Source organism: Lascolabacillus sp. (assembly GCF_028696275.1).
GTDB classification, from domain to species: Bacteria; Bacteroidota; Bacteroidia; order Bacteroidales; family Dysgonomonadaceae; genus Proteiniphilum; species Proteiniphilum massiliensis.
Window position 1 is genome coordinate 1 of sequence record NZ_JAQVHI010000009.1, and the last position, 57671, is coordinate 57671.

Annotated in this window: 41 protein-coding genes and 1 pseudogene (1 of these 42 running past the window's edge); 15 read left to right on the forward strand and 27 right to left on the reverse strand. The window is 36.4% G+C overall.

Annotated elements, in window-relative coordinates; translation table 11 throughout:
* The coding region (locus PHO43_RS03905) for a tyrosine-protein phosphatase (RefSeq protein WP_288011367.1) at nucleotides 1-745 on the reverse strand (745 nt) is incomplete at its 3' end.
* 610 nt (nucleotides 746-1355) lie between these two features.
* Between PHO43_RS03905 and nadA the strand changes: the two genes are divergently transcribed.
* From nadA to PHO43_RS03950, 9 genes are all read left to right on the forward strand, one after another.
* Nucleotides 1356-2300 (forward strand): quinolinate synthase NadA, encoded by a 945-nt coding sequence (gene nadA, locus PHO43_RS03910; protein WP_053827049.1) that lies wholly within the window; start codon nucleotides 1356-1358, stop codon nucleotides 2298-2300.
* 106 nt (nucleotides 2301-2406) lie between these two features.
* Complete coding sequence (gene ychF / locus PHO43_RS03915; RefSeq protein WP_045090568.1) at nucleotides 2407-3510, forward strand: redox-regulated ATPase YchF; 1104 nt, start codon at nucleotides 2407-2409, stop codon at nucleotides 3508-3510.
* Nucleotides 3511-3781: 271 nt separating this feature from the next.
* Nucleotides 3782-4792: a LacI family DNA-binding transcriptional regulator gene (locus PHO43_RS03920; protein ID WP_045090567.1), complete on the forward strand. Its 1011-nt coding sequence runs from the start codon at nucleotides 3782-3784 to the stop codon at nucleotides 4790-4792.
* A 52-nt stretch (nucleotides 4793-4844) separates the two neighbouring features.
* Nucleotides 4845-6620 (forward strand): L-fucose isomerase, encoded by a 1776-nt coding sequence (locus tag PHO43_RS03925; protein WP_045090566.1) that lies wholly within the window; start codon nucleotides 4845-4847, stop codon nucleotides 6618-6620.
* Between the two features lie 141 nt (nucleotides 6621-6761).
* Nucleotides 6762-7925: a glycoside hydrolase family 172 protein gene (locus PHO43_RS03930; RefSeq protein WP_288011376.1), complete on the forward strand. Its 1164-nt coding sequence runs from the start codon at nucleotides 6762-6764 to the stop codon at nucleotides 7923-7925.
* A 169-nt stretch (nucleotides 7926-8094) separates the two neighbouring features.
* Nucleotides 8095-10194 (forward strand): glycoside hydrolase family 88 protein, encoded by a 2100-nt coding sequence (locus tag PHO43_RS03935; RefSeq protein WP_288011379.1) that lies wholly within the window; start codon nucleotides 8095-8097, stop codon nucleotides 10192-10194.
* A gap of 2 nt (nucleotides 10195-10196) precedes the next feature.
* Nucleotides 10197-11444 carry a DUF6786 family protein gene (locus tag PHO43_RS03940; protein ID WP_288011381.1) on the forward strand — a complete coding sequence of 416 codons (1248 nt, stop codon included), beginning with the start codon at nucleotides 10197-10199 and terminating at the stop codon, nucleotides 11442-11444.
* A gap of 84 nt (nucleotides 11445-11528) precedes the next feature.
* Complete coding sequence (gene fucP / locus PHO43_RS03945) at nucleotides 11529-12974, forward strand: L-fucose:H+ symporter permease (RefSeq protein WP_288011384.1); 1446 nt, start codon at nucleotides 11529-11531, stop codon at nucleotides 12972-12974.
* A 2-nt stretch (nucleotides 12975-12976) separates the two neighbouring features.
* A complete protein-coding gene (locus PHO43_RS03950) occupies nucleotides 12977-14596 on the forward strand; it encodes a ribulokinase (protein WP_288011387.1) in 1620 nt (539 codons plus the stop codon).
* A 4-nt stretch (nucleotides 14597-14600) separates the two neighbouring features.
* Here PHO43_RS03950 and PHO43_RS03955 read toward each other — a convergent pair whose 3' ends face one another.
* From PHO43_RS03955 to polA, 4 genes are all read right to left on the reverse strand, one after another.
* Nucleotides 14601-14843, reverse strand: coding sequence for a thiamine-binding protein (locus tag PHO43_RS03955; protein ID WP_045090562.1), 243 nt, complete (start codon nucleotides 14841-14843; stop codon nucleotides 14601-14603).
* Between the two features lie 61 nt (nucleotides 14844-14904).
* Nucleotides 14905-15684: a radical SAM protein gene (locus tag PHO43_RS03960; protein WP_045090561.1), complete on the reverse strand. Its 780-nt coding sequence runs from the start codon at nucleotides 15682-15684 to the stop codon at nucleotides 14905-14907.
* A 37-nt stretch (nucleotides 15685-15721) separates the two neighbouring features.
* A complete protein-coding gene (locus tag PHO43_RS03965; protein WP_045090560.1) occupies nucleotides 15722-16174 on the reverse strand; it encodes a YqaA family protein in 453 nt (150 codons plus the stop codon).
* Nucleotides 16174-18987, reverse strand: a complete 2814-nt coding sequence (gene polA, locus PHO43_RS03970; RefSeq protein WP_045090559.1) for a DNA polymerase I — start codon at nucleotides 18985-18987, stop codon at nucleotides 16174-16176. The genes PHO43_RS03965 and polA overlap by 1 nt, the downstream gene beginning before the upstream one ends.
* 97 nt (nucleotides 18988-19084) lie before the next feature.
* On the opposite strand from polA, the gene PHO43_RS03975 reads away from it, so the two are divergent.
* Entirely contained in the window at nucleotides 19085-20059 is a 975-nt protein-coding gene (locus PHO43_RS03975; RefSeq protein WP_288011390.1) for a polyprenyl synthetase family protein, read from the forward strand.
* Between the two features lie 66 nt (nucleotides 20060-20125).
* Here PHO43_RS03975 and PHO43_RS03980 read toward each other — a convergent pair whose 3' ends face one another.
* The 10 genes from PHO43_RS03980 to PHO43_RS04025 form a co-directional block, all read right to left on the reverse strand.
* Nucleotides 20126-20548, reverse strand: coding sequence for an Hsp20/alpha crystallin family protein (locus tag PHO43_RS03980; RefSeq protein WP_045090557.1), 423 nt, complete (start codon nucleotides 20546-20548; stop codon nucleotides 20126-20128).
* A 371-nt stretch (nucleotides 20549-20919) separates the two neighbouring features.
* Nucleotides 20920-24318 carry a glycoside hydrolase family 2 TIM barrel-domain containing protein gene (locus PHO43_RS03985; RefSeq protein ID WP_053827065.1) on the reverse strand — a complete coding sequence of 1133 codons (3399 nt, stop codon included), beginning with the start codon at nucleotides 24316-24318 and terminating at the stop codon, nucleotides 20920-20922.
* Between the two features lie 8 nt (nucleotides 24319-24326).
* Complete coding sequence (gene deoC / locus PHO43_RS03990) at nucleotides 24327-25202, reverse strand: deoxyribose-phosphate aldolase (protein ID WP_288009758.1); 876 nt, start codon at nucleotides 25200-25202, stop codon at nucleotides 24327-24329.
* 55 nt (nucleotides 25203-25257) lie between these two features.
* On the reverse strand, nucleotides 25258-25587 hold the full coding sequence (locus PHO43_RS03995; RefSeq protein ID WP_045090554.1) for a nucleotide pyrophosphohydrolase: 330 nt from the start codon (nucleotides 25585-25587) through the stop codon (nucleotides 25258-25260).
* Between the two features lie 72 nt (nucleotides 25588-25659).
* On the reverse strand, nucleotides 25660-26112 hold the full coding sequence (dtd, locus tag PHO43_RS04000) for a D-aminoacyl-tRNA deacylase (protein ID WP_045090553.1): 453 nt from the start codon (nucleotides 26110-26112) through the stop codon (nucleotides 25660-25662).
* Nucleotides 26113-27915, reverse strand: coding sequence for an excinuclease ABC subunit UvrC (uvrC, locus tag PHO43_RS04005; RefSeq protein ID WP_288011393.1), 1803 nt, complete (start codon nucleotides 27913-27915; stop codon nucleotides 26113-26115).
* 34 nt (nucleotides 27916-27949) lie between these two features.
* The gene (locus PHO43_RS04010; RefSeq protein ID WP_045090551.1) at nucleotides 27950-28474 is read right to left on the reverse strand and encodes an adenine phosphoribosyltransferase; all 525 of its coding nucleotides are present in this window, start codon (nucleotides 28472-28474) and stop codon (nucleotides 27950-27952) included.
* A 53-nt stretch (nucleotides 28475-28527) separates the two neighbouring features.
* Entirely contained in the window at nucleotides 28528-30402 is a 1875-nt protein-coding gene (gene mnmG, locus PHO43_RS04015) for a tRNA uridine-5-carboxymethylaminomethyl(34) synthesis enzyme MnmG (protein ID WP_288011396.1), read from the reverse strand.
* A gap of 263 nt (nucleotides 30403-30665) precedes the next feature.
* Nucleotides 30666-31091 carry an rRNA maturation RNase YbeY gene (gene ybeY / locus PHO43_RS04020; protein WP_288011399.1) on the reverse strand — a complete coding sequence of 142 codons (426 nt, stop codon included), beginning with the start codon at nucleotides 31089-31091 and terminating at the stop codon, nucleotides 30666-30668.
* Between the two features lie 12 nt (nucleotides 31092-31103).
* The gene (locus PHO43_RS04025) at nucleotides 31104-32336 is read right to left on the reverse strand and encodes a spore maturation protein (protein ID WP_045090548.1); all 1233 of its coding nucleotides are present in this window, start codon (nucleotides 32334-32336) and stop codon (nucleotides 31104-31106) included.
* Between the two features lie 124 nt (nucleotides 32337-32460).
* Here PHO43_RS04025 and PHO43_RS04030 point away from each other — a divergent pair, with 124 nt between their 5' ends.
* Nucleotides 32461-33201 (forward strand): helix-hairpin-helix domain-containing protein, encoded by a 741-nt coding sequence (locus PHO43_RS04030; protein ID WP_045090547.1) that lies wholly within the window; start codon nucleotides 32461-32463, stop codon nucleotides 33199-33201.
* Between the two features lie 81 nt (nucleotides 33202-33282).
* Here PHO43_RS04030 and PHO43_RS04035 read toward each other — a convergent pair whose 3' ends face one another.
* The 6 genes from PHO43_RS04035 to PHO43_RS04060 all read right to left on the reverse strand — a co-directional run bounded on the left by PHO43_RS04035 (nucleotide 33283) and on the right by PHO43_RS04060 (nucleotide 40245).
* Entirely contained in the window at nucleotides 33283-33576 is a 294-nt protein-coding gene (locus PHO43_RS04035) for a Bor family protein (RefSeq protein WP_045090546.1), read from the reverse strand.
* 100 nt (nucleotides 33577-33676) lie between these two features.
* Nucleotides 33677-34537 carry a fructosamine kinase family protein gene (locus PHO43_RS04040; RefSeq protein ID WP_288011404.1) on the reverse strand — a complete coding sequence of 287 codons (861 nt, stop codon included), beginning with the start codon at nucleotides 34535-34537 and terminating at the stop codon, nucleotides 33677-33679.
* 52 nt (nucleotides 34538-34589) lie between these two features.
* Entirely contained in the window at nucleotides 34590-37217 is a 2628-nt protein-coding gene (locus tag PHO43_RS04045; RefSeq protein WP_045090544.1) for a valine--tRNA ligase, read from the reverse strand.
* A gap of 361 nt (nucleotides 37218-37578) precedes the next feature.
* Nucleotides 37579-38811: an exo-beta-N-acetylmuramidase NamZ family protein gene (locus tag PHO43_RS04050; protein ID WP_502867172.1), complete on the reverse strand. Its 1233-nt coding sequence runs from the start codon at nucleotides 38809-38811 to the stop codon at nucleotides 37579-37581.
* Nucleotides 38811-39209, reverse strand: coding sequence for a MerR family transcriptional regulator (locus tag PHO43_RS04055; RefSeq protein WP_045090543.1), 399 nt, complete (start codon nucleotides 39207-39209; stop codon nucleotides 38811-38813). The genes PHO43_RS04050 and PHO43_RS04055 overlap by 1 nt, the downstream gene beginning before the upstream one ends.
* A gap of 133 nt (nucleotides 39210-39342) precedes the next feature.
* Nucleotides 39343-40245 carry a class I SAM-dependent methyltransferase gene (locus PHO43_RS04060; RefSeq protein WP_288011407.1) on the reverse strand — a complete coding sequence of 301 codons (903 nt, stop codon included), beginning with the start codon at nucleotides 40243-40245 and terminating at the stop codon, nucleotides 39343-39345.
* 233 nt (nucleotides 40246-40478) lie between these two features.
* Between PHO43_RS04060 and alaS the strand changes: the two genes are divergently transcribed.
* Together alaS and PHO43_RS04070 are read left to right on the forward strand one after the other, a co-directional pair.
* Nucleotides 40479-43094 carry an alanine--tRNA ligase gene (gene alaS / locus PHO43_RS04065; RefSeq protein WP_288011409.1) on the forward strand — a complete coding sequence of 872 codons (2616 nt, stop codon included), beginning with the start codon at nucleotides 40479-40481 and terminating at the stop codon, nucleotides 43092-43094.
* A 47-nt stretch (nucleotides 43095-43141) separates the two neighbouring features.
* Nucleotides 43142-44990, forward strand: a pseudogene (locus PHO43_RS04070) (GH92 family glycosyl hydrolase).
* 53 nt (nucleotides 44991-45043) lie between these two features.
* On the opposite strand, the gene PHO43_RS04075 reads toward PHO43_RS04070, so the two are convergent.
* Together PHO43_RS04075 and PHO43_RS04080 are read right to left on the reverse strand one after the other, a co-directional pair.
* Entirely contained in the window at nucleotides 45044-46354 is a 1311-nt protein-coding gene (locus tag PHO43_RS04075; RefSeq protein WP_045090540.1) for a 1-acyl-sn-glycerol-3-phosphate acyltransferase, read from the reverse strand.
* 60 nt (nucleotides 46355-46414) lie between these two features.
* Entirely contained in the window at nucleotides 46415-47347 is a 933-nt protein-coding gene (locus tag PHO43_RS04080) for a bile acid:sodium symporter family protein (protein ID WP_288011410.1), read from the reverse strand.
* Between the two features lie 175 nt (nucleotides 47348-47522).
* Here PHO43_RS04080 and PHO43_RS04085 point away from each other — a divergent pair, with 175 nt between their 5' ends.
* Complete coding sequence (locus PHO43_RS04085; RefSeq protein WP_045090539.1) at nucleotides 47523-48788, forward strand: replication-associated recombination protein A; 1266 nt, start codon at nucleotides 47523-47525, stop codon at nucleotides 48786-48788.
* Here PHO43_RS04085 and PHO43_RS04090 read toward each other — a convergent pair.
* From PHO43_RS04090 to thrA, 4 genes are read right to left on the reverse strand one after another with little or no spacing between them, the layout of a single operon-like run.
* Nucleotides 48785-51706, reverse strand: coding sequence for a putative LPS assembly protein LptD (locus PHO43_RS04090; RefSeq protein WP_053827079.1), 2922 nt, complete (start codon nucleotides 51704-51706; stop codon nucleotides 48785-48787). The two genes, PHO43_RS04085 and PHO43_RS04090, sit on opposite strands and share 4 nt — an antisense overlap.
* 53 nt (nucleotides 51707-51759) lie before the next feature.
* Nucleotides 51760-53064 carry a threonine synthase gene (gene thrC, locus PHO43_RS04095; protein WP_045090538.1) on the reverse strand — a complete coding sequence of 435 codons (1305 nt, stop codon included), beginning with the start codon at nucleotides 53062-53064 and terminating at the stop codon, nucleotides 51760-51762.
* 18 nt (nucleotides 53065-53082) lie between these two features.
* The gene (locus PHO43_RS04100; protein WP_045090537.1) at nucleotides 53083-54297 is read right to left on the reverse strand and encodes a cofactor-independent phosphoglycerate mutase; all 1215 of its coding nucleotides are present in this window, start codon (nucleotides 54295-54297) and stop codon (nucleotides 53083-53085) included.
* Between the two features lie 20 nt (nucleotides 54298-54317).
* On the reverse strand, nucleotides 54318-56762 hold the full coding sequence (thrA, locus tag PHO43_RS04105) for a bifunctional aspartate kinase/homoserine dehydrogenase I (protein ID WP_045090536.1): 2445 nt from the start codon (nucleotides 56760-56762) through the stop codon (nucleotides 54318-54320).
* A gap of 338 nt (nucleotides 56763-57100) precedes the next feature.
* Here thrA and PHO43_RS04110 point away from each other — a divergent pair, with 338 nt between their 5' ends.
* Nucleotides 57101-57671, forward strand: partial view of a family 43 glycosylhydrolase gene (locus PHO43_RS04110; RefSeq protein ID WP_045090535.1) — the beginning only. 962 nt of this gene lie beyond the right edge of the window; 571 of the gene's 1533 nt are visible here — the first part of the coding sequence; its start codon is at nucleotides 57101-57103; the stop codon falls past the right edge of the window.

Consider the following 57671-nt stretch of genomic DNA (forward strand, 5'->3'; position numbering starts at 1 on the left):
GTACACCCAGAGCATATAAAATAAAATAAGATGCCAGCCCTATTCCATCTTTTCCCAAAGATCCTGATAATAAAATGGGATAATTAGCATCATTTGTTAATATATCAAACATCTCACCAAATTGCTCCTTATGATTTTCTACTATATCTATATAAGATTCCTGAACATATCTGATGGCATCACTACGGTTAAAATTATCATTTAACAATTGTGCATCCAATTTCTCTGCATCCATTGGTAGCAACGGAAGTGAAATTTTTCTGATAGAGGGATGTATAAGTATAGGATATTTACCAGCTGTTTTTTCTGATCTGAAATCAATTATTGTTTTAATATTTAATCTTCTTATTTTTTCCTGATCATAAAGAGTAGCACTGCTTAAGTCAGCTGACCTATATATTTGTCCCCACTTTATTTGTCTGTCATCTGTTGTAAAATATCCTCCAATATCTCTAAAGTTTTTAATGTTGTTCATATCGATTACCCGATTTGCTACAACTCCTGATTGAACTCCCGCCGTACGTAATATAAAATATTCCCTTAATCCTGAACCTGTAGGATTCAATGTTAATACCTGATTTGCAATTTTTGTGGTTGTTACAGGTGTGAAACTTGTAAGAGAACTATCGGATAGTGATGAATAAATATCAATATCACCCTCCTGGTCCGGGCTTACTTCCCACTTGAGCAGAAAATCTCCCTTTGGATCTTTTTCCACCACAGAAGTGATTTTTACCGTTGACATACAGGAGTTTGTGACGATAATCACTGAAAATAGAAGATATATTAAGTATAGTTTCTTCACATTCAACATAAAATACAAACAAATGTAGTAAAAAGAATGTTCTAAATAAAAAAACTTCTCGGATCTATTAACAATATATAATTATTCGTTTTTCTTTTTAATAATTTATCTCTTAAGCTTTTAAGGTAAAAATAAAGCTTTTAGATAAGTTGTTGATAAGTTGTAAATCAGATGTGCAAAAATATTGATAAACTAATTTGTTTATTCAGATAAAATTTACGCTATAATAATTTTGAATAAACCCAAATAAAAGTAGCTTTAATTAGCATCGAAGTTTCACATTCTTTTCAACAGTGGTTTTATATCATAAAGGAAAATAATTATTAACTTTGCAAAGTATATACAGTTTATGATAACATTTATAATTATCACTGAATTATAAAGTTAAACAGAAAATAAGTTGTTGATAACTGTTGATAACTTCAATTTACTGGTTAATAACTATTCAACTCTCTTTTTTGCAAAATAAGATATCTACAATATCAACAGGCTATCATTACAATCATATATCTTTTTTAATTTTAAAACTATATATAATAATAATAAGGTTATGAGTAAAGAAGAAATCATTCAAAATATAGTAAGACTAAAAAAAGAAAAAAATGCAATTATCTTGGCGCACTACTATCAGGATTCTGATATACAGGATATTGCAGATTTTGTAGGTGATAGTCTTGCACTTGCTCAGTGGGCAGCCAAAACAACAGCTGATATTATAGTGTTGTGTGGTGTACATTTCATGGGTGAAACAGCGAAAATATTAAGTCCCGAAAAAAGGGTATTTATTCCAGATATGAAAGCAGGTTGCTCACTTGCGGATAGTTGTCCTGCCAAAGAATTTAAAAAATTCATTGATGAGAATCCAGGACATACTGTTTTATCCTATGTAAACACAACAGCTGCCGTTAAGGCATTAACAGATATAGTTGTTACTTCCACAAATGCCAAACAGGTAGTAGATTCGCTTCCCATTGATGAAAAAATTATTTTTGGACCGGATAAGAATTTAGGTGACTATATTAATAAACTTACTGGAAGAAATATGCTGTTATGGGAGGGTGTATGTCATGTACATGAGCAATTTTCTCTGGAGAGAATTCTTGAATTAAAAAAAGAGTATCCTGATGCATTACTTTTAGCTCATCCTGAATGTCCAAAATATCTGCTTGAAGTAGCCGATCATGTAGGATCAACCTCATCAATTTTAAAATTTGCAACTAATTCTGATAACAAAAAATTTATTGTGGCAACTGAAGCAGGTATCCTGCATCAGATGCAAAAAGAAAATCCTGATAAACTTTTTATTCCTGCACCTCCAGAAGATTCCACATGTGCTTGTAACGAATGTTTCTACATGAAAATGAATACATTGGAAAAACTTTATTTGTGTTTGAAATTAGAAAAACCGGAGATTTTTGTTGATGAAGAAACAAGAATTAAAGCCGTTAAACCAATAGAAAGAATGTTGGATATTTCAGCAAAGTATGGTTTATAATTGTTTTTTGTACCTTTGCATCCTCAAAAATCCGACATTCAACTTTTTATATATATAAGCTTGTTTTAAGTTATAAGAGGAATAGTGTCTTTAAAAAATTCATAAAATGGCTCTTCAATGTGGTATTGTAGGACTTCCTAATGTAGGAAAATCCACACTTTTTAATTGTTTGTCAAATGCTAAGGCGCAGGCAGCAAATTTTCCTTTTTGTACAATTGAACCTAATGTAGGTGTTATTACAGTTCCTGATGAAAGATTAAATAAAATTGCAGAACTTGTAAAACCACAAAGAATATTACCTACAACAGTAGAGATAGTAGATATTGCCGGTTTAGTAAAAGGTGCAAGCAAAGGTGAAGGTTTAGGTAATAAATTCCTGGCTAATATAAGGGAAACTGATGCTATCCTGCACGTTTTGCGATGTTTTGATGATGAGAATGTAACTCATGTTGATGGAACAGTTGATCCGGTACGTGATAAAGAGATTATTGATGCAGAATTGCAGTTAAAAGATCTTGAAACTATTGAATCTCGAATCAGCAGGGTAGAGAAACAAGCTAAAACAGGTGGAGATAAAGATGCTAAATTAGCCTTTCATGTCTATTCAAAAATTAAAGAAGCATTATTGAGAGGAGAATCTGCAAGAACTGTAGAATTTGATACTAAAGATGAAGCTAAAGCTGCAAATGATCTTTATTTACTGACATCAAAACCAATAATGTATGTTTGCAATGTTGATGAATCAAGTGCTGTTAACGGAAATAAATATGTTGATCAGGTAAGGGAAGCAGTTAAAAATGAGAATGCTGAAATTTTAATAGTTGCTGCCAAAATTGAATCAGAGATAGCTGAATTTGACAATTATGAGGAGCGACAAATGTTTTTAAATGAACTGGGTTTAGAGGAATCAGGTGTTTCACGACTGATTAAATCTGCGTATAGACTACTGAATTTAAAAACATTTATTACTGCTGGAGTTCAAGAGGTAAGAGCATGGACATTTCATGATGGATGGAAAGCTCCTCAGTGTGCCGGAGTTATTCACACCGATTTTGAAAAAGGTTTTATTAGAGCTGAAGTGATTAAATATGAGGATTTTATCACATATGGATCAGAAAATGCTGTGAAAGAAGCCGGTAAAATGAGTGTGGAAGGAAAGGATTATATTGTTCAGGATGGCGATATAATGCATTTCAGATTCAATGTTTAAAGAATTTCCCCTAGTTTATTCTTACTTAATACTTACTTAATACTTACCTCGCTCTTATAATCTTCTTTCAAATAAGAGCGTGGTAAGCAATATACAATACCGAGATAAACCTAAAGTAATACCTGTTTATACTCTTCTTCATTATAAATTAATTGTTTAAATAAAACCGTTTGTGTTGTAAAACATAAAAATATATTTGTAATTAAACGATTAACCTTTTTCCTTTGTAATACCCATAGTTTTACTTTATTTAGCAAATAAACATATAATTATGAAAAAAATTTCATTGAAAACTATTGCAAACGAATTGGGAGTATCCTCTGCCACAGTTTCTTTAGTTCTTAATGGAAAAGATAAAAACGGCAGGGTAAGCAAGGAATTATCTAAAAAAATATTAGAAAAAGCTGCAGAGCTAAACTATATTCCAAATACACTTGCTAAAAGTCTTAAGGTAGGAAAATCTAATACAATAGGACTTATAATAGCTGATATTTCAAATATATTTTTTGGTACACTGGCACTATATATTCAAAATTTTGCACAGCAGAAAGGATATACAGTTATCATAGGTAACACAAATGAAAATTTGAACGAGATGGAACTTGTGATTAATTTCTTGAGCTCCCGACAAGTAGATGGTTTTATAATTACCCCTACGGAGAAAAGTCAGGATTTACTTAATAAGCTAACCTTGAATAATATACCATTAGTTTTAGTGGATAGAACATTTCCTGAATTAAATGTAAACTCGGTAATGATAAATAACTATGAAATATCATATAAAGCAACGGAACAACTGATTAAAAAAGGATGTAAAAATATTGGAGTGATATCATATAAACAGGATCATTATCATGTTAATGAGCGCAAAAGAGGTGCAATTGAAGCATTGAAAAATTTCGGTATATTTTATCCTGAAAACATAAAAGAGGTAAGATATAATCACTTATCAGAGGATATATCTGAAGCAATTGACAAAATGATTAATAATAACCCTAAAATTGATGGTATATTTTTTACCACAAACTCTATATCTATTAATGGGGTAAAATCTTTAATCAAGAATAACATTGTTATTCAAAAAGATATTCAAATAACCTGTTTTGATGAGAATGATGCCTTTTATATTCTACCCTATTCTATACCATTTATAAAACAACCAATAAAAGAAATTGCAAGAAGAGCTACAGATATGCTTATTGAGCAAATAGAAGACAAAAAAAATGAAGTTAATAGAATAGTTCTTGATTCGGAACTAGTAGTAAATGATTTGAATAATTAATCCTTTATTTCTTAGTTAAACGATTGATATAACTAATATAAATTCAAATTTTATGAAAAACTCTTATCCGAAAATTGGAATACGTCCCATAATAGATGGCAGGCGTGATGGTGTAAGAGAATCATTGGAGGAAACAACAATGAATCTTGCAAGAAGTGCAGCAAAGTTGTATAGTGAAAACCTTAGGTATCCGGATGGAACTCCCGTTCAGTGTGTTATTGCTGATACCTGTATTGGAGGAGTAAAGGAAGCTGCAATGTGTGCAGAGAAATTTGAAAAAGAAAATGTTGGTCTGTCACTCTCAGTTACCCCCTGCTGGTGTTATGGATCTGAGACCATTGATATGAATCCTAATATACCAAAAGCTATCTGGGGGTTTAATGGTTCAGAACGACCAGGAGCTGTATATTTAAGTGCTGCTCTTGCCGTACATAGTCAGAAAGGATTACCAGCATTTGGAATTTATGGAAAAGATGTTCAAGATGTTGGAGATGAAACAATTCCGGAAGATGTTCGTGAGAAACTGCTAAGGTTTGCAAAAGCTGGTCTTGCAGTAGCTATTATGAGAGGCAAATCTTATTTATCAATTGGATCTGTATCTATGGGAATAGGGGGATCAATGACCGATTCTGATTTTCTTCAGGAATATCTTGGAATGCGTACCGAGTATGTGGATTCAGTCGAAATAATGCGTCGTATCCAATTGGGAATATATGATAAAGAGGAGTATGAAAAAGCATTGCAGTGGACAAAAGATAATTGTGTAAGCCGTGAAGGAGAAGACTTTAACCCTGAGCATAAGAAACATAGTCGTGAACAGAAGGATAAGGATTGGGAATTTGTGGTGAAGATGACTTTGATATTCAGGGATTTGATGGTTGGAAATCCTGAACTTGAGAAAATTGGTTATATAGAAGAGGCACTTGGACATAATGCAATTGCAGGAGGTTTTCAGGGTCAACGACAGTGGACCGATTTTCTTCCTAATGGTGATTTTTCAGAAGCTATACTTAACTCTTCATTCGATTGGAATGGAAAACGCAAACCATTTACATTTGCCACAGAGGATGATCATTTGAATGGAATTAGTATGCTATTTAACCAGCTGCTTACAAACAGATCTCAGATTTTTGCAGATGTAAGAACTTATTGGAGTCCTGAGGCTATAGAAAGGATCAGTGGATGGAAACCTGATGGAATATTAGAAAATGGTGCCATTTTTCTCAAAAACTCTGGTTCTTGCACTTTAGATGGAACAGGACAACAAACAGATTCTGAAGGAAATCCTGTTATGAAACCATTCTGGGAAATAAGTGATGAGGAGGTTGAAAAAATGCTGGATGCTACTACATGGTATCCCGCTTCACTTGAATATATGAGGGGTGGGGGCTTTTCATCGCAATTCATTACAAAAGCAAATATGCCTGTAACAATGAGTCGCATAAATATTGTAAAAGGACTGGGTCCTGTTTTGCAGATTGCAGAGGGGTGGACTGCTACTTTACCTGAAGAGGTGTTCAAGCTTATTGACGGGCGTACTGATAAAACCTGGCCATCTACATTTTTTGTGCCAAGAATTACCGGTAATGGTAGATTCAAGGATGTATACTCTGTTATGAATTATTGGGGAGCAAACCATGCAGCAATAAGCTATGGACACATTGGCGCTGATTTAATAACACTTGCATCTTCCCTCTCTATTCCTGTAAATATGCATAATGTAGAGGATGAAAAAATATTTCGCCCTTCAGCCTGGTCGGCTTTTGGTTCCGACAACGAAGGTGCAGATTATAGGGCTTGTGCAAATTATGGACCACTATACAGATAATAAACTTGTAACTTGTTGTTAGCTCATTTTTAAGTCAATAATAAAACTGATAATATTATTTGGTTTAATGGTGAAAGGTCTATTACTCTCCTTATAAAAAGTAAAAATGTAAAATTCAATAACGAATAAACTTCAATTAATATGAAATCAAAGTTTAATTTAATATTAGCAATATTGCTCTTTTCAACAGGATTGTTTGCACAAAATCGTTCATTTTCAGGTTTGGAAATGAATATGGGTAATCTGTATCGACTATCAAATGCGGAGACAAGATCAATAAGCCCTGAAAACTTTACAGGTGAAAAGGGTAAAGGTGGAATGGCAATACCAGATCCAAATGCACCAAGGAATACTGCTAATGCCACTGAACCTGCGCGTGACCTGGGACAGGGATGGAAGGTTAATCCATTTGTAACTATTCAACCCGGTGAAACCTTTACAATGGCAGAAATTGATGGTCCAGGTGCAATTCAGCATATTTGGATGACTCCTACAGGAAACTGGCGTTTCTCTATTATAAGGATTTACTGGGATGATGAAAAGGAACCTTCTGTTGAAGCTCCAATTGGTCATTTCTTTGGAATGGGGTGGAATGAGTATGCTCATCTGAATTCATTACCTGTAACTGTTAATCCGGGGAGTGCCTTTAATAGTTACTGGGTTATGCCTTTCAGAAAAAAGGCACGTATAACCATGACTAATATTAATGATTCTGAGCCAATGAACCTCTATTATCAGGTTGACTATACTCTTACTGATGTTCCGGATGATGCAGCTTACTTCCATGCTCAATTCAGGAGAACTAAAGTAAATCAGACATCAGATTATACTATTGTTGATGGTATCAAAGGAGAAGGACATTATGTAGGTGTATATATGGCTTGGCAAGTGAATAACAATGGTTGGTGGGGAGAAGGAGAAATAAAATTCTTTATGGACGGTGATAAACAGTTTCCAACTATTATTGGTACAGGTACTGAAGATTATTTTCTTGGCTCATACAATTTCGACCGTAATGGCAAATATGTAACTTTTACTACTCCATATTCAGGTTTGGTGCAGGTTTTACCACCGGATCAGATTTACAGGGCAGGTCAAAGATTCGGCCTATACCGCTGGCACATTATGGATCCTATTAGGTTTAAAAAGGATTTAAGAATAACAATACAGGATTTGGGATGGCGTCACGGACATAGGTATTTGCAACAGCAGTCTGATATCTCTTCTGTTGTATTTTGGTATCAGTCAGAACCTCACGCAACATTTCCTAAATTACCTTCATGGCATGAATTGGAACTTAATTGATATCTGAATTTCTTTCTTTGGAAAAAGATTTAATCTCTTAAAATACTGATCCGGATGGTTTATAAAATCGGTTCATCTCAGTGATAACAGCAGATCTAATTTATTAAAAATTAATATGTTAGAACTTACTTTTATAATTATTGGGTGAATAGATTAAAAATCAGATATAATGAAAAAGTATATTTACAATTCTGGTAATAAAAGTCAGAAGTTATTAATATTAATATATATATTTTTTTCTGCATCATTTTATCCTCTTTCAGGAGGTGAACCGATTATATTGTCATCAGACCTCAAAAGTTATATTGAGAAAATTGAGTATGATCTTTTGGGAGTGAGTAAAGGTGTGAATGAGATTACGGTGATAGATAAAAACATTATTCATGTAAGGATATTTTTTATACTTGACAAGCAAATTCAGCAAGATGATTGGCAAGTAGTGGTAACTCCTGCATTTAATCCAGAATATCACTGGGCGCCACATCTTACTCCTACAGATAGTCATGTAATTGAGCAGCATGTATTTCGTTCTCCTGCACTTATTGCATCTGATAGGAATAGTATGTTAATGCTTATTCCGGATCTTGATATAATGAAAAGAGGTACACCCGTCAGGTGGTATATGGATTTGGATGCGCCAGGGAATCGTCTAGTCATTGGAATGAGTAATAGCAGAGTAGATAACCATATACTTTTTACACGTGAACCAGGTGCAATATACCCTAAAGGTGAAGTGGAATTTGGTTTTTACATAATTCATTCAGATGATGAGAATGCATTGAATAACCCATTCAGGTTGGCTTTAAACTTCTTATGGACCAACTGGGGACATGATCTGTATCAATCAGGAAATCCTGTTGATGGAGATCTTGAGAACTATGTTGAGCACACTTATAACTGGGCTTTCAACAGCTGGAGTGAAAGTGTATGGCAGGAGTTTGAACTGAACGGCAGGAATGTTGGTTCTCCGGTTTTTATAGTAAATGTTACTCAAAGTCCTAACTATCCTGGTGAAATAAATGAAAGGGAGTTCAGATCTGTATGGAATCAGGCGTGGTTCAGTTCACTTCGATCTGCAAGTGGATTGTATAGATATGCAAGACGTACTGGTAAAAAGGAGCTAATGGAAAAAGCTCTGCTTACAAAGGAGCTTGCACTCTCATTTCCTAAGAAAGAGGGTTTCTTTTATGGGCTCATTGGTACAGAAATGCATCAGAAAGAGATAGGAGGAGAGACATTTTACCGAAGTAAGGGATGGGACACACATTACTGGGGAAATTCAAACCGTAATCCCTATACCTGGAATCCTGAAGAGTCTCCTTTTCATATATTAGATATGAGCTGGACGGCGTTGTTAATGCTAAGATGGTATGAAGATCTTGAAAAGGACGAAAGATTGCTTGAATATGCAAAAGACTATGCGGAATCTCTGCTGACTATCCAATCAAAAGAGGGCTTTTTCCCGGGATGGCTAAACTTGAATACTCTGCAACCTATGAGCCATTTAAACAGTTCTCCTGAAACTTCTATGTCAGTGACATTTCTTCTGAAACTTTATGAGTTGACCGAAGAAAAGAGGTATTGTGATGCAGCTCTTAAGGCTATGGATATTATAATTGAAGAAATAATCCCAACTGGCAGATGGGAGGATTTCGAGACTTATTGGTCATGCTCACGGTATGGTTCAGATAATTTGATTGGTAGTAAGATTTCCAGGAATAATATGTATAAACAGAATAATTTATCGATGTTCTGGACAGCTGAAGCACTTTTGAAGAGTTATAAAGTAACAGGTGTAGAGAAATATTTGAAGTATGGTCAACGAACATTGGATGAGATGCTTATGACACAAGCTTCCTGGCAACCACCCTATATGTTTGTTAACGTATTAGGAGGATTTGGTGTTCTTAATGCTGATGCTGAATGGAATGACTCACGACAAAGTCTATTTGCTGAACTGATTATACAGTATGGTAAATTACTTAATAAACCTGAGTATATTGAGAGGGGATATGCTGCCCTTAAAGCTTCGTTTGTAATGATGTATTGTCCTGAAAACCCTCAGACTATGAAACAATGGGAGAAAGTTTATCCATTTTTCGGAAGAGAGGATTATGGATTCATGATGGAAAATTACGGACATGGTGGCAGAACCGGCCCTGATGGGGAAGGTATGGGTGAATTTACAATTTACGACTGGGGAAATGGTGCTGCAGCAGAGGCTTATAACAGGATACTTGACAAGTTTGGTAATTTTAATTTAGAATAAATATGAAATCAAAAAACATTATTCTATTCACTGTTTTATTGATAGTTGGTATAGGGATAATATCATGTTCGGAAAATAAAAATAGATCAGAAGATATGGGAAAAGAGTATGAAAAAGGTACGTTTGGATATGATCTGAATTATCTATCTGAAAAAGATAGTATCATACTTCTAAAATCAGAAGATGAAAAAGCACAGATTATTCTTTCTGCAAAATATCAGGCTAAAGTATTCACTTCAACTGCTAATGGACTGGAAGGGAATAGTCACGGATTTGTAAATTACAAGTTCTTTGATTCAGGTATTGTTGATGAACACATGAATGGATTTGGAGGTGAAAATCGTTTATGGCTGGGACCGGAAGGGGGCAGATACTCAATTTTCTTTGAACCTGGCCATGAACAGATATTTGAAAACTGGCATACACCAAAAGCAATAGATATTGAAGAGTGGGAAGTAAAGGATGCTGATAATAACAATGCTACTTTTATAAAAGATATTGTATTGAATAATTATAAAGGTACACGTCTGAAATTGGCTGTTGAACGAACAATTTCTTTATTAAATGAAGAAGAAATAGAACGTAAATTGAAATTGAAGATTCCACAAGGGGTAAATTCAGTGGCCTATTCAACAGTAAATAAAATCACTAATCAGAACGATTTTAAATGGGATAAAGAAACAGGAACTATCTGTATATGGATGCTTGATATGTTTAATCCATCTGATTCTGCCGTGACAATTATACCTTACCATAAAGGTGACCCGAAAGAGTTGGGGAATATTGTAAAGTCAGACTATTTTGGAGAAATATCTTCTGACAGACTGATTGATCAAGATGGTGTATTGCTCTTTAAAACTGATGGAAAATCAAGAGGTAAGCTGGGTATGAATGCTCTCAGAACCCGGGGTATTGCAGGTAATTACGATCCGATAACTAATCGTCTGACTGTTGTAACATTCGGTGTTAATCCCAAATTTGTATATCTAAATCAGGAATGGAATCCGGAAACAGATCCAATAGTTGGTGATGCTCTAAATGCATATAATGATGGACCTCTGGAGGATGGAAGTATAATGGGGCCTTTCCTTGAGTTGGAAAGCAGCTCTCCAGCTGCATTTCTTGAACCGGGACAGACTTTATCTCATAAACATAATGTTTTTCATTTCGTAGGAGATGAATTAATGTTGTCTCAAATCTCCGAGGTACTTTTAGGTACCAGTCTTGATACACTGAAATCTGTCTTCTGATATTATTAAAAGTTATAATTTTCGATGAAAATGTAGACTGAACCAATAACACAAGTAATAAATAATATTATCAAAATATCTTGTATGAATAAAGACATAGAAAAACACCGTTTAGTACCACCGGGGATACTGTTCCCATTTATACTTCTTACTGCATTGTTCTTTATTTGGGCAGTACCCAATAACTTGACTGACACTATGCTTGCTGCATTCAAGCGAATTATGAGTCTGACCGATACCCAGACAGCGTGGATACAAGTAGTTTGTTACCTCCTTGGGTATGGTTGTTTTGCTTTGCCAGGTGCAATTTTTATAAAAAAACATACATATAAATCCGGAGTTTTGTTAGGATTGGGTATGTGTGTGCTGGGAACCATGCTTTTCTATCCGGCAATGCTTGTAAACAATATAAGTTCGCCACTTAGTTTTGCAACATATCTATTCGCTATATTTGTACTATTCGCCGGATTGTCTGTACTTGAAACAGCAACAAATGCATATGTATATTCTTTAGGAGATCCGGAATCTGCTACCAGGAGACTTAATTTCTCACAGTCTTTCAATCCTTTTGGTGCTTTAACAGGTGTACTTGTGAGTCAGATTTTTGTATTATCACGGTTAAACACTTTGACTGCAGATGAAAGAGCTACTCTAAGTATGTCTGAATTAGGAGCTATACAAAATATTGAACTTAATGCTGTGACAACAACATATTTGATTTTAGGGGTTATAATGCTTGTTTTATTGTTATTGATTTTATTTACCATGATGCCAAAAGCTCAGGATGATGATAAAAGTTTGCATTTAAAAGCCACATGGAACAGGCTAAAAAAGAATAAAAACTACACTTGGGGGGTTATAGCACAGTTTTTCTATGTCGGAGCACAAATTGCCGTATGGTCATTTATAATACGTTACGCTATGCAAACTCTCAACCTTGACTCAGTAATTGCGGGGTTGGGTGTTAATCCTTCACAAGAAGAGGTTATTGCTGCTCTGAGAGGTGTTGAACCAATTGCGGGGGGGGTTTATAATTTGGCAGAATTTTTTGGCATTGATGTGTTGCTTCCACGTACAGCAGAACAAGCCGGCGCAACATATTACATACTATCATTAATACTTTTTGTTATTGGACGGTTTACCTGTACCTGGTTCATGAAGTATATAAAACCAGTAAATATATTGTCTGGTCTGGGAGTACTTGCAATAACTGCAACATTGATAGCTATATATGCAAGTGGTTTTATTGGTATTTATGCATTAATATCGATATCGGGATTTATGTCAGCAATGTTTCCAACAATTTATGGTTTAGGCATGAGAAACTTGGGAGAGGATACCAAAATCGCAGGTTCAGGTATGGTTATGGCTATAGCTGGTGCTGCTATATTGACACAACTACAAGGGATTCTTTCAGATCAATCCGGAGCGATTAAATTTGCCTATTGGGTGCCAGCTATAGCATTTATTATTATCACATTTTATAGTTTCACTTATGCACGTAAAAAAACAGTAGAACTAGTTGATTAGATATGGAAAAGATTGTAATTGGAATTGATTATGGGACTGACTCATGCAGGGGAATTGCGGTTGACTGTTCTTCTGGTATGGAGTTGGCTTCATATACTTCATTTTATTCAAGATGGAAAGAGGGTCTCTATTGTGATTCAAATTCAAATTGTTACCGCCAACATCCTAAAGACTATATCGAATCTTTAGAGGAGGTGATAAAAGGGTTACTTGAAAATCTTTCTGAAAGTGAAGTTCAGAGCATTACGGCATTAGGTATAGATACAACGGGAAGTACTCCATGTCTTACTGATTTAAATGGTACTCCTCTTGCATTATTACCGGAGTTTGAACATGATCCTGACGCTATGTTTGTTCTCTGGAAAGATCACACAGCTATTCGTGAGGCTGAAGAGATAAACGTCTTGGCCAAAAAATGGGAAATCGACTATACAGTTCGTTCCGGTGGTACATATTCACCAGAATGGTTCTGGTCTAAAGCTCTGCATTTGATTCGTTCCAATGAGAAAGTAAGATCTAAAGCATATTCAATTATTGAGCATTGCGACTGGATGCCGGCATTACTGACAGGCCGGTTTAAACCTGAAGAAGTTAAACGTAGCAGATGTGCTGCAGGACACAAAGGTATGTGGGCAGCAGAGTGGGGAGGTTATCCATCTCAGAGATTTCTATCAGAACTGGATCCGTTATTAAACGGATTTGCTTCGCGTTTAAGCAGTGAAACTTACACGAGTGATAAACTGTGCGGTAAAATCACTAAAAGTTGGTCAGAGAGGCTTGGATTGCCTTCAGACGTTGATGTGTCAATTGGCATCATAGATGCTCACGCTGGAGCTATTGGTGCCGGTATAGGTGCAAATAAAATGGTCAAAATAATAGGTACATCTACTTGTGATATTGTTGTTACACAGTATGAGAATTTAAAAGGCAGAAATATTAATGGTATAAGTGGACAGGTAGATGGTTCTGTTATACCTGGTTATATAGGACTAGAGGCAGGGCAATCGGCATTTGGAGACGTTTATGCATGGCTTAGAGACATACTTACATGGTCGGTTAAATCTCTACCGGAAAAGAATTCCGTGACCAAAGATATTTTATCCAAACTATCAAAAGAGGCATCACAACTTGAAATTAATGAGTCCGATATGATTGCAAACGACTGGTTTAACGGTCGTCGCACCCCTTTTAACAACCCTGAAGTAAAAGGTGGATTAACAGGGTTAAATTTAGGAACAACCCCTTCAGAAATTTTCAAAAGTCTGGTAGAAGCTACAGCATTTGGCTCAAGAGCAATTATGGAGCATCTTGTTAATGAGGGAGTTGAGATAACAGAAGTTATTGGAGTTGGAGGAATATCTTTAAAGTCACCCTACGTAATGCAAATATTATCAGACATAATGGGGATTCCTATAAAAATAGCCAAAGCACAGCAGGCTGGAGCATTAGGTGTGGCTATGTGTGCAGCAACTGCAAAAGGTCTGTTTGAATCTGTGGAAAAGGCTCAGCTTGCTATGGCTCAGGGTATATTGACCCAATATACCCCTCGGGAAGAGTACAGATCTATTTATGATAAATTGTATTTGCGCTATAAGGAATTTTGCAGTTTCCTGGAGTTGTGATACTCTATTCGCGATCCATATTTATGATTTTAAGAACAAAAATGGAGTTGGGCAGTTCAAATGCATTTTTTATACATTTTGTAACTGCTTCCATAACTTCATCAAACTGACCAAATACCTGAGTAGACATTCTGTTTGATTTTACTGTTATATTTTCATTCTCTTCCAATGCCTTGATGAATTTTTTTATCGGAGCTTTGTACTCTTCATTCAATGGATAGTAGCTTATATCAATGGATGTTTTCATAATTTTTTAATATTTATAAATAGTATAGTCTACATTGATAACCATTGCGCCACTAATTTGTTCACCCGGCGACGTTTGTCCTTATTCCAAGTTCTTCTACTCTTGAAGCAATTTTTTGAAGCAACTCGTATGGTGCCTTTTTAAGGCCTTCTGCGGGAGTTTCACGGTCAATAGTATAAATCATTACCTCTTTTGGTTTAATTGCTTTAAGGAGCTCTAACCAAGCTGAAACTTCAGCTTCTGAAGTGTTGTCGATGAATTTACCTTCAAACTCACCTTTTAGGAACATTGTTTGCAATATAAAATTACCTTTGAACTTTTTGTATAATTCTATTTGTCGGGATACACTGTAGTCTGGTGAATTTGGACGATCAATAAGTCTTACTGTCTCATCAAAAGCTGAATCAAGTTTCAGAACCGCTTTTTCAACTTTCATCAATGCCTCAAAAACTCCGGGATTCTTGAGATGCATACCATTTGAGAGTACACTTATTTCAGTTTCAGGGTAATATTGGTTCCGAAGTTCTATAGTGTCTTCTATTATTTCTTTAAATTTTGGATGCATGGTTGGCTCGCCATTTCCGGCAAATGTAATTACATCCAGTGTACTGCCCTCACTTTTGAGAAACGATAGTTTATCTTCCAGTGCAGCTTTCACCTCTTTTCTGTCGGGTAATCCGGTCCTTGTACGAAAATCTTTATTAAAACCACACTCACAGTATATACAATCGAAAGAGCATAGTTTGCCATCATATGGTAACAGGTTTATTCCAAGAGAGGTTCCCATGCGGCGACTATGCACAGGTCCAAAAACTATTTCATTAAATAATATTGTTGACATTACATTTACTTTTACAAAATGATAACATTATTGATGTTTAAAACCATTTTATGATCTCACCTGTACCATAGCCAATCAAAATATAGCGTAATAACTTGCCTATAGTCATACTTATCATAACCATGGTAGTGTTTGCTCTCATGAAACCGAGTGCTACAAGTACTAAATCCCCAACAGCAGGAAGAAATCCGAAAAATCCCATCAATGCTCCTTTTCCCTGTAATCTTCCTACTGCCTTATCGATACTTTCCGGTTTAATCTTAAACCATCTTTCAAGCCATTCCACTTTTCCTAAACGGCCAAGGTAATAGCATGTGGAACCTCCGGCAGCATTGCCGATTGTTGCATATATTATGAGTGTCCACATATCAAGTCCGGCTGCTATAAGTGCTGAAAAGACCACTTCTGAACTGAAAGGAAGTATTGTTGCAGCAAGAAATGATGCAAGTAGCAGTCCCCAATATCCATATTCAGCTAAGTTTTCCAACATCAGTGTGCTACGAGCCAATTTTCTCCTACCCCAATCTCTGTCTTTAGCTGAACATTCATGTGATATGAGTTCTCCATCTCTTCTACAACCATCTCTCTGATATAATCAAGCTCTTCTGGGACAACATTAAAGTTTAATTCGTCATGCACCTGCATAATCATCTTTGATTTTTTATTGTCCTGCTCTAATCGCTTATGAATCCTTACCATGGCTACCTTAATAATATCAGCTGCACTACCTTGTATGGGTGCGTTAATAGCATTGCGTTCAGCAAAACCTCTGACTGTAGCATTTCGTGAACTTATATCAGGCAGATATCTTTTTCTTCCATATACAGTTTCAACATATCCATGCTCCCGGGCTTTCTCTATGCTATTCTCCATATATTTTTTTACTCCGGAAAAAGTCGAAAAGTAATCATCTATTAACTCCTTTGCTTCAGTTCGTGGAATAGTTAGCCTTTCAGACAATCCAAACGGTGTTATTCCATAAATGATACCAAAATTGGCGGTCTTAGCTTTTCTGCGCATATCCTGATCTACCTCTTCAATAGGGATTTTAAATATCTTTGAGGCAGTAGCAGCATGTATATCCTGACCTTTATTAAATGCTTCAATCATATTTTCATCGCCACTAAGATGTGCCATTATCCTTAACTCAATTTGTGAATAGTCAGAAGAAACAAACAGGCACCCATCGTCAGGTATAAATACTCTTCTTAACTCCTTTCCTCTCTCATCTCTGATTGGGATATTCTGAAGATTTGGATCTGTACTGCTTAATCTGCCTGTTGCAGCAACAGTCTGATTGAACGATGTGTGAACTTTACCTGTTTTAGGATTAACAAGAAGTGGAAAAGCATCAATATAGGTAGTTAGTAGTTTTTTAACCCCTCTCTGCTCGAGTATCTTGCTGATTATTGGATGTTTAGATCTGATTTTTTCTAATTCTTCCTCGCCCGTTTTGTATTGTCCGGTTTTTGTTTTTTTGGGTTTATCTACAATCTTAAGTCTGTCAAAAAGTACTTCACCTATCTGTTTAGGTGAGTTGATATTAAAATCAACACCTGCCATTTCGATAATTTCCTTTTCAATCTTTTTAAGTTCATCGGAATATTGACATGATAACTCCTCGAGTGCTTTAAGGTCTAACCTTACTCCGGTCCATTCCATGTCTGCCAATACATAGATTAACGGACACTCAATTTCATAAAATAGGGTAGTGAGGTTATTATTTTTAATTTCCTCTTTTAGTATATTCTTAAGTTTCAGAGTTATATCAGCATCCTCTGCTGCGTATTCAGCAACTATTGATATTTCTACATCTCTCATGTTCTTCTGATTCTTTCCTTTGGGCCCAATCAGATCTTCAATGTGTATCGTTTTGTAATTAAGATATGTTTCTGCCATATAATCCATACCATGCCTTAATTCAGGATTCAGCAGATAGTGGGCAACCATTGTGTCAAAGAGAGCACCTTTTACCCTAACATTATAATTACGAAGTTCCAAAATATCATATTTTATATTCTGGCCTACTTTTTCAATCTCTTCATTTTCAAAAAAGGGTTTGAATATGTTTACCTGTCTTTGGGCTGTTTCCTGATCTTCTGATATTGGGACATAATATGCTTCACCCTCTTTAAAAGCAAAGGAAAGGCCTACTAACTCACTTAACAATGGATCCATTCCTGTTGTCTCAGTATCAAAACAGACCGATTTCTGCTCAAGTAATGATTTACATAGAGATTCCATCTCTTTATCTGTTTTTACAGTTATGTAATTGTGTGGGGTAGAGTGGATATCAGTTAATTCAGATAATATATAATTGTCAGGTTTTGAAGTTAAAATACCAGTAGTTACATTAACTGTTTCTGAAGAAAATGAAGAGTCGCCAAATAGTTCACCCTGCAAGGGAGCTACTGTTTTATTTGACGGTTCCTGTTTAAAAACTCGAGAAAGTAAAGTTCGGAATTCCAGATCTTCAAATAAAGTCATCAATTCCTTTTCGTTTTTTTCTCTAAGAAGTAATTCATCCGCCTCAATATCAACAGGTACATCTGTTTTGATAGTAGCCAAATACTTTGATAACAGTATCTGTTCCTTGTTCTCTTCAACATTGCGCTTTTGCGCTCCTTTCAGTTGATCTGTATTCTCAAGCAAGTTTTCTATAGATCCAAACTCCTTAAGCAGCTTAACAGCGGTTTTCTCTCCAATACCGGGACAACCAGGTATGTTATCAGAACTATCGCCCATCAAGCCAAGCAGATCAATCACCTGGGCAGGGTATTCAATATTATACTTTTCTATGACTTTTTTATCATCAAGTATTTCGTAATCATTACCACCATACTTTGGCCTGTATATAAAAATAGTTGGTTCTGTAAGCTGACCATAGTCTTTGTCTGATGTCATCATATACACATCAAACTGCTCCCTGTCCATTTTCTTTGCAACAGTACCAATAACATCATCAGCTTCATACCCCGGCACTTCAAGTATAGGGATATTATAAGCTTTAATTATCTCTTTTATATAGGGGACTGAGGCTTTAATTACTTCTGGTGTAGCTTCTCTTTGGGCTTTATAAGATTCATATTCCAGATGTCGGAAAGTTGGACCGTCTGGGTCAAAACCAATTGCAATATGTGTAGGATTTTCCTTATTCAGAACCTCTTCAAGTGTATTTATAAAACCAAAAATTGCAGAAGTATTCCTTCCTTTTGAATCAATCCTCGGGAATTTAATAAATGCATAATAGGCTCTGTATATTAGCGCATAAGCGTCGAGTAGGAAAAGTTTGTTTTTGTTCATAATTTTCTATAAAACGGTGTACGGATTGGTAAAGTTACTAATATTTGTTGCTTTGAGTAGAATTATTTTTACTTTTGTACATATAATTTGGTATGCGATGGATCATAGTAGACTAATTAAAGATTTTCTTCAGGAAGAGTTAAATGTTTTCGATAAATATTTGCAAGAGTCTATTAAAAACAAAGATCAGAAACTCTCTGAAATGATTTCATATGTTTTTAGCACAAATGGAAAACGTTTGAGACCAATATTAGTGTTAATGACAGCGAAAGCTTGTGGAGGAATTATTCCGGAGACATACCACGGTGCTGTAACAATTGAATTGCTGCATACTGCAACTCTTGTTCACGATGATGTCATTGATCGCTCTGATTTAAGACGAGGAAGAAGTTCAATGAATGCCGTTTATGATAATACCAGAGCTGTTTTGGTTGGAGATTATCTGCTATCTGCAGCTTTAGCTGAGAGTGTTAAGACTAAAAACCTTGAGATTGTAAGAATCATTTCTGAATTGGGTCAGAATCTTGCTTCCGGAGAACTATCTCAGTATTCACTTGCAAGTGAGATAATTATTGATGAGGACGCCTATTTCGATGTAATTGATAAAAAGACAGCTTCATTGATACGAGCTAGTCTGGCAATAGGAGCTATAACCGGTGGAGCTGATAAAGAGCTTATCTCACATTTTATACGATTAGGCACACTTCTAGGTATATGTTTTCAGATCAAAGATGATATATTTGACTATTTCAATGCTGATGTTGGTAAGCCTACAGGAAAGGATATACGCGAAGGAAAAATCACTCTGCCATTGATATATGCTCTAAGAAATGCACCTGAAGAGGAGAGTAGTTCAATGATGGATATCTTAAATCAAAGAGAATACAGTGATGAGAATATTGAGCAGCTTCTAGAATTTGCTAAAAAATATAATGGAATAAAGGAAGCTTATCACAAAATGGATGTTTTGTTAGAAGAGGCGGAAGCGATTATTTCAGGATTAAAATATGATAGCGATATTAAGATGTATATGAAGATGTTTCTTATTTACTTAAAGGAAAGAAAAATTTAAAGGGTGAATTAATAATAATCCACCCTTCATTAATAACCTAAACAAATTTACCTCTCTTAAAATTGATTACTTAATTTCAATCAACTTCTCTTTCAAGCTCGTTTTCTCCTTAATTGTAGGAATTTCAATAGTTAGAACACCATCTTTTACACTTGCAGTGATTTTATCTTCGTCAACATCATCCGGCAATAGCATTGTTCTTTGGAATTGAGAATAAGAAAATTCTCGTCTCAGGTATGCTCCTTTTTTAACTTCTTCATTTTCAGATTTTTTCTCAAATGAAATCACCAAATTTTTATTCTCATCAAGTCTGACCACACAATCTTCTTTAGTCATACCCGGAGCAGCCACCTCTACAATAAATCCTTCATCATTTTGCTGGATGTTGATTGCAGGAATAGATTTTGCACTATTTTCCATCCATTCATTACCAAAAAAATCATTGAATACACTTGGTAACCAACTGTTTGTTCTTCTAATTAATGCCATAATATTTACCCTTTCTTATTTATTAGTTGTTATACTTACACCTAGTAAAAAGCAAAATATATACCATTAGTAAAAAAAAGAGAGAAGCTGACAAAATGACTTAAAAAGACGATATTTGCTGTGAAAACGATAGAATAAAGTGTCAAAAAGGCAGTATTTAGGGAAATCCAATCATAGTTTATTTTCATTCCTAATCTATTTATTCATATGATACTGAATGCCATTATCCTTACAGGAGTATGGCAGGGGATGCTTTAATTAAGTTGTATTGAGGATAAAATATAATCGAAACAAAATAGGCGGACAACTCTTTGTCCGCATATTGATTATTTAGTTGATTAAAATCTTACTAAACAGTTGATTTATATGTTTTAATAATTCAATTTGGTCAAACTATTTATGTCAGATTTCTCTGAAATAGGTATCAGAGTAAAACCCCATGAATAATTTTTATTGGCCGGGATACTGTATTCTGGAAGTGGTCTTGCACCCCAACTATTGTATCCTGCTACACCATGCTGTTTCATATCAATACATACTTCTACAAAATCCTGCGGTGTAATATCATTAATATGAGTTTGACGTGGTTTTCTGTTTCTTGCATTTTCATCTTCTCGTGAAGCAATCTCCTCACTGCTGAAATTATTCCACTGATAGGGACGATGAGTAGCCTCTTCAGAATCAAAATCTTCCACACTATTTCGCAATGCATTGAAACCAATTGTATTGTCAGCAACTACAAGAAGTCCATTATTTTTACCTGTTAATGAGACCCATCTTGTGTCGGTACGATGACCATTCTCCTGAGGACGGGTATAGGCAACATACATATCATCAGCAGTAGTTTTGTATCTACCAACTTTTGATCCCGATGCTCTGTCAACATAATTTTCACCAGGACCCTTGCCAAAATATTCAACATTGTTCATCGTAGCGGGTAAGCGGAAACGAACACCAATTCTTGGAACTGTAAGTGATGATGATGCTTTGCGTGCTGCTGATGCTTCAGGTGAGAAAGTAGCTGTAATAGCAGCTTCTGAAGCCTCTATACTTTTTTCTTCAACATCAGTTGAATGGAATAGGACATTTACATTTAATATACCAGAGGGAAGTATTTTATACTTAACATTATAAAGATTTCCTGCAGCTAGTAAATATGTTACATCAACAATAAAATTATCTCCTTCAGGTGAAACTTTAGTCTCTATAACATTGAAGTTTTTACTGGATTGTTTCCATACCTGCAGACGTTGTGGAGCTCCATTTCCATAATCATTGTCGTTAGGTCCTCTCCAAAAATTTGGCTGTATTCCAAATCCATCTTTAAAATATTCATTTTTACCTACTTTGTAGGAAGTCACTATACCCTTTGATTTATCAAATTCAAATTTTACTACAGTCGAACTAATACTAATAGATTTTTCTGTATCATTTACCTTTAATGCAGGATAATTATTTTTCTCAGAGTATGTTTGCTTGGGTGATGTTATCGGCAGTTTAAATTGTTCAATTGCAACTATATGACCTGCAGGAACTAATGACTGTGCTTCTTTTTGCACTACCTCAAAATTGACAAAATATTCAACACCCGGTTTTGATTCCAATTTATCTAATGGAATAGACACTTGGATCCATTGCTGTGGCAGTAATGATACCGATAACTCTCCTTCAGAAATTATATTGCCATTTTCTGTAACATTATACAGGAATTTATAATTCTCGGTGTCAGTAAAATATTGACGGTTAATAACTTTAAAGATGCCTTCTTTCAGATCTATTGCTTCAAATGCAAAATTCTGATGAACATATTTAACTTCTGCGACAGCAGGGTGGGGAACTCTTCCCGGATCAACTAATCCATTTATAACGAAGTTCCCATCACTAGGTGTATCAATTCCATAGTCTCCACCATAAGCCCAAAAACTTCTGCCATCTTCATCTTTTTTAGCTATTCCTTGATCAACCCAGTCCCATATATATGCACCCTGTAGATTTGGGTATTTGTATATAGCCTCCCATTGAATATCAATGTTTCCGTTAGAATTGCCCATTGCATGTGAATACTCTGAAGGAATAACAGGTCTGTCACTCCCTTTAGCCCCAATTTCTTCAAGCCATGCAGCGCTCGGATACTGTGGAACATACATGTCAGTGTTTAAGTCCCACAGCGATCTCTCATAATTTACAGGACGATTCATGAAATCTCTTTCCTGATCTTTTAGATATCTGTATGTATGAAAAAAGTTAATACCATTACCTGCTTCATTCCCAAGTGACCAAATAGTTACAGATGGATGATTTTTATTCCTCTCAAACATATTTATGGTTCTGTCCATATGAGCCTGTTCCCATTCCGGATGCTTTGATGGAGATTTCTCACCATAATATAATCCGTGAGATTCAATATTTGCTTCATCATATACATATAAACCATAAATATTGCAAAGTTCATAGAAACGACGCGATTGAGGATAGTGAGAAAGACGAACACTATTTATATTGTTCAGTTTCATCAGAGTAAAGTCCTTTATCATTATATCTTCTGTAACGTAATGTCCCGTCTCAGGGTTTGTTTCATGAATATTTACCCCTTTAAGCTTGATTGGCTGACCATTTACTAAAAATAATCTGTCTATCCTGTCACCTGTTTTATAAGGCACAATTTCAAATCTTCTGAAACCAACAGGGTAGGGGACAACCTCTCCCTTTTCTTCTCCTTCAGGTATTACAGTTATAAGCAGTTTATAAAGGTTTGGTTGTTCTGATGTCCATGTAGATACATTAGGTATTTCAGCAGAAAAACGCACTGAGCTTTCACCACCTCTTTGAACGCCAATCGGTTTACTATCTGATAACACAGTATTGCCATCACTATCAAGTAGTTTGTAGCTAACATTTGCATAAGAAACAGCTTGAGAATAGTTTCTTACAGTAGTTTCTAATTCAAAAATACCATTTAAGTAACTATCATCTAATGTTGATTTTACTCTGAAATCACGTAACGATGTTTTAGCCTGTGACCATAAAAATACATCTCTTTCGATACCGCTAATTCTCCAAAAATCCTGTGCTTCAAGATATGAGCCTGTACTCCAGCGATATATTTTCAGGACAAGAGAGTTGGTACCTTCATTGACATATTTGGTTATATTAAATTCAGCACTGGTCTTTGAGTCTTCACTATATCCTACTTCTTTTCCATTTATATATACATATACGCCTGATTTAGCACCATCAAGAGTTAAAAAGATCTCTCGGTCATTCCAGTTTTCAGGTATATTTATCTCCCTGCGATATACACCAACAGGTGTCTCTTCTGGAAGATAGGGAGCTTCCATTTTTGGATAAAATGTTTTAGGATCTCTTTCAACAAACTCATATGGGTGATTCACATATATAGGTGTTCCGAATCCCTGTATTTCCCAGTTCCCGGGAACCTTAATATCTTTCCAATCTGTCAGTACTACTGCTGAATCCGTAACATTTTCAGGTAATTCAGTGTAGCTTTCAACAAAATAAAACTTCCAGGTTCCATTTAATGATATATAATATTCACTCTCTTCAAATTTTTTACTCAGTGCATCATTTTCATTTTCAAAAGTCATAAACTGAGTTCGGGGATATTCTTTATGTGCTTTAACCACATTAACATCCCTCCAGTAAGGTGTTTTCCTCTCTTTTGATATATAATCATATTCCTGAGCATTTACACTCAGGGCAAAAACTAAAAGGGTTAAAACACCCGCTAAATAGACACTTAATTTCTTCATTTTTTCCTCTATTTTCTTCTTTTTATAATTTCATTATAAAGTTTATCTGTTAGACTACTTGTACCTATTCTGAATAGTTGATTATTACACCAATCATCACCAAGTACTTCTTTAACTATTGTGTAATATTTTACTGCATCTTCAGGTGTTGATACTCCACCCGACACTTTTATTCCTACTTTATTAGAGGTTGCTTTATAGTATGATTTGATAGCTTGACACATTACAAAAACCGCCTCAGGGGTAGCTCCCGGATATCCTTTTCCTGTAGATGTCTTAAGGAAATCAGCCCCGGAGTACATTGATAAAACAGACGCATTATTTATATTCTCAGCACTTATCAATGCACCCGTTTCCAGGATAACTTTCAAAGTCTTATCTTTACATACCTCTTTTAACTCCATTATCTCTTCACAAAACTCCTGATATGATTTATCCAGAAAAAGTCCAGCATTTATAACTATATCTATTTCATCAGCACCATCTGCTAAAGCCAAAGAGATTTCGGCTACTTTTACTTCTATAAATGTTTGCGAAGATGGGAAACCGCCCGCAACAGCTGCTATTTTAATATTAGATGTAAGTGATTCTTTCACTGTCTCTACAAAATTGGGATAAATACAGATAGCTGCTACATTTTCTATTTCTGGGTCTGAACCCTCGAAAGCATTTATTTTCTCTGTAAAATTCCAGATATATTCCTTCGAATCAGTTGTGTTCAAAGATGTGTGATCAATACAGCTATAAAGTGTTTTATAAACTTCGTAACTGTTGTTGTTATCAAATCCAGATTTAATAATTTGATCAACACTTTTTTTAGCTTCTTCATCCGTGAATTTCAACGGGTGTTTTTTTAAAGCATCTAAGTATTTATTAGCTTCCATTTAATACTATTTATTTTTATTTTATTATCTAATAACTATAAAGATATTTAAGCATTTAAGACTTCAATTTCTGATTATTCAAATGTCTGTTAGAATCTCTATTAGTTTTCTTTTCAATGCTTCTAATAAATGACTCTTCCAAATTTACACCAGTCTGATTAGCAATACATATTAACACCCATAAAACATCAGCAATTTCCTCGGATAAATCTTTATTCAGATCTGATGATTTAAATGACTGTTCGCCATAAGTTCTTGCCATTATTCTTGCTAATTCACCTACCTCTTCAGTAAGTAATGCCATATTTGTGAGTTCTCCAAAATATCGCACTCCATACTTACTGATCCATTCATCTACTTGCTGTTGCGCTTCGATAATTGTCATATAATTTCTAATTTTTTACTTGAAAAAATAATACCTTTAAAATAGAATGCCCTTAATTTTACAATTAGAAACTCACTCTCTGTTTTTAGAATCTATCCATATTGTAACCGGTCCGTCATTCACCAATCTTACTTTCATATCAGCTCCAAATTCTCCAGTTTTCACCTGTTTATTCAGTAAAATCGATAATACTTCACAGAATCTTTCATACAAAGGAATTGATATATCAGGTTTTGCAGCTCTTATATAAGAAGGACGGTTACCTTTTTTAGTGCTGGCATGGAGTGTGAATTGAGAAATAACAAGTATATCTCCTTCAACATCTAATACAGAATGATTCATTACTCCATTTTCGTCATCAAATATACGCAAATTAACGCTCTTTTTAGCTAAGAAATCAATGTCTTCATCTTTATCATCATCTTCAATTCCAACAAAAATCAACAGTCCTTTATTAATCTCGCTTTTTAATTTTCCTTCTATTTCAACTGATGCTTCAGTAACCCTTTGAATTAAAACTCGCATTTATTTTTTTCCTTTATTGTTTAACCAATCCCAAATAATTTCACCTTTACTTTTTCCTATGACCCTAATGATTTCATCTTTTTCAGATTCTTTAAGTCTTTTAATACTTTTAAAATGCAGCAATAGTTTTTTCTTAGTTTCTGTACCTATACCTTTAATCGTATCAAGTTCTGAAGAAATTTGTGCTTTACTTCTTTTTTTTCTATGAAATGTTAAACCAAATCTATGTGCTTCATCTCTGAGATGCTGAATAAGTTTTAGTGATTCAGAATTCTTATCAATATATAGAGGAATAGGGTCATCCGGGAAATATATCTCTTCCAAACGTTCAGCAATGCCAATAACTGCTATTTTTCCATAAAGGCCAATTTTCTGGAGAGAATTTACAGCAACGCTTAATTGACCCTTACCTCCATCAACCACAATGAGTTGAGGCAAAGATTCGCCCTCGTTAAGTAGACGAGAGTAGCGTCTTTCGATCACTTCTCGCATTGAGGCATAATCATTAGGTCCTAGAACGCTTTTAATATTGAAATGTCTGTAATCTTTTTTTGAAGGTTTTGCTTTTTTGAAAACAACACATGCTGACACTGGATTTGTTCCCTGAATATTTGAGTTGTCAAAACATTCTATATGCCAGGGAATATCTTTCAATTGTAAATCCTTCTGAAGTGTAGTCAAAATTCTCATAGCCCTCTGATCAGGATTTAACATCTCAGCTTTTTTGAGTTTGTCAATCTTATACTGTTTTACATTTTTCTCAGAAAGTAATAGAAGTTTCCTTTTATCTCCTCGTTGAGGAACTACGAAATCAACATTTGTTAATTTCAAATCAGGAATAAACGGTACAATAATTTCTTTGGTTTCACTCCCAAATCGCTGTCTCATTTCAACTATACCAAGTCCTAATAGTTCTTCCGGTGTTTCATCAAGCTTCTTTTTATATTCAAATGTATATGCTTGTGTTATTCCACCATTTACAACATGAAGATAATTTATAAATGCTGAATTTTCATCCTCTTCAAAAGAGAATACATCCAGGTTGTAATTGATATTACTTACAACCTGTGATTTTTCTCTGAAGTTCTGTATTAATTGCAATTTCTCTTTAAGTTCATGTGCCTCTTCATATCTCATTTCTGCAGAAAGTTCATTCATCCTTTTAACAACCTGTTTTTCTATGATCGACACATTTCCTTTTAGTATTTCATTTATTTCTTCAATATTCTTATCATAATCCTCCAAAGATTGCAGACCCTCACAAGGACCTTTACAGCGATTAATATGATATTCCAGACATACTTTAAATTTATTTGCTGCTATATTTTCAGGTGTAAGATTTAGTCTGCATGTTCTTATTTTATATACTTTTCTTACTATTTCCAGTAATGCATTAACAGATAATACCGAAGTATATGGGCCAAAATATTTGGACCCATCCTTTACGATATTACGAGTTTTATATACACGGGGAAAGAATTCGTTTTTGATTACTATTGAAGGATAGGTTTTATCATCCTTCAACATTACATTATAGCGTGGTTTAAGCTCTTTTATAAGGTTGTTTTCCAGAAGAAATGTATCCTCTTCTGTATTAACAACAATATATTTGATCTTACGGATATTCCTAACCAGTATTCGCGTTTTCGGATGGTCATGGTATTTGTTAAAATATGAAGAGACTCTTTTCTTTAAATCTTTAGCTTTTCCAACATATATAACGGTCCCTTTCTCATCAAAAAATTGATAACAACCCGGCTGATTTGGAATAACAGCAAGTGTATTTTTTATATCATCGTTCATTTCTTAACAATGAAAACACAAAATCAAACAGAGATTAGAATTTAATAATTGAATTTATTTCAACGTCTGTCGGGAAATGCAGTCTTCCCTCCAGCTCTTCAAGTTCAATTAAAAAGTTTATATATATTTTTTTTACTCCTAGTTTCTTTACCAGATTGTATGCCGCAACCATAGTGCCACCAGTTGCAAGAAGGTCGTCATGAAGTAATACAACATCATCTTCATTCAACGCATCTTCATGAATTTGAATAGTATCTTCACCGTATTCTTTAGTGTAAGTTTCTTCAATTACATTATATGGTAATTTTCCCGGTTTACGAATTGGTACAAATCCTGCATTAAGCTTTATTGCAGTTGCAGGACCCATGAAAAAGCCTCTTGATTCAATACCTACAACTTTAGTAATACCTTTTTCTTTATACAAGTCGTAGAGTATTTCTGATAACTCTTTTAAATGACTCGCAGATTGAAATAGGGTAGTGATGTCTTTAAATTGTATTCCCGGTATAGGGAAATCAGGAATATTTCTAACAGATTTCGTTAATGTTTCTATGCTCATTTTTTTAATTAATTAATAGCTTTGTGTTGTTCCACGTGGAACACCCATATGATTTATCTGCCAAGCAGAACCAGAAGTACAGATATGTCATTGGGTGAAACCCCCGGAATACGCCCTGCCTGGGCAATAGTTTCAGGATTTATACGTGTTAATTTATGCCTTGCCTCAGTTGATAAAGATTGAATTTCGTTATAGTTAAACCTGTCTTTTATAGAGATATCTTCCAGCCGGGTAATTTTGTCAGCTATAATCTGCTCTCTTTTAATATAGCCACTATATTTAATCTTGATGTCTGCAGACTCTATCACCTCTTCTTTTCTATCAGTTATAGTATCAAGAAGATCTCTTAGCGGACCAATCTCTTTTGCCATTATCTGAAGATCGATATGTGGCCTCGATAGTAAGTCAACAAGTTTTACCCCCTGCTTAAGTGGAGCTGTACCTATACTTTCCAGATACGGATTAATTCTATCAGCTTTTACAGAGAAATTTTCAGTAAACTCTTTAATCTTTCTTACATTCTCAACTTTCTGATGATAAAAGTTTAATCTTTCAGTCTTAGCCAAACCTAGTTCGTACCCTTTTTCGGTAAGTCTTTCATCAGCGTTGTCTTGTCGAAGTAATATTCGATATTCAGCTCGAGATGTAAACATTCTGTATGGTTCATCCACACCTTTAGTGATAAGGTCGTCTATCAGTACTCCAATATATGCTTCATCTCTTCTTAATGTGAAAGGAGATCCGCCATGACAGTTTATATGTGCGTTTATACCGGCTACTAAACCTTGTCCTGCTGCTTCTTCATAACCTGTTGTTCCATTAATTTGACCGGCAAAGAACAGGTTTTTCACCATCTTAGTTTCTAATGTTGCTTCTAGCTGTGTAGGATCAAAAAAATCATATTCTATCGCGTAACCGGGACGGAAAATATGAACGTTTCTGAATGCAGGAACAAGCTGCAAAGCTTTTAGCTGAGTTTGCAGGGGTAGGGACGAAGAAAAACCATTCAGGTAGAACTCATGTGTATTTACTCCTTCTGGTTCTAAAAATAGTTGGTGACTTGTTTTATCTGAGAATGTAACTATTTTGGTTTCTATACTTGGGCAATATCGCGGTCCGATACTTTTAATCTGACCATTATATAGTGGTGATTCATCAAGTCCTTCTCTTAGCGCTTCATGAACCTCCTCACTGGTGTATGTAATCCAGCAGCTGCGCTGTTCCAATGTTCTTTGGACATCTGGCAGGTATGAGAATTTATGAAAATCATCATCTCCCTTTTGTTCTTCCAAAAGAGAAAAATCAACAGATCTGGCGTCAATTCTAACTGGTGTACCTGTCTTCATCCGGTCTGTTTTGAAACCGAAATCACGCAACTGTTCCGACATGCCATATGATGCCTGTTCACCAATTCTGCCCCCGCCAATTTGAACTTTCCCCACATGAATTAATCCATTAAGGAATGTACCATTTGTTAATACCACTGCGTTGGCATTGAACTCAACACCCATCCGTGTTTTAACTCCAGTTACTCTGTGACCTTCAAATATTAGTTCTGTAACCATATCCTGCCACATAGCAAGATTTGGTGTATTTTCTATAATTTCTCTCCAAGTCTCAATAAATTTAACCCTGTCACTTTGAACACGTGGACTCCACATAGCAGGTCCTTTTGAGCGGTTTAACATGCGAAACTGTATAGCAGTTTTATCGCTAACAATTCCCATCTGTCCACCCAAAGCATCAATTTCGCGTACAATCTGCCCTTTTGCAATACCTCCTACGGCTGGGTTGCAACTCATTTGGGCTATCTTGTTCATATCCATTGTTATAAGCAATGTTTTCGAACCCAAGTTAGCTGCTGCTGTAGCTGCTTCGCAACCGGCATGTCCTGCACCGACTACTATTATGTCATAATTAAAATTCATTTTGCACTTTGTGTTCTATTAAAGACCCAAAGATACTAAAAAAGAAAACGTTACGTTTATGTTGGATGTTAATTACAAATAAGAACAGTTGAAAGTACTTTAACTCAGTAGTTTAGTGATTATATAAGTATTGAATTTTTAGTTAACAGAGGTCATAAAATTATATTCGGATATATACTTTATAAATGTAAAATATTGATATAAATCATTTTATAGTTTACAGATGTAATCGAGAGAGGATTGATATATCCTTTTGTAAATTATTAATCAATCGTTTTCAGTATATTCAGTGCACTATTTTCAGCATCTCTCATTTTCTTTTTCTCATCTTCTGAACTGTCGGAAAGTCCACATAGATGCAAAACACCATGTATTATAACACGGAACAGTTCCTCTTGATAATCAGTAGTATACATTTGTGAATTCGACTTCACAGTATCCAGACTAATAAAAATATCTCCGGAAATTTTATCTCCATCACTATAATCGAAAGTAATTATATCTGTGTAATAATCATGATTGAGATATTGTCTGTTTACCTCAAGAATTTTATCATCGTCACAAAAGATGTATGTAATTTCTCCGATAGTTTTACTGTAAATACCAGCTATTTTTTTTATCCACTCCGATGTTTTTCTCTTCTTTATTTCGGGTGATTTTACGTTTTCTGTCTGAAAAGATATAGCCATAACTCTTGATTATTAACTGAAAAATAGATATGCTACAAAAATTGCTGCAATCACACCAGCCAAATCAGCCAATAGTGCATATTGAACTGTATAGCGACTGTTCTTAATGTTAACAGCTCCATAATATACTGCTACAATATAGAATGTAGTATCAGTGGCTCCCTGAAGAATACTGGACAACCTCCCAGCAAATGAATCAGCTCCAAAAGTCTTCATGGCATCAATCATCATACCTCTTGCCCCACTTCCACTCAAAGGCTTCATTATGGCTGTTGGAAGACCATCAACCCATCTGGCGTCAACTCCAGTAAGTCCAACCAAATTTCTCATACCCTCCATTAGAAATTCCATAGCACCAGAAGCACGAAATACGCCAATGCCTACCAATATAGCTATTAGGTAAGGTATTATTGATACAGCCGTTTTAAATCCCTCTTTTGCACCATCAATAAATGACTCAAAAACATTAATCTTACGGTGCATTGCTTTAATAATAAATAGAACTATTATAGTAAGCAGTATTATATTGGCAATAAGGCTGGATACTATATTTACCTGTTCCTGAGGCATGGATTTAAAAACAATTACCGTTCCTGCAATTATTCCTCCCATACCCAAAATAAACCCCAGAATCTCTTTACAGAAAATATTTATACGTTGCCTAAGGCATACAGCAATTAAACCAACCAGAGTTGCAAAAAATGTAGCAATCATTATCGGAATGAATACATCTGCAGGATTAGCAGCACCCATCTGTGCACGGTAAACCATTATGGTTACCGGTATTAATGTTAGTCCCGATGCATTAAGCACCAGGAACATTATCATAGGATTCGATGCCCGATCCTTCTTTAGATTGATCTCTTGCAGTTCCTGCATTGCTTTTAATCCAAAAGGAGTAGCAGCATTGTCCAGTCCCAGCATATTTGCAGATAAATTCATCAGCATTGATCCATAAGCAGGATGATTTTTCGGTATATCGGGAAATAGCCTGGAGAATAGTGGAGCAACAGCTCTGGAGAATAGCTCAATCATACCTCCTCTCTCTCCAATTTTCATTATACCAAGCCATAGAGAAAGTACACCTGTTAGCCCGAGAGAGATCTCGAAACCTGTCCGGGCAGTTTCATACGTTGAGTTCATGATGTCTGTAAACACTTGAACATCACCATAAAAAACAAGTTTTATAACTGCAATTATAAAAGCTATAAGAAAAAAAGCAATCCAAATATAATTCAGGACCATGGCTGGGTTGTTTCGTCGATTATTAAACTGACGCTCTATATAAAATCAATCAAAGATACAATTTAATGGAAATATGAACAAGGAGCCGATTTAATTTATTAACTTTAAGGATCAACACAATAAAATGTATTGGAAAGACTTTTTTTATTACAATAAAGGGAGCCGTTCAGCAATTATTTTATTGCTGATACTGATCCCGCTTTCAATTATTCTAAATTCATTTATTAGTATTAAAAAATCATCTGGATTAGATGCAAGTCAGAATGACTCAATAATTAATGAGTTTATGAGATCGAGAGAAGCTGTGGTCATAAATAATTATGGAAAGTCATTCAAATCGAAAAGAAATCCAGTTACTGATACATCTGAAATCAGGTCAGAAGCATTACAATATAAAAATGAAATATCGATTGCATCAAAGAGTAGAAGTCCTGCACATTTTCCTCGAATAATTAAATTAAAAGAGGGTGAAACTATCAACTTAAATGAGAATGATACAACCCAATGGAAAAAGATTCCCGGTATTGGAAGCACATACGCTTCGCGAATTGTTAAGTATAAAAATCTTTTGGGTGGCTTTTTTTGTAAAGATCAACTTATGGAAGTGTATGGCATCGATAAAGAGCTATATTCAAGAATAGAACCATTCATTAAAACAGATAGTAATTATATAAAACTAAATGTAAATGAAATGGAGTTCCGCGATTTATTAAGACATCCTTACCTGAACTACAATCAGGTTCAGACTATTTTTAACCTCAGAGACAAAAAGGGCAGGATAAGCAGCATAGAGGAACTCTCATTGCTTGATGAGTTTACTGATGATGATATTGATCGACTCAGACCCTATCTTCAGTTTTTGTAGAAATTTCAAATTTGATTTATATAAATAAAGACCGACAAAATATCGGTCTTCAAATCTAATCCAACTAAATATATAAACTGGCTATTTATATATTGTAGTGGTTGTAGGAGAATAAATTCCACTGGTTAAAATAGAAACCAATCCATTAACGAATGACATCTCAGTTTTAACAGTATAATTTTTTGCTCCACCTGCTAAAACGGCAGGATCAGATACTTCAATTGGTGCCAACCCACCAATCAGATAATGATTCCATTTAGTAATTTGCTGATTACCCTGCGCTCCTTCTCCAACAACAGTAGTGTAGGAATAACATGAAGTCATAAGCATTACTGTAAAAATTACAGCAGCTAATTGAATTAATCTTTTCTTCATTTAATTGAAATTAAAAGATTACACATAGAATTTTAAACATGATATCATGTTAAAATTAACAGTGTAAATGTACAATATAATTTAAATTCAACAAAATATTCTAAAAATATCTTTTAAGGATATCAGAAACAGAAGTGTAATATCCACGACCAAACAGGTTTAAATGTACAAGAAGGAAATATAACTGATACAGATCTATCTGTTCATAATAAAATTCTGTTATAGGTATTATTTCATGATAAGCACCATAGAACTCAGCTCCAAAACTGCCAAAAAGTTTGCTCATAGCTATATCCACCATTGAGTGTCCTCTGTATACTGCCGGGTCTATAAGAAATGGAGTACCATCCGTCGAGATAAGATAATTGCCTCCCCATAGGTCTCCATGAATAATAGAAGGAGTCACATCATAAAGGTAGCGGTTGAATACATCAATACTTTTATCTTTATTCGGTATCTCTTTTTCTGACAGTAAGCCAGCTCTTGATGCCGTTTTTAGTTGTGGAGAGATCCTCTCTTCCCAGTAAAAATCTATCCAGTCTGTATGAATTTTGTTGCTCTGTGGCAGACTTCCTATATAGTTATCTGAGTCTAGACCAAAGTCATTCTGCTTCAGTGAATGAAGTGCAGCCAATTCCCTTCCAAGCCTTTCATAATCTGAAGACACAGGGCGTCTGTTTTCAACATAATCCATCAGAATTATTGCTTTATCATTAACTGAATCCACCAGATGAACATGAGGAACAGAGATTGTAGCTGTCTTTTCTATTACATCAAGTCCTTTTTGTTCCGCGTGGAACATCTCAAGCGCATCAGGCGCTTTATTTAATTTAAGAAAGTAGTTCCTTTCAGGGGTCTCCAGCAGGTAAGCCGAAGAGATTGACCCTCCGGTTACCGGTCTGGTTGAGTTGATTTTCTCTGATATAGTATCAGATATGTAACTCAGAATATCCTTTATCATGGTATAATTATTAAAATTCAGTTTAGGTATAACTCTTACCCTAACATGATTATTAATTCCTTGTAATCGCTGCAATATTCTCTTTAATTAATGCAATCTTGCTTTCAGCATCAGCCATCTTTTTGCGCTCATTCTCAACTATTTCCGGTTTAGCGTTTTGAACAAACTTCTCATTGCTAAGTTTCTTCTGAACAGATTTCAAGAAACCCTCAGTGTATGTAAGTTCAGCCTCAAGCTTTTTCAATTCAGCTTCTGTGTCAATATTATCTGTAAGAGGAACAGTGTATTCTGTTGTACCAACAAGAAATCCTGCTGAACCAGTCTGTTTTTCAGAGACCTGTTTAATTGAAGTCAGGTTACACATTTTTGCAATAATGCTATTAAACAACTCTTTGTGTTTACCTGTAATCTCCAGTTCCAGAGCCTCTTTATTTGGTATATTCTTTTCAAGTCGGATTGTACGTATACCAGAAATGATATTTTTAACATCCTCAAAATCCGACAGAAGCTCTTTATTAACATCTTCTCCTTTTGGCTGAAGTGAAATCATCAGGCTAACACCCTCTTCCCTTGTGTAGAGTGCCTGCCACAGCTCTTCGGTGATAAATGGCATAAATGGATGTAATAAACGCAGCAGATCATCAAAAAAGCTTAGTGTTGCATCATAGCTCAGTTTATCTATTGGTTTCTGATAAGCAGGCTTCACTATCTCAAGATACCATGAAGAAAACTCATCCCAGAAAAGCTTATAGAGAAGCATAAGTGCCTCAGAAAGGCGATATTTTGAGAACAAGTCTTCCACCTCAGCTATTGTATCAGAAAGCTTGCTTTTAAACCACTCGACTGCTATCTTGGATGACTCAGGCTGAGGAATATTTTCATCAACATCCCATCCTTTCACCAGGCGGAAAGCATTCCATATCTTGTTGTTGAAGTTGCGACCCTGTTCACACATCGACTCATCAAATGGCAGGTCGTTACCCGCAGGCGAAGTTAGTAACATCCCCATTCTCACTCCGTCAGCACCATATTTATCCATCAATTCTATTGGATCAGGTGAGTTACCAAGAGATTTCGACATCTTCCTGCCCAGCTTGTCACGTACAATACCGGTAAAGTAAACATTACGGAAACAAGGCTCTTTACGGTATTCATATCCTGAAATAATCATACGAGCCACCCAGAAGAAAATAATCTCCGGTGCAGTAACAAGATCATTGGTAGGATAATAGTAATTTATATCTTTATTATCAGGTTCGTTAATACCATTAAAAACAGATATCGGCCACAACCATGATGAGAACCATGTATCGAGTACATCCTCATCCTGCTTCAGATCATCTATAGTTAACTCATAATCCACCTGTTGTTTTGCCTTTTCAAAAGCCTCTTCCTTTGTCAGTGCAACAACATAACCTCCTTTGGGAAGGAAATATGCTGGAATCTGGTGTCCCCACCATAACTGGCGACTAATACACCAGTCCTTGATATTCTCCATCCAGTGACGGTATGTATTTTTATATTTTTCAGGGAAGAAACGTATTGTATCATTTTCTACAGCCTTTGCAGCCGGTTTTGCAAGATCTTCCATTTTAAGAAACCACTGCATTGAGAGCTTTGGCTCAATAACCTCGTCTGTACGCTCAGAAAATCCTACCTTATTAGTATAAGGTTCTGTTTTTTCAATTAATCCGGCTTCTTCAAGATCCTTCTCAATCTGTTTACGAACATCAAATCTGTCCATTCCTGCATAGCGGTCACCATTTTCATTTAGTGTACCATCAGGATTAAATATGTCAATTGATGGGAGATTATATTTCTCTCCCAGTAAATAGTCGTTCACATCATGTGCAGGAGTAACTTTAAGGCAGCCTGTACCAAACTCTATATCAACATACTCATCTTCAATTACAGGGATAGCTCTGTTCACCAGCGGAACAATCACCTTTTTTCCTTTCAGGTGTGCATTCTTTGGATCATCAGGGTGGATACACATAGCAGTATCACCCATTATTGTTTCGGGACGGGTAGTGGCAACAACCGCATATCTGCCTTCAGGATCACCCTCTATCATATATCTCAGATAATAGAGCTTACCATTAACCTCCTTATGTATAACCTCCTCATCTGACAGTGCGGTTAAAGCTTTTGGATCCCAGTTTACCATCCTTACACCACGATAGATCAGACCCTTTTCATATAGATCACAGAAAACTTTCAGAACACTTTCAGATCTTATATCATCCATAGTGAAAGCAGTTCTGTCCCAGTCGCACGATGCCCCTAGCTTTTTCAGCTGTTGAAGAATAATACCACCATGTTCACGAGTCCAGTTCCATGCATGTTCTAAAAACTCATCTCTGGTCAGGTCATTTTTCTTGATTCCTTCAGCAGCCAGCTTATTAACAACCTTAGCCTCAGTAGCAATCGAAGCATGATCAGTACCAGGTACCCAGCAGGCATTTTTTCCCTGCATGCGTGCACGTCTGACCAAAACATCCTGGATAGTATTGTTGAGCATATGACCCATGTGCAGGACACCGGTCACATTTGGTGGAGGGATAACAACTGTATATGGTTCACGCTCATCTGGTTCTGAATGAAAGAGGTTATTATCCATCCAGTATTTATACCACTTGTTCTCAACCTCCGCAGGATTGTATTTGCTTGCAATTTCCATCTGAAAAAATCAATAAGTTTGAATTAAATTAATAATCTGTTTCTCAAACTGAAACAGATTAATATTCCAATTTTTACAACAAAGTGCAAAAATACAAAAAATGATGTTTATATCATAAGGTTATTTATTTGTATCAGCTTTAAATATAGTTTTTGTAGATGTTCTCATAATATCAGATATGAATATAGTCCAGAGATTACTTATACATACCTTATATACAGATAAGCTATGTATAAGCGATCTATAAGTGATCTTTGGACGAGGTGCAACCTTTTCACCATTGATATAAATAAAAAAAAGGTACTTGCTATACCTTGATAGAAGCACCTTAAAAATATAAATGAGTAAAACTCAGAAATATCTATTCCTCATACAGCAGATAGGGTTTTCGCTGAATTTTAAACATCTCTACATCTTCGCTCCACTTAGCTTTAATCTCATCGGCTGTTTTTCCTGCCTTAATATCCTGGCGTATATAATCAACCCCAACAAGTTTTTCGAAGAATGAGGTGAAGAACTTATCACCTATGTCCAGATTGTTGTATGCGTCAATAACGTAGGATAGATCGAACCCTTTTTCAATGATCTCCTCATTAGGAATATTGCGTAGGTCAACACCGTAGCACAACTTGTCGAGCAGAGGAGGATTCTTTGCACCGGGTACACTGCGAGGTGTGAAAGTGAAATCGGAACCTTTGTAATCCGGGTGTCCGTAAACCTCGAATGGGAAAGAGGTGCCGCGGCCCAGACTCATAACCGTACCCTCAAAAAGGCAGGTTGAGGGGTAGAGATAAATTGAGTGTATATTAGGCAGGTTTGGAGAAGGAGAGATAGGCAGCTCATATAGTGTGGAATGTGAATAATTGTCAATAGGGATAACGGTTAAGTCGCACTGACGGCCATCAGGCAGCCACTTTTCTCCATTAATCATAACTGCTAATTCTCCAAGGGTCATACCATGTACAACTGGAATAGGAAGCCAGCCAACACCCGATTTATGCTTCATATCAAGTATCGGTCCGTCAACATACATTCCATTTGGATTGGGCCTGTCCAATACAATCATCTTCTTGCCATGCTCTGAGCATGCATCCATCAGACGTGCCATACTTGCATAGTATGTATAAAACCTTAATCCCACATCCTGCAGATCAAAAAGCAATACATCAAATTTTTGCATATTCTCTGCAGAGGGTTTTCCTCCTCCACTTCCGTAGAGTGACCAAATAGGAATACCTGTTTTCTCATCAATAGAGCTTGCTACATGTTCTCCTGCATCTGCAGTACCACGAAAACCATGCTCAGGAGAGAAGATGCCAACTACATTGTGACCCTCTCTGATTAGCATATCAACAAGGTGTTCTTTGCCAACCATACCGGTTTGATTGCTCATCACAACTACTCGTTTCTCCTTTAATAAAGGGAAATAGAGATCGGTACGTTCTGCACCCATGATAATATTTTCAGGATTACTCTTTGAAATGCTTTGTGCTTCTATCTCTATCTTGTTTTGAGCCTTATTATGAGAACAACAAATAAGTGAAGAGATGAGAACAAATGAAAACAGGAAACGTTGAAAGTTTTGATTATACATTATTCTTCCGTTTTTATGGTTTTATTGTATTTCTGTATTTCATGCAATTTATCAAACTCCTCTTCAAGTTCTAGCAGCTCCTTTTTGATATCAGTTAACCTGGCAAGAGCCTCAACCCTTTTGGTCTCATCATCTTTCTTGGTTTTAAGCGACTGTCGCGCACCCTCAAGTGTCATCCCCTTCTCTTTAACCAGATGATAAACAATTTCCACCTGCTGAATATCCTCACGGGTAAATTGTCTGGTACCACCAGCAGTTTTTTTTGGTCTGATATTGTCAAACTCCTTTTCCCAAAAACGGAGCAAAGATACATTCACCGCGAAATGGTCGGCCACCTCCTGAATAGAGTAATATAATCGCTTATCGTTAAATTGTATAGGTTTTTTTCTTTTGCCCATGGTTTATATTCAACTGTAACTGTTAGTCTTGAGCCATTATTATTTGTAAACAATCAAAAATACAGTTTTCTGGAAGAATCAACAAATGTTTTTGATCAACTTAAACAGAAATCCTAAAATCATTTTTTTAATTTCAGTTTTTCTGCTTTTTTGCGATGTATATTACTGAACTCGATTGATTAACGTTTGAAAGAGAAAGTAGAAAACCTATTATGCCAACTATTATAGCTTTAAAATATTGATATAATTTTCCGCTGCCTCTGTATTTTTCACTTAGAAGTGAGATATAAAAGGCGTCAAGTGGCATTGTTTTTTGTTTTATTATTTTGAACTGATGTTTATTCAGCAGTTTTTCAACTGTAGCTGGTGTGAAATGCCAAAGATGGCGTGGGACATCATAAGCAGCCCAATACTCTTTGTAAATGCCTGCATCATAAGAATTATGATTTGGGAGAGCCAAAATTAAAGTTCCATCCTTACTGAGAATGTTGAATAGTTTGTCAACAACCTCATTCAGGTTTTGCATATGCTCAAGTACATGCCATAGAGTGACAACATCAAACGAATCACTATTGATATTCCATAAAAAGTCTTCTCCTTTTACATCTAAACCAAAGTTATCTATTGCAAAGTTTCTGGCTTTACTATCTTTTTCTATTCCCGAAACTGAATAACCTCTCTCCTTTGCTGCCTTGAGAAAATACCCAGTACCAGAACCAATGTCAAGCAAACGGTTTCCTGTTGAAAATTTCGAAACAAGATTGCCTTTTTTCTTAAGCATGAATTCCCTAAGAAAGTGGTATAGGCGGTTTATAACTCCTTTCTTTGAGTCTGAATGAGAAATATAGTCGGGTGAATCGTAATATCTGCCTATTATATCGTCAGATGGAAAATTGTTTGTAAATCGAAAACCGCAATTGCTGCAATCATAGATAGGAAATATTTCTTTTGTAGAGAAATGATCGACAGCATTAAATGTATTTACTATATCTGAACTGTTGCAAATGGGGCAGTTGTTAATGGTGATATGGGGCATAAAAGTCGATTAGTATTACATGAATGTTTTATCAAAGGTATGAAAATATTTCTCAAGTAAAGCTACTACAGCTTCAGGCATACCCCCACAAATAAGATATCTTTTACAAAGTAAATCTATTACCCTTTTATCTCACTCACTTGGGGATAAGAAGTTTTTGCTGTATTTTTGTACTCTGTTTTGGGTAATTTACTCATATCCCGAAGCTTTATTTAAGTAATAATTGAAAGTTTATGATGACCTCCAAAGAGATTAGACAGTCGTATAAAGATTTTTTTCAGTCGAAAGAACATCGCATTGTGCCTTCTGCACCCATGGTTATTAAAGATGACCCTACACTGATGTTTACAAATGCAGGGATGAACCAGTTTAAAGATGTTATTCTGGGTAATGCGCCAATTAAATATCCACGTGTGGCCGACTCACAGAAGTGTTTGAGGGTGAGTGGTAAGCACAACGATCTTGAGGAGGTGGGTCACGATACTTATCACCACACCATGTTTGAGATGCTTGGCAACTGGTCATTTGGCGACTATTTTAAGAAAGAGGCTATTGAGTGGGCATGGGAGTATTTGACTGAAGTATTAAAGCTTGATAAAGACAGGCTTTATGCTACAGTTTTTGAGGGTGCTCCTGAAGAAAACCTGGAGAGAGATGATGAAGCTGCTTCATATTGGGAAAAATATCTGCCTAAAGAGAGAATCATAAACGGTAATAAGAAAGATAATTTCTGGGAGATGGGTGATACAGGTCCTTGTGGCCCATGTTCAGAGATTCATATTGATATAAGACCTGAATCTGAAAGAGCAAAAGTAGACGGCTTGACTCTGGTTAATAACGATCATCCTCAGGTTGTGGAGATATGGAACCTCGTATTTATGCAGTATAACCGCAAAGCTGATGGTTCACTTGAACAACTTCCTGCAAAGGTTATCGACACAGGTATGGGTTTCGAAAGACTCTGTATGGCTGTGCAGGGTACCCTGTCTAACTATGATACAGATCTGTTTCAGCCAATAATAGGGAAGATTGGTGAAATTAGCGATAAAAAGTATGGTGAAGATGAAAAGGTTGATATTGCTATGCGAGTTATTGCTGATCATGTAAGAACTATTGCATTCTCTATAACTGATGGACAGCTCCCTTCAAATGCTAAAGCGGGTTATGTAATCAGACGTATCCTTCGAAGGGCTGTACGTTACGGATATACATTCCTCAATATGCATGAGTCGTTTATGTACCGACTGATCCCTACTCTAATTGAGGTGATGGGCGATGCTTACCCCGAACTGGAGGCACAGCAGGGACTAATAGAAAAAGTTATGAAAGAGGAGGAGGAGTCGTTCCTTCGAACTCTTGAAACTGGCATCAAGTTGCTTGAGAGAAATCTTCCCGAGAAGGAGGGTGGGGTACTTAGCGGTGAAGTTGCTTTTAAACTTTATGACACTTTTGGTTTCCCGCTCGACTTGACTGAGTTGATTTTGCGTGAACATGGAATGACTGCTGATGTGGCAGGCTTTAATGCAGAGATGCAGAAGCAGAAGGACAGAGCACGTAATGCTGCGGCTGTGGAGACGGGCGACTGGACAAAGGTGCATGATGGTGAACCAGAGTTTGTTGGTTATGATGAAACTGAAAGTACTGCTCATATACTTCGTTACAGAGCAGTTAAGCAGAAGAAATCTGAGTTTTATCAGATTGTATTGTCACGTTCTCCGTTTTATGCCGAGATGGGAGGTCAGGTAGGTGATAGTGGCTGGTTGATTTCAGAAACTGGCGAGAAAATTGAAGTTTTTGATACCAAACGTGAGAATAATCTGGCAGTGCATCTTACAAAAAAACTTCCTCAAAATTTAGAGGGTGTGTTTACTGCAAAAATAGATACAGTTAAGAGAACTGCTACTGAGTGTAATCACTCTGCTACCCACCTTATGCATGAGGCTTTAAGAGAGGTCCTGGGGAATCATGTTGAGCAGAAGGGATCATATGTGTCACCTGAAGTATTGAGATTCGACTTCTCTCACTTCCAGAAGATGACTCCTGAAGAGATAAGAGCGGTTGAGGTTAAGGTTACCGAAAAGATAAGAAGCAATTTCCCGATTGAAGAGCATAGACATGTTCCGATTGAAGAGGCTAAAGCTCAGGGTGCTATGGCACTATTCGGTGAAAAGTATGGTGATGATGTACGTACTGTGAGATTTGGAACATCAATAGAGCTATGTGGTGGTACACATATTTCATCAACAGGTAGAATTGGAACATTCCGTATCGTTAGTGAAGGAGCAATTTCAGCTGGTGTTCGTCGTATAGAAGCTGTAACAGCAAAGGTTTGCGAAGAGTATCTTTATGCAAAGGAAGATATATTGACAAGTATAAAAAATCTCTTGAGCAATGTTCCTGATGTTATGCAGGGAATTAATCGTCTTATTGCTGATAATGAAGAGATGAAAAAAGAGTTGCAAGAGTTTATAAAAGAGAAAACAGAACAGGTTAAACTGAAGGTTATTGAACATAAGACCGTCATAAATGGAGTAGATGTATTTAAAGCAATTCTTCCTGTTGGATCTCCTGATGTGATAAAAGATATTGCATTTCAAATAAAGGGTCAGTTCCCTGAAAATATGATGTTTGTAGGAGCAACAGCAGCAAATGGCAAACCAAATCTTACCGTCATGCTTACTGATGATCTTGTTGCTAAAGGAATGCATGCAGGAAATATTGTCCGTGAAGCTGCAAAGCTGATTCAGGGTGGCGGTGGAGGACAGCCTCACTTTGCAACAGCTGGAGGAAAGAATGCCGAAAGACTTAATGAAGCAATTGAGTCGATAATAAAGCTATTGAAAAGTTAAGCTTTTCATTAGCTGGAAAAAGGATTAGTTGTAAAAAAGGAATTAATATGAGTTGTTTTAGGGGTTCGTTATTAGCTTTTATTGCATTTACATTTTATTGTCTGGCTTCATTCTCCATTGAACCGGCAGATAGGGTAAATCCATTTATAGGAAGTGCAAATTATGGTACAACTAATCCCGGCCCCGTTCTTCCTAACGGAATGATGTCGGTTTCCCCATTCAATGTGATGGGGTCAGAACTAAACAAGTTCGATAAAGATAAGCAATGGTGGTCAACCCCCTATACAAGTGAAAACAAATTCTTCACAGGTTATTCTCATGTAAACCTTAGTGGTGTGGGTTGTCCCGAATTGGGCTCACTGCTTTTAATGGCTACTGCAGGTGATTTGAATGTTAACTATGAGGAGTATGGAAGTGAGTACATCAATGAAGTTGCTTCTCCAGGCTATTATTCAAATCTGCTTACTAAGTACAATATTAAAACTGAGGTTTCTGCAACTACTCGAACCAGCATAGCAAGATTCACATTCCCTGAGGGAGAGGCCAATATCCTTCTGAATTTGGGTGAAGGACTTACAAACGAGTCTGGAGCCTGGATGCGTCGTGTAAGTGATACTGAAGTTGAGGGGATGAAGATGTTAGGTACTTTCTGCTATAACCCTGATGCTGTATTTCCTATCTATTTTGTGATGAGAGTTAATAAAGTTCCTGTAACTGCCGGTTACTGGAAGATGCAGCGTGAAATGGGTGTTGAGGCGCAATGGGATTCAACTAGTGCCACCAGGAAGCTATATACCCGCTATAACAGGGATATTGCAGGTGATGATATAGGTGCATATTTTACTTACTCTTTGGAGCAGGGTGAAACTATTGAAGTGCAGATAGGCGTCTCATTTGTAAGTACTGAGAATGCACGCATGAATCTTGATGCAGAACAAAAAGGATTTGATTTTGACTTAGTGAGAAATAGTGCCCATGATGAATGGAACAAAGCGTTGTCAAAGGTAGCTGTTTCAGGTGGTACTGATGAACAGCAAACAGTATTTTATACCGGACTTTATCATGCTCTTATTCACCCTAATATTCTTAATGATGTAAATGGTGAGTATCCTATGATGGAGGGTGATGAAATATTAAGTACAGAGAATGACAGATATACAGTTTTCTCCCTTTGGGATACTTATAGAAACGTTCATCAGCTGCTGACTCTCCTATATCCAGAAATACAACTGGATATGGTGCGTTCTATGATTGATATGTATAAAGAGAGCGGCTGGCTACCCAGGTGGGAGCTTTATAGTCGCGAGACACTTACCATGGAGGGCGATCCTGCAATTCCTGTAATTGTGGATAGCTGGATGAAGGGATTGCGTGATTTTGATGTTGAAACTGCTTATGAGGCAATGTACAAATCGGAAGTTTGTAAACAGACTTCAGGAGGTGTTTATTGATGGGCATTACGATCCTACGAATGAACCAAATATAGGTTATCCATTTTTGTTCAGTTATATAAAGGGAGAGGAGTGGCGCACTCAGAAACTGACACAGGAGCTCTTGGCCAAGCATTTCAGAAATTCACCTGATGGACTGCCGGGCAATGATGACACAGGTACTATGTCAACCTGGGCACTGTTCAGTATGATGGGTTTCTATCCTGATGATGCTACTGATCCATCATATACATTTACAACACCTGTTTTTGATAAGGTTATACTGAATCTAGACGATTTTCATTATAATGGTCACACTATTGAAATTGAGACTGTTCGTCCTTCAGCAGATGCTATTTATATCGATAAGATAGAGATTGATGGCAAACCTTTCAGAAATTTCCGCATTAGCCACGATGTACTGATTAAAGCAGATAAAATAACCTTTTATTTAAAAGAGAGATAAAAAGAATTGAATTAAGTTCTAATTGTAGAGGTTTGTGAATAACTGATATAATACTAAATTTTGATAAGTTCTACCAGTCGCTCCCATTTTTGTGCAAATTGCTTTTTGAACCTGTAAGCTTTAAGATCTCTTATTGCTCTTTTCCACCATTTGTGCCAGTATAGTGCAAAATAAAATGTTACCGGCATAGCAATGAAATAGATAAGAGCTAATATCCAATCCTTTGTTGCATAGCCAACAATTAGCGATTGTAAAAGATCAAATACCGGAATAAATATCAGTCCCGATACATATCTTACCGATGCAATAAACTGATTGTCTTTAAACAAGCTTAACAGTTTCCTTTTTATTAATATTGGAAAGATAGCATTTACAAAACCAAACACCATAATTGGTGAAGTTAATGTAAGTACTGCAAACCGGGAGAAGAGTTTCCCTTTGGTTGAAGGATTCAAAAGATTGTCTTTTGTATTTAGCTGATGCTCTTTAATTATTTTAAATGCTTCACGGAAGTTCTCTATTTTTTTGTCAAATTCAGGCCGGTTATTCTCAAACAGATCATCTAATTTTCTTACAATATATAATGATGCCTGCATAAAATCATCTTTCCTCTCAGCAAACATCTCATTGGCTATTCGATCACCATTCCAGTCTATAGCATTCTTATATTCATCATAGTACTCATCATTCCATATGTTTACAACCATCGATCTAAGTCTCTCATCCAGATCCTGACGCATCTGATTTGTTGCAAGGTTGGGATTTTCAGCATACATCTCTTTGTATTCAGAAACTTCAATAGGAGTACCGAATGTTACATAAACATCAGAAAGGAACCCGGATATATCGCGATAATATATTGATACCGGGACTATCTGACTGTTTAATTCAAAATCGACGGATGCCTCGGTTGGCAGTACAATGCGCGGTACAGCTTTCTGAACAGGTAGAAGTGACTGTTTAGGATTATGTCTTGCTTCAGGGAAAAGTGCAATGGGATTGTTTTTCTTAAGAATTCGAGCTGCATTTTTGAAAATATCTCTGTTTTTATCAAGATTATCTTTACCATCACGAATTCTAAAAACCGGTACGATACGCATTCCACGAAGTATCCATGCTATAAACTTCTGCTTGAAAATATCTGCTCTTGCAAGAAATACGACCTGTTTAGTGTGATATCCTGCATAAACTATTAATAGAGCATCAATTAATGCATTTCTATGATTAGGCGCAAAAATTATCGGTCTTTTTCTCGAAACATTCTCTTTTCGTCCGGTAAAAACCATCTTTCTGAAGTTTAACCTCAGAGCTGATTTTACAGGTATTTTAGCTAAAAAGTATCGAAAGTCGTAGTTATAAAGCATAAGTTTTATACAATAGAATATGATTATGGTGAAATCAATATTTTAGAGTTATACTTAAAATTAACTTGCTATAGGTGTCTCATTTCCCTGTTTTTTTCTCCAGTAAGATGCAAGAATAAGTCCCGCAACTATATGCCATATTCCCCACCACGCTGCTACCATGGCCATGCCACCTAAATTTAGTTCAGGAGGGAATATTCTTGGATTGAATATAAGTGCTAATCCAAGACCTGAGTTCTGTATCCCTGTTTCTATTGAAATTGTTCTGCAATCTCTTTCATTCACCTTTAGAAGCCTTGGCAGTGAGTAACCTGAAAAGAAAGCCAAGCCATTGTGAACTAATACCAGCAAGAAAATAAGATGAATATATTTTAAGAATATACTGAAGTTGCCTGCAAGAGCTGCAACAATAAAGCCTATAAAGAAAATAACAGAAGCAGTCTGTATTGGTTTATCCATCCGTTTGGAAAATTTAGGAAATTTCATTCCAACAAACATTCCTAATATAACGGGCACTCCCAGTATTAAAAATACAGTACGGAACATCTCAATTGGATCAATTGTAATTGGAACCAGAAGTGGCGAGTGCTTTGCATATAACCCTCCCCAAAAAGCAAAATTAAAGGGAGTCATGATCAGACTCATAATAGTAGTGATAGTAGTAAGGCTCACCGATAATGTGATATTTGCCTTTGATATTGAAGAGATTAAATTGGATACATTTCCACCTGGACATGATGAGACCAATATCATACCCAATGCAACCGGTGTTGAGGGGCGGATTATTAAAACTAACAGATAAGTTAATGCGGGTAAAATAACATACTGAGAAACAGCTCCTAATACCACAGGTTTAGGGTTAAGAAAAACTGATCTAAAGTGCCCAGGTCTTATACTTAGTGCAACTCCAAACATGATGAATGCAATAGCAAGATTCATCATATTCACACTCTCCTGATTAAAATTCAGCTTAACATAATCTAGCTGATTCATATCCCCGAACAGGGAAAGTAGTGGTGATATCTCCATCTGACCTCTTGATTTTAAGGCGCAAAGTTACAAAAATATATTATTTAACCCATTCTTTATAATCAGTAACCTGTTACATATATGATAAACCAACAGATATTATTTATTGATATTGACTATATTTGTAAAAAATGAAAATATGAGTACTCCGTTAGCTGAACGACTTAGGCCACAGAATTTAGATGAATTTATCGGGCAAGAACACTTGGTAGGGAAGGGTGCTGTATTGCGTAGAATGATTGAATCGGGAAGAATACCTTCAATAATTTTCTGGGGACCACCAGGTGTTGGTAAAACTACACTTGCAAATATAATTGCAAATGCAATCAAGGCTCCTTTCTATAAATTAAGTGCAATCAACTCAGGAGTGAAAGATGTGAGAGAGGTTATTGAGAAGGCTAAGAGTACCCGATTCTTTGATTCTGCGGCACCAATTCTATTCATTGATGAGATTCATCGATTCAGTAAATCACAGCAGGATTCACTTCTAAATGCCGTAGAAACGGGTACAGTAACACTTATTGGTGCTACTACAGAAAATCCTTCATTCGAAGTTATCAGACCTCTTCTTTCACGTTGTCAAGTATATGTGCTCAAATCTATGGAGAAAAAAGATCTTCAGGTTTTACTAAACAGAGCACTTACAGAGGATTTGATTCTGAAGGAGAGGAAAATAAAAGTTGAAGAGACTGATGCTTTATTCCGCTTCTCAGGGGGTGATGCACGCAAGTTGATGAATATCTTGGAACTTACAGTAGCCACTGATAAGGAAGATAAGGAGATTGTAATTACAGACTATCTGGTAACAGAGCGTCTGCAGGAGAATCCCGCAGCTTATGACAAAGGGGGAGAGATGCATTATGATATCATCTCAGCTTTCATTAAATCGATCAGAGGGAGTGACCCAGATGCCGCAATATATTGGCTTGCGAGGATGGTTGCAGGAGGGGAAGATCCAAAGTTCATAGCAAGACGGCTGGTTATCTCTGCCGCTGAAGATATTGGTCTGGCCAATCCCAATGCACTTCTTCTAGCAAATGCATGCTTTGATACGCTGCAGAAAATAGGCTGGCCTGAAGGACGCATTGTGCTTGCTGAGACCACTATCTATCTTGCCACGTCACCCAAAAGCAATTCTGCATATCTGGCAATTGATAATGCTATTTCCAAGGTTGAACAGACCGGTAATCTACCTGTACCGCTTCACCTTCGCAATGCACCAACCTCTCTGATGAAGGAGCTTGATTACGGCAAAGACTATAAATACTCACACGATTATGAGAATAATTTTGTAAAACAGGATTATCTGCCTAAAGAGTTGAAGAACAGCAGATTTTGGGAACCGCAATCTTCTCCTGCCGAGAAAAAGCTGAGTGACTGGATGAAAAAGCTGTGGGGTGATTAATACCATGCCATTCCCCTGTCGTATGGCGAACTTCTTTGTTCATACTTCAGATCCTGCAACATTGATGAGTTGGCACGGATAGTGAAGTTGTAGGATTTATAAGGCCCTATAGGAATGAAGCTTGCCGACATAGTCCAGCAGTGTAGATTACGTGTTAGTGTACAGTTTACATTAGTGAACTTTTTTAAATCGAAATTATAGTCGGTATTAAATGTGAGATTCCAGTTTTTTGTTGGCTGTATTGAGCCACTCAAACCAAAATTATGGGTTAGCGCACCTTTATACTCCTTCTTGTCAATATCAAAATCTCCGTAACCATACCTTAGTGAATAATTGAAAGAGAGGTTCCAGTTTACGGAGTTCTTTAGATAACCATCTTCATCAAACTCTCCCAAAGAACTGTCACTATTATCAAACATATTAGTCCTACCAGGAGTTTCATACGGGTTTTCACCAATTGTACCATCATCCGGCAGTTGATTTTCATTAGGATTACTTTCATCATCTCCACTATCTGAATCATCCCTGTTGAACAGTTTCTTGAATGTATCCTGATTAAGTGAGTAAGAAAATGAGGTACCGGTACTTCTGAGTTTTCCAAAACCTTTACCATTCAGAATTCTAAGCTTGTCAACTCTAACAGGTCGGTTGTTTTGGTCAACCTCATATGTGTATGGATCCCAGATCATATTCAGGCTGAGTGTATACGATTTGGAAAGTTTCAGACGCAAGTTTGTGTTGATATCACTCCATTTCATGGAGTCGGCCATCATATTATAGTTAAAATTTATACCCAGATCGTCTATCAAACTTATTTTCCTTACCCCGGTGGAGTCTCTGTCAGATCTGATTTTCATTTCAACATTATTCTTGAAGTCGAAGCCGATGCTTCCGCTCTTTCCGCTGGAGGCGGTACCAAACATCATTTTAGAATATGGAGAATATGTATACTCAACATCTTCTCCAAACTCATTTTTAAAAGTATAAGTCTCATAAAACCCATATCTGGGATCACCAAAGTCGGGACGATAATTAAAACTAATTGCAGGAGAAAATACATGTCTGATCGCCTGAATCTTGTCTCCAAATATCTTCCATGGAGTGTACATACCATAAAGTTTAGTCTGTGCACTTAGTGAAGTACTATAGTCATACACACGATTAAACCCATGGATTGTATCTACATCCACATGCCTTCTTGCAATTGGATCCCAAGCCTGTTTATATTGGCCTGAATACCACCTCTCAGAGTAATTAAAAGATGGGGAAACCTGAATAAAATCAAACAGAGTAAATGTTGCACTGATTGGTATATTGTGACGCATGCCATTAGTCCAGTCACGCACTAAATTTGACTTTAAAAACCTATCCTCTTTAGTGGTAATTGAATTTCGGAACTCACCAGTATAGCTCATTGATATCTTCTCGAACCACTTTTCACTCCCAACAGCATTTTTTCTCTTGAAGGGATAGATGCGACTCATATTGATGGATATGTTAGGCATTGTGGCAGCTATTGTAGAGTCACGCGATACCTGGTTGATATTCATTGTTGCAGATAGGCTCCAGGGGGAATCAGGAAAACGCTGGGTGAGATTAACACTTGAGCTTTTAGTGTTATTTGAAGCTTCACGTGAGTAGAGACGACTCAAATCGTGGTGATTGTTACGACTGGTAGAGAAGTTTACGCTTGCTGACAGTGTTCTGTACATGTTTGCCTTAGGATCCTGCGAGTGTGTCCAGTTTATTCGTAAATCTTTAGCCACTGAGTACGCCTCCGGTACAACTTCTTTAAGTTCTTTTTCACCTGTAACAGTATTCAGGTAGTAAACATTTACATTGCCTGAGTATTTATATCTTTTGCGGTAGTTTGACCTGGTTCCTAAACCCCATGAACCTTTAGTGTATATCTCACCTGTTATTGCAAGGTCCACATAATCGCTTAAAGCCAGATAATACCCGCCATTCTGAAGATAGAAACCTCTTGTCATCTCATCTCCATAACTCGGCATTATAATTCCTGATGAATATGTAGAGGTGAATGGGAAGAAAGCAAAAGGCAATACAACCGGAAACAGGGGCACATCTGCTACTACAAGCCAGGCGGGACCTGTCACAACATCTTTTTCAGGCCTTACTTTTGCTTTTGACAGATTCAGATAGAAATGAGGGTGATCATGATTGTCGCAGGTGGTATATTTGGCGTTTCTCATATAGAATGAGTTGTCAGCATTTTTCTTTGCCTCATTTGCAACAATATGACCTTCTCCTTGTTGAGTTATGACGTTGTGAATAAATGCTTTCCTGGTCTCAAAATTATAGCGGACACCTTTCATCTCATACTCTGTGCCACCCTCTGTAAAAACAGGAAAACCAAATTCGACACCTAGTGAGTCAACTCCAAAAGTGGATGAAATAATACTACTATCGAGATCCATTGTGATTTTTTCCCCGGTTATAGCCATTTCCCCATATTTAATATCTGCCTTACCATAAAGAAATCCCATATTATCATTTGTAAATACCATGGAATCCTGTGCAGTATAATAAACAGGAGCATCGAGTGTCTGTTTTCCGGCCAAAGCAAGAGAGTCTTCTCTGGCAACTGCCGCATCCTGAGCTAATTGAGTAGAGTCATCAACTATTGCAGACGGTAATTGCAAACTATCACCGGATAATTCTATTGTTTCAGATAAATCTTCTATACTGTCTGTAGATATAACAGTAGTGTTTAACTCTTCTGTAATTGAGTCGGTTACAATTGGTTCAGGTATTTTTACTTGTGCTATTTTAACCGTTGTGTCGGGCAAAATTTCTGGTATAGCAATCTCAGCAATGCTTGAATTTCTAACCGAAGAGCATTGATAAAAAATTGCCAAGATTAAAACAACAAGTATGGATCGGATGGGTTGTTTCACTTAAATACCATTCATTTATGAATTAACTCGCAACAAAAATAGTAAAAAGAAACTTAAGTCAGGTTTATTAGCGCCTTTTTAAAAATATTGAAGTTATTTTGGATTGAAAATGAATGTTTTTGTTTCTTTGTGAACTTCTCAAGATCTTCAGGAATTACAATTTCTGAATCAATGCATCTCTCTACCGAATCCTTAAATTTTGCAGGATGTGCTGTTGCGAGAAAGATACCCTTTTCCCCCGGCTCCTTGCCTTCAGTCAATGCCCTGTAAGCACATGCTGAATGTGGATCAAGCAGATAACCGCTCCTTTTATACAAACTGCTTATTGTATTTTCAATCTGACTGTCATTATAGCTGAATCCTTTAATCTCACGACTTATTTTCTCATGAGATCCACCATACAAATCAAGGATTCTTTCGAAATTACTTGGAGCTCCTACATCCATAGCATTTGCAATGGTTTGCACAGATGGTCTCGGCTTATACTCCCCTGTATTCAGGAATTCAAAGAACACATCATTAAGGTTATTTGCTGCAATAAATCGTTTAACAGGCAGTCCCATCTGTTTTGCAAACAGCCCCGCAGTCAGGTTTCCCAAGTTTCCACTGGGTACAGAAAAGACAGTTTCTGCAGAATCAAAAATTTTAGCTAATTGAGCAAATGCATAAAAGTAATAAAAAGATTGTGGCAGAAAACGTGCAACATTAATCGAGTTTGCAGATGTAAGATTAAACTGAATATTCAGTTCTTCGTCCATAAAAGCCGATTTTACCAATGCTTGACAGTCATCAAATGTTCCATCAATTTCAAGGGCAACAATGTTCTGACCAAGAGTAGTAAATTGTGCTTCCTGCATTTCACTCACCTTGCCCGATGGGTATAGTACAAATACCTGAATACCTTCAACTCCCAGAAAACCATTAGCTACAGCACTACCGGTATCACCTGAGGTTGCAACCAACACTTTTACATCATCCTGTTTACGCTCATTTACAAAAAAAGATAGCATACGAGCCATAAATCGTGCACCTACATCCTTAAATGCGAAAGTAGGTCCATGAAACAGCTCCAGTACATAAATATCTTTTTCAATCTCTTTAAGAGGAATTTCAAAATTCAGTGAATTTGCAACTATCTGGTTTAAGCTATCCTTATCAATGTCGTCACCAAAAAATGCATAAGCAACTATTGCTGCTATCTCCTGCAGATTCTTTCCCGATATCTCTTTGAAGAATGTGTCAGGCAGCTGAGGTATCTGCTCGGGCATATATAAACCTCTATCAGGGGCTAATCCATATACTACAGCCTCCTGCAGACTAGCTTTAATATCCCTGTTTTTAGTACTATAGTATAACATAGTTTGATTATTCAGTAATCATAAATTAATATTAAATATAGTTTTCATGAACTGGTCGCCATACAATAAACCATAACTCCCATCTTTAGCAGCAAGCTCATCATATGTTTGTACCCTATCAGGTTGTACATCTCTGTGCCAAATGAGAAAAGGAACGGCTTCACGTGTATGTGTGCGTATTGCACATGGGGTGGGGTGATCTGGTAAAATAGCTATTGTTACAGGCTCTTCCCAGTTTTTGATTTCCTCATAAATTGGTTTAACAATACGTGAATCCAGATACTCTATTGTTTTTACTTTCAGAGCTACATCACCCTCATGGCCTGCCTCATCGCTGGCCTCAATATGAAGATAAACAAAATCATTCTGTTTTAAAGCTTCGAGAGCGGCAGCTGCTTTACCCTCGTAATTAGTGTCGTACAAACCGGTTGCCCCCTCCACCATTATTACTTCCAGTCCGGCATAAACACCAATCCCACGTATAAGATCAACCGCCGAAATAACAGCTCCTCTTTTTATTGGGAACATTTCTGTCAACCTCTTCATCTTAGGACGATAGCCTGGCGACCATGGCCATATTGAGTTGGCAGGATCTTTTCCTTCAGCAACTCTTTTTAAGTTAATTGGATGATCAGATAATACTTCTCTTGATGCATAAATAAGTTTATTTAATGCTTCTGCAGTATATTCAGCACCAGTTTCACCCGGTTTAATGAGGTAAGGTCGATATGGCTTTTCAGGTATATCATGAGGAGGTGTGCAAATAATGTTTTTATTACCTCCTTTGATTTTCAGAACATGCCTGTATGAAACACCTGGGTGAAAACTAAACCGGTCATTACCAATCTTCTCATTAAGGGTATGTATAAGCTCTGTTGCTTCAGCTGTAGATATATGTCCCGCAGAATGATTTTTCAGCAATTCCCCATCAATGCATACCAGATTACATCTCATTGCTAATTCGTCCGATAAAATATCCACTCCCATACTAGCCGCTTCGAGTACCCCGCGCCCCTCATATACAGAGGGTATATCATAGCCTAAAACAGAGAGATTTGCAATCTCACTTCCTGGAGAAAAGCCATCAGGCACTGTATCAAGCAAGCCGTTTTTCCCTTTAGAGGCAAGATTATCCATGTATGGAGTCTGAGCTGCCTGCAGTGGTGTTTTATTACCAAGTTCAGCAATCGGCTCGTCAGACATTCCGTCTCCAAGAATTATTATGTATTTCATATAAACAGATATGAATTGATTTATCGAATATTTGCAATAGATATTATATCAGAGAAGACACCGGCTGCCGTAACACTTGCTCCGGCACCATAACCTTTAATAACCATTGGGTATTCATTGTACCTTTCAGTAGTAATCATTATAATATTATTACTTCCTTCCAGGTCATAAAATGGGTGACCACTCTCGACTTCACGCAATCCCACCTCGCAGGCTCCATTATCATAAGAGGCAACAAACCGTAGCTTCTTACCCTGTTTATCAAGCTCTTTACGACGTAATTCAAAAGTTTCATCCAGTTCAGGAACAGTTTTCCAGAACTCTTCAAGTGTACCCTTAAAATAGTTCTCAGGTACAAACAATCTTTTCTTAACATCAGACTGATTAATCTTTGCACCTGCCTCACGTGAAAGAATTACCAGTTTACGAATAACGTCGAGTCCGCTTAAATCAATACGGGGATCAGGTTCTGCAAACTGAGCATCAACTGCCATTCTAACAGCTTTGCTAAAAGGGATCTCTTCGCTGAAGGTGTTGAATATAAAGTTGAGAGTGCCTGAAAGTACAGCTTCCAGTTTTACTATCCTGTCCCCTGAATTTATCAGAGAATTCATAGTGTTGATTATAGGTAAACCTGCTCCCACATTTGTTTCAAAAAGGAACTTGACACCCGCTTTGCGTGATGTCTCCTTCAGATAACTATAGTTTTGATAATCCGATGATGCTGCTATTTTATTGGCTGTCACCACAGATATGTTCCTGGACATCAACTCACCATAAAGTTCGGCAATAGCCGGGCTGGCAGTACAATCAACAAATACTGAATTGAATATATTCATTTTAAGAATCTCATCACGAATATAATCAGGTGAACTCTTAGCGCCTTTATCCATTAATGTTTCGTAATAATTCTCCAAAGGTATTCCTCCCCTGTTAAAGAGAGCTTTTCGACCGTTTGCTATTCCAACAATATTTATTCTTAATTTGTTCTGTTCTTTAAGTGTAGATTGTTGCTTACGTATCTGTTCCAGTAGCTTGCCACCAACAGTTCCTGTACCTACTACAAATAGGTTAAGTTCCTGATATGGAGACAGGAAAAATGAGTCATGGACAACATTCAGAGACTTTCTAAGATCGGACTTCGAAATAACACATGAAATATTTGTTTCTCCTGCTCCCTGGGCAAGTGCAACTATACTAATCCCGTTTCTTCCTAAAGCACCAAAGAATTTACCGGCAATACCGGGTACATGCTTCATGTTCTGACCAACAATTGCTATTGTTGCCAGATCATACTCTACGATAATCTCATTGATACTGCCCATAGATATCTCGTAAGCAAACTCTTTGTTCAGTACTTTCTGAGACAGTGCTGCATCCTGTGATCTTACACCTATAGAGGTGCTGTTTTCTGATGAAGCCTGAGAAACGATGAACACACTTATGCCATTATCAGCCAAAGCAGAAAAGATACGCTTATTGACACCTATAACACCAACCATGCCAAGTCCCTGAATAGTAATCAGCGCAGTATCATTTATAGATGAGATGCCTTTGATTATTTTTCCATTTTTAGTAGGCTTAATATCTCTAATTAATGTGCCTTTCTCTTCCGGGTGGAAAGTGTTTCTTACATAGATCGGAATATTCTTATGATAAACAGGGAAAATTGTAGGGGGATAAATAACTTTTGCCCCAAAGTTTGATAGTTCTATTGCCTCGATAAACGAAAGTTCATCAATTACATATGCAGAATTAATAATTTTTGGATCAGCTGTCATGAAACCATTCACATCAGTCCATATTTCAAGCATAGTTGCATCCATAGCTGCAGCAATCATTGCAGCAGTATAATCTGAACCACCTCTGCCAAGATTAGTTATATCATCATCGTCAATACTTGATGAAATAAATCCTGGAACAACAGCTATTCTGGGAGGAGGCATCTCAGAAAAAGTTTTCCGGATCAGTTCATTGGAGCGACTTAAATCTGGGATGTGATTTTTAAACTGTCTGTTGGTTTTAATAAACTTAGTTGAATCATACAGTTGCGATCCCTCGATAAGTCTGTTTAGAATTAGCGATGACAAACGCTCTCCGTAGCTCACTATCTTGTCTGATGTCTTCTGTGATAGGTCGCCAATCAGAAATACTCCTCTCAGAATATTCTGCAATTCATCAAACAGCTGTTCTGTTTTTTCTATAAGTGGATTTTTGTCTTTTTCAGAGAAGTTTAAATTCTCTATAACAGTACGGTGTCTTTCAATTAATTCGTCTAGCAGTGTTTTATAACCTGAATTGCCATTTAGCGCAAAATCTGCAGCAAGCAACAATCTGTCTGTTACACCGTCAAGTGCCGAAACTACTACTATAACCGGCTCTTCCTCATTTATAATTATACTTTTAACTTGTTGTAAACTTTCGGGACTTCCTACCGATGTCCCACCGAACTTCATAACTTTCATCTGTATAAGACTTTTTCCGTTTGTTTAACGGCATTAGTTGATAAAAAAAAGTTGATTTTTGGATGCTATAACCGAACGGTTAGCAAAAAAAGCAGTGACTGCTTACGGATGTAAAAAATTATATAACCCCCCAAGGGGTCATAGTCATTGTAGAAGTGAAATATGTTGAATACATTTTATGCATTTCAAACATTTTGATGTAGATTTGATGCAAAGTTAGACGAATAATTGATAAAATGAAATAAATAACAACTTTTCCTATATTATTTTCTTATATACTTGAGCATATTAAACTAAAATGCCAAAAACTTAAACTGTTTTATTATATTTGCCAACTTATGAAGAAACTACTTATTTTAACTGCATTCTTATCGATATCAGTGGCTATGTTTTCGCAGGGTGTCACCTATTTTGATAATCCTGTTAATCGTGGTGATTTTGCTGATCCCACTATAATAAAGGTTGGAGACACTTTTTATGTAACAGCAACATCATCGGAGTGGGCACCCCACTTTCCGTTATTCACCTCCACTGATCTGATAAACTGGGAACAGGTTGGTCATATCCTGAATGAGAAACCTCAGTGGACATCTCACTCCTTCTGGGCTCCTGAGCTTTATTATATGAATAACAAAATGTTCTGTTATTATACAGCACGAAGGAAGTCAGACAATGTTTCTTACATAGGTGTCGCCACATCTGGAGGAACCTCATTGGATTTTGAAGACCATGGTCCTATTATTGAATATGGAACAGAAGCCATAGACCCTTTTGTCTATAATGATAATGGCAATTTGTACATTACCTGGAAAGCATATGGACTTGACAACCGGCCAATCGAACTTCTTGGCAGCCGGTTATCAGAGGATGGACTTAAACTTGAAGGTGAGATATTCTCTCTTTTAAAAG

Excerpts from the sequence above, each read along its gene's own strand:
- PHO43_RS03965 (WP_045090560.1), bottom strand. The coding sequence starts at position 16,174 with ATGTTGGAAAACTTAGCTGAATATGGATATTGGGGACTGCTACTTGCA.
- PHO43_RS03950 (WP_288011387.1), top strand. The coding sequence starts at position 12,977 with ATGGAAAAGATTGTAATTGGAATTGATTATGGGACTGACTCATGCAGG.
- deoC (WP_288009758.1), bottom strand. The coding sequence starts at position 25,202 with ATGGAAGCTAATAAATACTTAGATGCTTTAAAAAAACACCCGTTGAAA.
- ychF (WP_045090568.1), top strand. The coding sequence starts at position 2,407 with ATGGCTCTTCAATGTGGTATTGTAGGACTTCCTAATGTAGGAAAATCC.
- PHO43_RS03920 (WP_045090567.1), top strand. The coding sequence starts at position 3,782 with ATGAAAAAAATTTCATTGAAAACTATTGCAAACGAATTGGGAGTATCC.
- alaS (WP_288011409.1), top strand. The coding sequence starts at position 40,479 with ATGATGACCTCCAAAGAGATTAGACAGTCGTATAAAGATTTTTTTCAG.
- dtd (WP_045090553.1), bottom strand. The coding sequence starts at position 26,112 with ATGCGAGTTTTAATTCAAAGGGTTACTGAAGCATCAGTTGAAATAGAA.
- polA (WP_045090559.1), bottom strand. The coding sequence starts at position 18,987 with ATGAACAAAAACAAACTTTTCCTACTCGACGCTTATGCGCTAATATAC.
- nadA (WP_053827049.1), top strand. The coding sequence starts at position 1,356 with ATGAGTAAAGAAGAAATCATTCAAAATATAGTAAGACTAAAAAAAGAA.
- thrC (WP_045090538.1), bottom strand. The coding sequence starts at position 53,064 with ATGTTATACTATAGTACTAAAAACAGGGATATTAAAGCTAGTCTGCAG.
- PHO43_RS03975 (WP_288011390.1), top strand. The coding sequence starts at position 19,085 with ATGGATCATAGTAGACTAATTAAAGATTTTCTTCAGGAAGAGTTAAAT.
- PHO43_RS03935 (WP_288011379.1), top strand. The coding sequence starts at position 8,095 with ATGAAAAAGTATATTTACAATTCTGGTAATAAAAGTCAGAAGTTATTA.
- PHO43_RS04030 (WP_045090547.1), top strand. The coding sequence starts at position 32,461 with ATGTATTGGAAAGACTTTTTTTATTACAATAAAGGGAGCCGTTCAGCA.
- PHO43_RS04060 (WP_288011407.1), bottom strand. The coding sequence starts at position 40,245 with ATGCCCCATATCACCATTAACAACTGCCCCATTTGCAACAGTTCAGAT.
- PHO43_RS03930 (WP_288011376.1), top strand. The coding sequence starts at position 6,762 with ATGAAATCAAAGTTTAATTTAATATTAGCAATATTGCTCTTTTCAACA.
- uvrC (WP_288011393.1), bottom strand. The coding sequence starts at position 27,915 with ATGAACGATGATATAAAAAATACACTTGCTGTTATTCCAAATCAGCCG.
- PHO43_RS03980 (WP_045090557.1), bottom strand. The coding sequence starts at position 20,548 with ATGGCATTAATTAGAAGAACAAACAGTTGGTTACCAAGTGTATTCAAT.
- PHO43_RS03940 (WP_288011381.1), top strand. The coding sequence starts at position 10,197 with ATGAAATCAAAAAACATTATTCTATTCACTGTTTTATTGATAGTTGGT.
- PHO43_RS03960 (WP_045090561.1), bottom strand. The coding sequence starts at position 15,684 with ATGTCAACAATATTATTTAATGAAATAGTTTTTGGACCTGTGCATAGT.
- PHO43_RS04045 (WP_045090544.1), bottom strand. The coding sequence starts at position 37,217 with ATGGAAATTGCAAGCAAATACAATCCTGCGGAGGTTGAGAACAAGTGG.
- PHO43_RS04100 (WP_045090537.1), bottom strand. The coding sequence starts at position 54,297 with ATGAAATACATAATAATTCTTGGAGACGGAATGTCTGACGAGCCGATT.
- PHO43_RS03985 (WP_053827065.1), bottom strand. The coding sequence starts at position 24,318 with ATGAAGAAATTAAGTGTCTATTTAGCGGGTGTTTTAACCCTTTTAGTT.
- PHO43_RS04050 (WP_502867172.1), bottom strand. The coding sequence starts at position 38,811 with ATGTATAATCAAAACTTTCAACGTTTCCTGTTTTCATTTGTTCTCATC.
- PHO43_RS03955 (WP_045090562.1), bottom strand. The coding sequence starts at position 14,843 with ATGAAAACATCCATTGATATAAGCTACTATCCATTGAATGAAGAGTAC.
- PHO43_RS04085 (WP_045090539.1), top strand. The coding sequence starts at position 47,523 with ATGAGTACTCCGTTAGCTGAACGACTTAGGCCACAGAATTTAGATGAA.
- PHO43_RS03995 (WP_045090554.1), bottom strand. The coding sequence starts at position 25,587 with ATGACAATTATCGAAGCGCAACAGCAAGTAGATGAATGGATCAGTAAG.
- PHO43_RS04080 (WP_288011410.1), bottom strand. The coding sequence starts at position 47,347 with ATGAATCAGCTAGATTATGTTAAGCTGAATTTTAATCAGGAGAGTGTG.
- thrA (WP_045090536.1), bottom strand. The coding sequence starts at position 56,762 with ATGAAAGTTATGAAGTTCGGTGGGACATCGGTAGGAAGTCCCGAAAGT.
- PHO43_RS04035 (WP_045090546.1), bottom strand. The coding sequence starts at position 33,576 with ATGAAGAAAAGATTAATTCAATTAGCTGCTGTAATTTTTACAGTAATG.
- ybeY (WP_288011399.1), bottom strand. The coding sequence starts at position 31,091 with ATGGCTATATCTTTTCAGACAGAAAACGTAAAATCACCCGAAATAAAG.
- fucP (WP_288011384.1), top strand. The coding sequence starts at position 11,529 with ATGAATAAAGACATAGAAAAACACCGTTTAGTACCACCGGGGATACTG.
- mnmG (WP_288011396.1), bottom strand. The coding sequence starts at position 30,402 with ATGAATTTTAATTATGACATAATAGTAGTCGGTGCAGGACATGCCGGT.
- PHO43_RS03925 (WP_045090566.1), top strand. The coding sequence starts at position 4,845 with ATGAAAAACTCTTATCCGAAAATTGGAATACGTCCCATAATAGATGGC.
- PHO43_RS04075 (WP_045090540.1), bottom strand. The coding sequence starts at position 46,354 with ATGCTTTATAACTACGACTTTCGATACTTTTTAGCTAAAATACCTGTA.
- PHO43_RS04055 (WP_045090543.1), bottom strand. The coding sequence starts at position 39,209 with ATGGGCAAAAGAAAAAAACCTATACAATTTAACGATAAGCGATTATAT.
- PHO43_RS04025 (WP_045090548.1), bottom strand. The coding sequence starts at position 32,336 with ATGGTCCTGAATTATATTTGGATTGCTTTTTTTCTTATAGCTTTTATA.
- PHO43_RS04040 (WP_288011404.1), bottom strand. The coding sequence starts at position 34,537 with ATGATAAAGGATATTCTGAGTTACATATCTGATACTATATCAGAGAAA.
- PHO43_RS04010 (WP_045090551.1), bottom strand. The coding sequence starts at position 28,474 with ATGAGCATAGAAACATTAACGAAATCTGTTAGAAATATTCCTGATTTC.